The 55,934-nt window shown below is 63.2% G+C and carries 54 protein-coding genes, 1 tRNA gene and 1 pseudogene (2 of these 56 only partly in view); 25 read left to right on the forward strand and 31 right to left on the reverse strand.

Going from position 1 to position 55,934, the window contains the following annotated elements:
- From rsmH to JF616_09810, 4 genes and pseudogenes are all read left to right on the forward strand, one after another.
- Positions 1 to 92, forward strand: a pseudogene (rsmH, locus tag JF616_09795) (16S rRNA (cytosine(1402)-N(4))-methyltransferase RsmH); it begins 970 nt to the left of the window's first position.
- Positions 92 to 508 (forward strand): nucleotide pyrophosphohydrolase, encoded by a 417-nt coding sequence (locus JF616_09800; GenBank protein ID MBW8888035.1) that lies wholly within the window; start codon positions 92 to 94, stop codon positions 506 to 508. Before rsmH ends, JF616_09800 begins: the two are co-directional and overlap by 1 nt.
- A gap of 101 nt (positions 509 to 609) precedes the next feature.
- Positions 610 to 1,287, forward strand: a complete 678-nt coding sequence (locus tag JF616_09805; protein MBW8888036.1) for a hypothetical protein — start codon at positions 610 to 612, stop codon at positions 1,285 to 1,287.
- A 68-nt stretch (positions 1,288 to 1,355) separates the two neighbouring features.
- Positions 1,356 to 2,390, forward strand: a complete 1,035-nt coding sequence (locus JF616_09810; GenBank protein MBW8888037.1) for a hypothetical protein — start codon at positions 1,356 to 1,358, stop codon at positions 2,388 to 2,390.
- A gap of 44 nt (positions 2,391 to 2,434) precedes the next feature.
- Here the strand turns inward: JF616_09810 and JF616_09815 are convergent, their stop codons facing one another.
- Entirely contained in the window at positions 2,435 to 2,830 is a 396-nt protein-coding gene (locus JF616_09815) for a VOC family protein (GenBank protein ID MBW8888038.1), read from the reverse strand.
- Between the two features lie 110 nt (positions 2,831 to 2,940).
- On the opposite strand from JF616_09815, the gene JF616_09820 reads away from it, so the two are divergent.
- Together JF616_09820 and JF616_09825 are read left to right on the forward strand one after the other, a co-directional pair.
- Positions 2,941 to 4,125, forward strand: coding sequence for a hypothetical protein (locus JF616_09820; protein MBW8888039.1), 1,185 nt, complete (start codon positions 2,941 to 2,943; stop codon positions 4,123 to 4,125).
- A 17-nt stretch (positions 4,126 to 4,142) separates the two neighbouring features.
- Positions 4,143 to 4,322 (forward strand): hypothetical protein, encoded by a 180-nt coding sequence (locus JF616_09825; GenBank protein ID MBW8888040.1) that lies wholly within the window; start codon positions 4,143 to 4,145, stop codon positions 4,320 to 4,322.
- 6 nt (positions 4,323 to 4,328) lie between these two features.
- On the opposite strand, the gene JF616_09830 is transcribed toward JF616_09825, so the two are convergent.
- Together JF616_09830 and JF616_09835 are read right to left on the reverse strand one after the other, a co-directional pair.
- Positions 4,329 to 5,099: a DUF1223 domain-containing protein gene (locus JF616_09830; protein MBW8888041.1), complete on the reverse strand. Its 771-nt coding sequence runs from the start codon at positions 5,097 to 5,099 to the stop codon at positions 4,329 to 4,331.
- Positions 5,100 to 5,154: 55 nt separating this feature from the next.
- Positions 5,155 to 5,667, reverse strand: coding sequence for a DinB family protein (locus JF616_09835; protein ID MBW8888042.1), 513 nt, complete (start codon positions 5,665 to 5,667; stop codon positions 5,155 to 5,157).
- A 274-nt stretch (positions 5,668 to 5,941) separates the two neighbouring features.
- Between JF616_09835 and JF616_09840 the strand changes: the two genes are divergently transcribed.
- A complete protein-coding gene (locus JF616_09840; protein MBW8888043.1) occupies positions 5,942 to 7,438 on the forward strand; it encodes a hypothetical protein in 1,497 nt (498 codons plus the stop codon).
- Here the strand turns inward: JF616_09840 and JF616_09845 are convergent.
- Genes JF616_09845 through JF616_09860 form a run of 4 tightly spaced genes read right to left on the reverse strand, consistent with a single transcriptional unit; the run spans position 7,422 to position 10,236 of the window.
- Positions 7,422 to 8,027, reverse strand: a complete 606-nt coding sequence (locus JF616_09845) for a hypothetical protein (protein MBW8888044.1) — start codon at positions 8,025 to 8,027, stop codon at positions 7,422 to 7,424. The two genes, JF616_09840 and JF616_09845, sit on opposite strands and share 17 nt — an antisense overlap.
- Before the next feature lie 40 nt (positions 8,028 to 8,067).
- Entirely contained in the window at positions 8,068 to 8,658 is a 591-nt protein-coding gene (locus JF616_09850) for a DUF1211 domain-containing protein (protein ID MBW8888045.1), read from the reverse strand.
- A 55-nt stretch (positions 8,659 to 8,713) separates the two neighbouring features.
- A complete protein-coding gene (locus tag JF616_09855) occupies positions 8,714 to 9,343 on the reverse strand; it encodes a carboxypeptidase regulatory-like domain-containing protein (protein ID MBW8888046.1) in 630 nt (209 codons plus the stop codon).
- Positions 9,340 to 10,236 carry a TIGR02147 family protein gene (locus JF616_09860; protein MBW8888047.1) on the reverse strand — a complete coding sequence of 299 codons (897 nt, stop codon included), beginning with the start codon at positions 10,234 to 10,236 and terminating at the stop codon, positions 9,340 to 9,342. Before JF616_09860 ends, JF616_09855 begins: the two co-directional genes overlap by 4 nt.
- Positions 10,237 to 10,364: 128 nt before the next feature.
- On the opposite strand from JF616_09860, the gene JF616_09865 reads away from it, so the two are divergent.
- The 4 genes from JF616_09865 (at position 10,365) to JF616_09880 (ending at position 15,508) form a co-directional block, all read left to right on the forward strand.
- Complete coding sequence (locus JF616_09865) at positions 10,365 to 12,206, forward strand: spondin domain-containing protein (protein ID MBW8888048.1); 1,842 nt, start codon at positions 10,365 to 10,367, stop codon at positions 12,204 to 12,206.
- 128 nt (positions 12,207 to 12,334) lie between these two features.
- The gene (locus tag JF616_09870; GenBank protein ID MBW8888049.1) at positions 12,335 to 13,651 is read left to right on the forward strand and encodes a cystathionine gamma-synthase family protein; all 1,317 of its coding nucleotides are present in this window, start codon (positions 12,335 to 12,337) and stop codon (positions 13,649 to 13,651) included.
- A 172-nt stretch (positions 13,652 to 13,823) separates the two neighbouring features.
- The gene (locus tag JF616_09875; protein ID MBW8888050.1) at positions 13,824 to 14,417 is read left to right on the forward strand and encodes a superoxide dismutase family protein; all 594 of its coding nucleotides are present in this window, start codon (positions 13,824 to 13,826) and stop codon (positions 14,415 to 14,417) included.
- Positions 14,418 to 14,473: 56 nt separating this feature from the next.
- Complete coding sequence (locus tag JF616_09880; protein MBW8888051.1) at positions 14,474 to 15,508, forward strand: pirin family protein; 1,035 nt, start codon at positions 14,474 to 14,476, stop codon at positions 15,506 to 15,508.
- On the opposite strand, the gene JF616_09885 is transcribed toward JF616_09880, so the two are convergent.
- Positions 15,505 to 16,140: a DsbA family oxidoreductase gene (locus tag JF616_09885; protein ID MBW8888052.1), complete on the reverse strand. Its 636-nt coding sequence runs from the start codon at positions 16,138 to 16,140 to the stop codon at positions 15,505 to 15,507. The two genes, JF616_09880 and JF616_09885, sit on opposite strands and share 4 nt — an antisense overlap.
- Before the next feature lie 55 nt (positions 16,141 to 16,195).
- Here JF616_09885 and JF616_09890 point away from each other — a divergent pair, with 55 nt between their 5' ends.
- Positions 16,196 to 16,399: a hypothetical protein gene (locus tag JF616_09890; protein MBW8888053.1), complete on the forward strand. Its 204-nt coding sequence runs from the start codon at positions 16,196 to 16,198 to the stop codon at positions 16,397 to 16,399.
- A 10-nt stretch (positions 16,400 to 16,409) separates the two neighbouring features.
- Here JF616_09890 and JF616_09895 read toward each other — a convergent pair whose 3' ends face one another.
- Positions 16,410 to 16,835, reverse strand: a complete 426-nt coding sequence (locus tag JF616_09895; protein ID MBW8888054.1) for a hypothetical protein — start codon at positions 16,833 to 16,835, stop codon at positions 16,410 to 16,412.
- Between the two features lie 40 nt (positions 16,836 to 16,875).
- Between JF616_09895 and JF616_09900 the strand changes: the two genes are divergently transcribed.
- From JF616_09900 to JF616_09910, 3 genes are all read left to right on the forward strand, one after another.
- Positions 16,876 to 17,544, forward strand: a complete 669-nt coding sequence (locus JF616_09900) for an SDR family NAD(P)-dependent oxidoreductase (GenBank protein ID MBW8888055.1) — start codon at positions 16,876 to 16,878, stop codon at positions 17,542 to 17,544.
- Between the two features lie 136 nt (positions 17,545 to 17,680).
- On the forward strand, positions 17,681 to 18,160 hold the full coding sequence (locus tag JF616_09905; protein ID MBW8888056.1) for a hypothetical protein: 480 nt from the start codon (positions 17,681 to 17,683) through the stop codon (positions 18,158 to 18,160).
- 1 nt (position 18,161) lies between these two features.
- Positions 18,162 to 19,403 (forward strand): hypothetical protein, encoded by a 1,242-nt coding sequence (locus JF616_09910; protein ID MBW8888057.1) that lies wholly within the window; start codon positions 18,162 to 18,164, stop codon positions 19,401 to 19,403.
- 38 nt (positions 19,404 to 19,441) lie between these two features.
- Here JF616_09910 and JF616_09915 read toward each other — a convergent pair whose 3' ends face one another.
- Together JF616_09915 and JF616_09920 are read right to left on the reverse strand one after the other, a co-directional pair.
- Positions 19,442 to 21,103, reverse strand: a complete 1,662-nt coding sequence (locus tag JF616_09915) for an AarF/ABC1/UbiB kinase family protein (GenBank protein MBW8888058.1) — start codon at positions 21,101 to 21,103, stop codon at positions 19,442 to 19,444.
- Positions 21,104 to 21,190: 87 nt separating this feature from the next.
- The gene (locus tag JF616_09920; protein MBW8888059.1) at positions 21,191 to 21,529 is read right to left on the reverse strand and encodes a hypothetical protein; all 339 of its coding nucleotides are present in this window, start codon (positions 21,527 to 21,529) and stop codon (positions 21,191 to 21,193) included.
- Between the two features lie 250 nt (positions 21,530 to 21,779).
- Between JF616_09920 and JF616_09925 the strand changes: the two genes are divergently transcribed.
- Positions 21,780 to 22,010 (forward strand): helix-turn-helix transcriptional regulator, encoded by a 231-nt coding sequence (locus JF616_09925; GenBank protein ID MBW8888060.1) that lies wholly within the window; start codon positions 21,780 to 21,782, stop codon positions 22,008 to 22,010.
- 52 nt (positions 22,011 to 22,062) lie between these two features.
- Here the strand turns inward: JF616_09925 and JF616_09930 are convergent, their stop codons facing one another.
- Complete coding sequence (locus JF616_09930) at positions 22,063 to 24,663, reverse strand: DUF3516 domain-containing protein (protein MBW8888061.1); 2,601 nt, start codon at positions 24,661 to 24,663, stop codon at positions 22,063 to 22,065.
- 160 nt (positions 24,664 to 24,823) lie between these two features.
- Between JF616_09930 and JF616_09935 the strand changes: the two genes are divergently transcribed.
- Positions 24,824 to 26,602, forward strand: coding sequence for a DUF262 domain-containing protein (locus JF616_09935; GenBank protein ID MBW8888062.1), 1,779 nt, complete (start codon positions 24,824 to 24,826; stop codon positions 26,600 to 26,602).
- Positions 26,603 to 26,701: 99 nt separating this feature from the next.
- On the opposite strand, the gene JF616_09940 is transcribed toward JF616_09935, so the two are convergent.
- A complete protein-coding gene (locus JF616_09940) occupies positions 26,702 to 26,887 on the reverse strand; it encodes a hypothetical protein (GenBank protein ID MBW8888063.1) in 186 nt (61 codons plus the stop codon).
- Between the two features lie 32 nt (positions 26,888 to 26,919).
- Between JF616_09940 and JF616_09945 the strand changes: the two genes are divergently transcribed.
- Entirely contained in the window at positions 26,920 to 27,921 is a 1,002-nt protein-coding gene (locus JF616_09945; GenBank protein MBW8888064.1) for a hypothetical protein, read from the forward strand.
- Between the two features lie 153 nt (positions 27,922 to 28,074).
- Here JF616_09945 and JF616_09950 read toward each other — a convergent pair whose 3' ends face one another.
- From JF616_09950 to JF616_09960, 3 genes are read right to left on the reverse strand one after another with little or no spacing between them, the layout of a single operon-like run.
- On the reverse strand, positions 28,075 to 30,459 hold the full coding sequence (locus tag JF616_09950) for a response regulator (protein MBW8888065.1): 2,385 nt from the start codon (positions 30,457 to 30,459) through the stop codon (positions 28,075 to 28,077).
- A gap of 3 nt (positions 30,460 to 30,462) precedes the next feature.
- Positions 30,463 to 31,047: a YfiR family protein gene (locus tag JF616_09955; protein MBW8888066.1), complete on the reverse strand. Its 585-nt coding sequence runs from the start codon at positions 31,045 to 31,047 to the stop codon at positions 30,463 to 30,465.
- Complete coding sequence (locus JF616_09960) at positions 31,047 to 32,957, reverse strand: TonB-dependent receptor (protein MBW8888067.1); 1,911 nt, start codon at positions 32,955 to 32,957, stop codon at positions 31,047 to 31,049. The genes JF616_09955 and JF616_09960 overlap by 1 nt, the downstream gene beginning before the upstream one ends.
- A 220-nt stretch (positions 32,958 to 33,177) precedes the next feature.
- Between JF616_09960 and JF616_09965 the strand changes: the two genes are divergently transcribed.
- Complete coding sequence (locus JF616_09965; GenBank protein ID MBW8888068.1) at positions 33,178 to 34,188, forward strand: hypothetical protein; 1,011 nt, start codon at positions 33,178 to 33,180, stop codon at positions 34,186 to 34,188.
- A gap of 25 nt (positions 34,189 to 34,213) precedes the next feature.
- On the opposite strand, the gene JF616_09970 is transcribed toward JF616_09965, so the two are convergent.
- The 3 genes from JF616_09970 to JF616_09980 all read right to left on the reverse strand — a co-directional run bounded on the left by JF616_09970 (position 34,214) and on the right by JF616_09980 (position 36,030).
- Positions 34,214 to 34,756: a hypothetical protein gene (locus JF616_09970; GenBank protein MBW8888069.1), complete on the reverse strand. Its 543-nt coding sequence runs from the start codon at positions 34,754 to 34,756 to the stop codon at positions 34,214 to 34,216.
- Positions 34,757 to 35,413: a hypothetical protein gene (locus JF616_09975; protein ID MBW8888070.1), complete on the reverse strand. Its 657-nt coding sequence runs from the start codon at positions 35,411 to 35,413 to the stop codon at positions 34,757 to 34,759.
- A 152-nt stretch (positions 35,414 to 35,565) separates the two neighbouring features.
- Positions 35,566 to 36,030, reverse strand: coding sequence for a GNAT family N-acetyltransferase (locus JF616_09980; protein ID MBW8888071.1), 465 nt, complete (start codon positions 36,028 to 36,030; stop codon positions 35,566 to 35,568).
- A 137-nt stretch (positions 36,031 to 36,167) separates the two neighbouring features.
- On the opposite strand from JF616_09980, the gene JF616_09985 reads away from it, so the two are divergent.
- Positions 36,168 to 38,447 carry an esterase-like activity of phytase family protein gene (locus JF616_09985; GenBank protein MBW8888072.1) on the forward strand — a complete coding sequence of 760 codons (2,280 nt, stop codon included), beginning with the start codon at positions 36,168 to 36,170 and terminating at the stop codon, positions 38,445 to 38,447.
- Positions 38,448 to 38,588: 141 nt separating this feature from the next.
- Complete coding sequence (locus JF616_09990) at positions 38,589 to 39,554, forward strand: catalase (GenBank protein ID MBW8888073.1); 966 nt, start codon at positions 38,589 to 38,591, stop codon at positions 39,552 to 39,554.
- A gap of 14 nt (positions 39,555 to 39,568) precedes the next feature.
- Here the strand turns inward: JF616_09990 and JF616_09995 are convergent, their stop codons facing one another.
- The 4 genes from JF616_09995 to JF616_10010 form a co-directional block, all read right to left on the reverse strand.
- A complete protein-coding gene (locus JF616_09995) occupies positions 39,569 to 40,021 on the reverse strand; it encodes an RDD family protein (protein ID MBW8888074.1) in 453 nt (150 codons plus the stop codon).
- Between the two features lie 105 nt (positions 40,022 to 40,126).
- Positions 40,127 to 42,556, reverse strand: a complete 2,430-nt coding sequence (locus JF616_10000) for a TonB-dependent receptor plug domain-containing protein (protein MBW8888075.1) — start codon at positions 42,554 to 42,556, stop codon at positions 40,127 to 40,129.
- Positions 42,556 to 43,311, reverse strand: a complete 756-nt coding sequence (locus JF616_10005) for a hypothetical protein (GenBank protein MBW8888076.1) — start codon at positions 43,309 to 43,311, stop codon at positions 42,556 to 42,558. Before JF616_10005 ends, JF616_10000 begins: the two co-directional genes overlap by 1 nt.
- A 153-nt stretch (positions 43,312 to 43,464) precedes the next feature.
- Positions 43,465 to 43,986 (reverse strand): DUF4112 domain-containing protein, encoded by a 522-nt coding sequence (locus JF616_10010; GenBank protein ID MBW8888077.1) that lies wholly within the window; start codon positions 43,984 to 43,986, stop codon positions 43,465 to 43,467.
- A 151-nt stretch (positions 43,987 to 44,137) separates the two neighbouring features.
- Between JF616_10010 and JF616_10015 the strand changes: the two genes are divergently transcribed.
- Complete coding sequence (locus tag JF616_10015) at positions 44,138 to 45,583, forward strand: MFS transporter (protein MBW8888078.1); 1,446 nt, start codon at positions 44,138 to 44,140, stop codon at positions 45,581 to 45,583.
- Between the two features lie 23 nt (positions 45,584 to 45,606).
- Here the strand turns inward: JF616_10015 and JF616_10020 are convergent, their stop codons facing one another.
- Positions 45,607 to 46,212 carry a hypothetical protein gene (locus JF616_10020; protein MBW8888079.1) on the reverse strand — a complete coding sequence of 202 codons (606 nt, stop codon included), beginning with the start codon at positions 46,210 to 46,212 and terminating at the stop codon, positions 45,607 to 45,609.
- A gap of 21 nt (positions 46,213 to 46,233) precedes the next feature.
- Positions 46,234 to 46,629, reverse strand: coding sequence for a putative addiction module antidote protein (locus JF616_10025; GenBank protein MBW8888080.1), 396 nt, complete (start codon positions 46,627 to 46,629; stop codon positions 46,234 to 46,236).
- 532 nt (positions 46,630 to 47,161) lie between these two features.
- Here JF616_10025 and JF616_10030 point away from each other — a divergent pair.
- Positions 47,162 to 47,578, forward strand: a complete 417-nt coding sequence (locus JF616_10030; GenBank protein ID MBW8888081.1) for an EamA family transporter — start codon at positions 47,162 to 47,164, stop codon at positions 47,576 to 47,578.
- Positions 47,579 to 47,652: 74 nt separating this feature from the next.
- Here JF616_10030 and JF616_10035 read toward each other — a convergent pair.
- Positions 47,653 to 47,728 (reverse strand) — tRNA-His (locus tag JF616_10035).
- A gap of 55 nt (positions 47,729 to 47,783) precedes the next feature.
- Positions 47,784 to 48,038 carry a hypothetical protein gene (locus JF616_10040; GenBank protein MBW8888082.1) on the reverse strand — a complete coding sequence of 85 codons (255 nt, stop codon included), beginning with the start codon at positions 48,036 to 48,038 and terminating at the stop codon, positions 47,784 to 47,786.
- Positions 48,039 to 48,279: 241 nt separating this feature from the next.
- Between JF616_10040 and JF616_10045 the strand changes: the two genes are divergently transcribed.
- Positions 48,280 to 50,304 (forward strand): hypothetical protein, encoded by a 2,025-nt coding sequence (locus tag JF616_10045; GenBank protein ID MBW8888083.1) that lies wholly within the window; start codon positions 48,280 to 48,282, stop codon positions 50,302 to 50,304.
- A complete protein-coding gene (locus JF616_10050) occupies positions 50,301 to 51,455 on the forward strand; it encodes a hypothetical protein (GenBank protein MBW8888084.1) in 1,155 nt (384 codons plus the stop codon). The genes JF616_10045 and JF616_10050 overlap by 4 nt, the downstream gene beginning before the upstream one ends.
- A gap of 52 nt (positions 51,456 to 51,507) precedes the next feature.
- Here the strand turns inward: JF616_10050 and JF616_10055 are convergent, their stop codons facing one another.
- From JF616_10055 to JF616_10070, 4 genes are all read right to left on the reverse strand, one after another.
- Positions 51,508 to 52,356 (reverse strand): inositol monophosphatase, encoded by an 849-nt coding sequence (locus JF616_10055; protein ID MBW8888085.1) that lies wholly within the window; start codon positions 52,354 to 52,356, stop codon positions 51,508 to 51,510.
- Between the two features lie 30 nt (positions 52,357 to 52,386).
- Positions 52,387 to 53,439, reverse strand: coding sequence for an alpha/beta hydrolase (locus JF616_10060; GenBank protein MBW8888086.1), 1,053 nt, complete (start codon positions 53,437 to 53,439; stop codon positions 52,387 to 52,389).
- 16 nt (positions 53,440 to 53,455) lie between these two features.
- A complete protein-coding gene (locus JF616_10065; GenBank protein MBW8888087.1) occupies positions 53,456 to 53,851 on the reverse strand; it encodes a hypothetical protein in 396 nt (131 codons plus the stop codon).
- Positions 53,852 to 53,986: 135 nt separating this feature from the next.
- Positions 53,987 to 55,934 carry the 3' portion of a fibro-slime domain-containing protein gene (locus JF616_10070; protein ID MBW8888088.1) on the reverse strand. It continues 32 nt past the right edge of the window, so 1,948 of the gene's 1,980 nt are visible here — the last part of the coding sequence; the start codon falls outside the window, past its right edge; the stop codon is at positions 53,987 to 53,989.

Raw genomic sequence — 55,934 nt, forward strand, 5'->3', positions numbered from 1 at the left:
CCGATCCCATCCGGCCATCCCCGGAAGAACGCCGGTCCAATCCCAGAAGCTCATGCGCCAAGCTGCGTTGGGCCGTCCGCGCGGCGACTTGATGCGGAAGAAAATCCCGAAGCCCGCCGCCAAGGCGAAGACGCCTAAAGCAAAATCCGGAATCGCAAAATCCGTAACCGGGACCGCGCAATCGGAAATCGGCGCCATCGTCGCGGACATCAAGAAATTCCGCGATGCCCGGGATTGGAAGCAATACCATGATCCCAAGAACCTGGCCATCTGCCTGAACGTGGAGGCGGCGGAATTACTCGAGGTCTTCCTTTGGAAAGGCCATGAGGAAATCGATCGGGAACGATTCGCAGAGGAACTGGCCGACGTTTTGTACGCTGCGTTCCTGCTCGCCGACGGCTACGGCCTGGACGTCGGGAAAATCATCCGGGCCAAGCTTAAGAAGAACGCGGTGAAATATCCCGTCCGGAAGGCGAAGGGCTCGCGGAAGAAATACGACGAGCTCTGAGCCGGAAGGGATCTCCCATAGCCGCCGGCATCGGAGCCGGGCCGCGGCCGCGCTTATTGTGCTAAATTGGACGGGCCGAATCAAATACAAGGGTGTGTTCCATGAGATTGCCGGTCCTCGCCGCATTGCTTCTGCTTGCCGTCGAATGCTTTTCCGAACCGAACGATTCCATTCCCGGGGAAACCGCGCGGACGTCCTACGGGATTTCCCTGCAGCCCTACAAGTACAAGATGGCCATCGAAAGCAAGGTCCCGATGGTCAACGCGGACGTGCTTATCGCAAAGGACCGGAAGTGGTATTTCCTGAAAGCCTCCTGGTTCGGGAATAACAGTGAATCGGACTGCTACGGTTGCAACGCAACGCCGCAATACACGCCGAGCACCGAGGAGTTCAGTTGGCTGAGGATCGGGTTTTCGCGACGCTTCCTGTTCAAGGAAACCGGCTTTTCCTTCTTCCATGAACCGGGGGTCAACCTTATCCGCTGGCATTGGAGGTACTCGGAATTCATGCAATTCATCCCGGGCACCACGACGTACCGGGAAGACAGGAATGAATACGAATTCATCGGGCTGCAACCGATCGAATACGGGGGGATGCAATGGCATTTCCACGGCTTCCTGGCGACGTTCGCCATCGGCATAGGGGCAAACCTCGGGCTGAATGAAGAATCGAAATCGGGGGTGGTCCAGTCTTCCGGCCGCTTCACCGTTCCGCTGTCGATTCCCGATTATTACTTCGTATCGGGCGATATCAACTTCGGCCTGGGGTACGTTTTCTAGGGATTCGCCCGCTTCCTTGACTAAGCGGCCCGAGTGCGGTAAATAATGGATAGGCCAGGCGGATCCGCATGAAAATCATATCCCGCAAAAAGAAACTCTTCCCCATCAGCGACCCGCTGCAGGAATACCTGAAGTCTTACTCCCGTTCCCGGGATTTGCCCGTCAGCTACGCGGATCTGTCCCGCTATCAGGCCGCCACGCCTTTGATGGACAAGAACGACAAGGACACGCTCTGGGCCACGTGCATGTACTACCATGCCGATGAGGAACAGATTTACAAGGGCCTGACCCAGATCTATTCGCAATTGAAGGCGGCGGGCGATCAGGCCATTACCGATCATCTATACGTCGAGCGGGTGGACTTCTGCGCCTTCGGGAACTCGAACCCCTTCCGGGTGCGGGTCGTCAACCAGTACAACGACAACTACGATCATTTCTACGTGAAGAAAGCGGACGCGTCCCGCATCTACGGATTGGAATTGGAGGATATCCTATCCCCCAACCGCATCAATTACATGGTCAGCGGCAATACCCTGATCGAGGAGCATATCGCGGGCATCCCGGGAGACGTCTTCCTGGCGGAGATACTCGACCGGACCTCGACGAACAAGGTGCGCATCGCCAAGGAATTCGTGAAATTCAACGAGCGCTGCTTCGCGCGCCTGCTGGGGGATATGCGGGCCTACAACTACGTCGTCGATATCACCCCCGATTTCGAAGACGAGCAATACCGGGTGCGGGCCATCGATTTCGATCAGCAGAGCTATGAAGGGAAAATCCAGGCCTACCTTCCCCACTTCTTCCCGGACAACAAGAAAGTAGTGGATTTGTGCGGGCAAATCCTGAACGTGCAAACCATCCGCCAGTACCAATTGGAAGAGCGGACCCTGATCGCCCGGCGCCTGAATTTCTCCAAGGAACAGGTGGTCCGCTTGACGGAGGCCATGCGCTTCGGGGAGCTTTCCCTTCCCGAGAAGACCCAGGAACTGAAGGCGGGCCTGCGCCGTTTCCATAAGGATGATCGCTTCCTCCAGTGCGCGAACATCGGGGACCTGCTGGTGCTGAACCTGGAAACGACCTTGGCTTGCCAGATCGCCCTATAAGCCGGCGTTGTATCGTGGCTCGCGACCGCCGTGGCGACGACCTCTCAGGCGATCATGTAGAATTCCCAGGCGATACGATCCGGATCCTTGAAGGCCAGGTATTTGCGGCCGCCCAAGTAAGGATCCGACTTCACGCCCGTATGCTCCACACCCGCTGCCGTCAATGCGGCTGCCGCCCGCTGGAGTTCGGCCTCGTCGCGGCAGGCCAAGGCGAGGTGATCCAGCCCGATGCGGAAGGGATTGAAGACGTCGCCGGGGGGCGACGCGGCTTCGGGGCCTTTCATGGCGATGATGGCCGATCCCGCCTGGAAGATGAGGATGGGTTCGGGGCGGAGAATCGGGAACCCGAGGACGGTTCCGTAGAAATGGCGGGAGCGGGCCAAATCCCCGCAGCGGAGTCCGATATGGTGGAGGCCGGGAGTGTCGAAAAGAGGGGGCATTCCGGAAAAATAACTATAGATTTCCGTCCAGCGCCGCGGGTGCGGACAAATCGCCGCGGGCCCGGGCGGAACGCCACCGGCTTGGATGGAAAGGTTGCGGAATGGATTCGATGGGCAAACGATTCGGCAGGCATGGGCTGGTGAACATCACGGTGGCGTGGATGGCCTTCGCGGGCGCGGCCCGGGCGGCGGACATCCTGCTGGCTCCCGATAATCCGGCTATCAATTATTATGGTCGTTTCGATTTCTCGAACCCGAAGGCCCCGCGCTTCGATTGGTCCGGATCCGCCATCGAATTCACGGTGGCCGCCACGGCCAGCGTAGGCATGGAAATGGCGGATGGGGCGGGCTATTACGACGTCGAGATCGACGGCACGATCCAGGCGACGCCCATCAACGCCAATTCAGCTAGTTCGAAGAAATACGCCCTGGCGGCCGGGCTCTCCGCGGATAAGCATCTAATCCGCGTCATCCGGCGCAATGAACCCTATCCGAACATCGCGACCTTCGGCGGCGTTTACCTAGCCGACGGCGGCAGCCTGGCCGCCACCCCGAAACCGACCCGGAAAATGGAGTTCGTGGGCGATTCCTGGACGGCGGGATATTTCAACGAGGCCTGCACCGAGCAGCAAGCCAACACCAATACCAATAAGGCCTGGGCCCGCCTGACCAGCAAGGCCTTCCATGCCCAGGACATCATCGTGGCGGAATCGGGGATCGGATTGGCCAAAAGCCTGAGCGGGAAGACTGTCATGCCCAAGAAATACCCGGATACCTTCGACACCATCGGGACGGTCCCCACGCCGGCTTGGGACTTCGCCTGGAAGCCGGATATCGTGAGCGTTTTCCTGGGGATCAACGACAAGAATGCGGGCGCCACCGACCAGCAGTTCGCCACCGCGATGCACGACTTCGTTACCACCATCCGTGGTCATTATCCGGACGCGGCCATCCTGTTCATTTCGGCGACCGGGGGCATGGATGCGGCCGCCAAGTCGGCCGTGGCAGCGGAGACCACGAGCCTGGGGCATAAGCGCGTGTACTGGCAGGAATGTAAAACCGTAGGATCGGGATGCCAGTATCATCCCACCTTGGCCCAACATCAGGAGATCGCCAACACGATGATCGCCCGCATCATGGGCATCACCGGCTGGGATACGACCTTGGCTTCCGTTCCCATCCGGGGGAAGAGGGCCGTGAAGAAGAAGACAGGGCGGACCGGACGGATCCCGGCTGCCCGCGTCGACGGTCGTATTTTGGCCGATTTGCCCCGGGCGCGACCGAAAATATATTAGCAGTGGGAGGGCTTCCCATGTCCACGTTCGGCCTATACATGCTTGGTTTCGTCATGATTATCGGCGGTTTGGCCTACGGGGCTTTGAGGCTCGGGGCGCCGCAGGTCTGGGTCATCATCGGCGCGGTGATACTACTGGGTCTTGGGATCGCATCCGGCGCCTCGCAAACGCGGCGACGCGATGCGTCCGACGCTTAAGCCAAACTATCCCGCCCCGATCCCCGTTTCCGCCGCGCCCAGCACCTCCAGCGATTCCGGATTCTGCGCATAGATGACGGCCCGTAGGGCTTCGGCCCGGGCCCCCGCGGGCAGGGGCAAGCGACTCTCCCCATTTCCGCCGGCATCAAGTCGTAAGGTCGCGAAAGCGGCGACCACGCCATGATGCGCCAACCTCCGGCCGCCGTTCTCCCCTCGCCGTACGGCGACCGCCGTATCGGGATGGACCAGGGCCACCCGGATCAAGGACCCCGGCGGAGCCCCTGCCACCGCGAAGGTAACCTGTACGATTCCGTCCTTTCCGAGCGCGCGGAGCCGTTCGAAACGAGCCGCGGCCGGCCGCCCCAAGGCCAGTCGTACCTCGCTGCGCGCCCGCGCGGCATCGGAGCCGACGAAGGCGGCCCTGCCGTTCACGATCATCTCGGGCGTATACACGCCTCCGCCCAAGGCGTCGGCATAGGACTTTTGGCGTTCGCTATAGGCCGGGCGGCTGAAGGGATCGGCCCAGCCGAGGCCGTTCCAATAATCGACGTGGAAGGATAAGGCGAAAACCGGCTGGCCGCCGCGGGTCGCTTCCGAAGCGATGTCCGCGAGCAGGCGATCGGCGGGAGGGCAACTGGAGCAGCCTTCGGAGGTGAAGAGTTCGACAACGGCGACCCCGGAGGGTCGGGCGACCCCGGTGGGTCGGGCAATCACGGAGGATGCGGCAATCCCGGAAGCCAGCGGTAAAGCGACTGCGGCGAGTAGGGCGAAGCGCATCAAAACCTCCGGGATCGGTCATCAACCCCCGTGGGTCGCGGCTCGGAGGCCGACGTTACAGCCTGTACTTCTCGGCCAAGACGCGGCGATGATGCCGCTCATGCGCGATGATGTAGGAATGCAGCTCCCGCACCGTAAGCAGGATGCCGTTGGCAACGCCCGTCCGATCCATGGCGTCCGGGGGCAGGGTGCCGGCGATCCAGTCCGTCGTCGCGGCGGCCGCCCGGTATCCGCGCAACAGTTCGGCCAAGGGGATCCGCTCATGCCCGGCCACGGTGGCCCATAGGTTCTCATCCGCGCCGGGAAGTTCGCGTACCTCACCGCGGCCGAAACTGAGGATGCGGAAGGCCACGATGATATGCGAGTCGACCACGTGGCCGAGCAGGACCCGCGGCGTCCATTTGCCGGGCGCGTAGGCCCGATCGAGCCGGTCTTCCGGAAGGCTTTCCATCCAGGCCGCATATTCCGCGGTATGTCTGCGGATCTCCTCGGCGGCGCCGGAAAGGCCAGCCAGCTCCGGGAGGAGGAGTTGGTAGTAGGGCGATTTTAAGAAAGGCACGGCGGTCATGAATGCTCCGGGAAGTCGCGGAATGCATCCGGAATAGGTAGCAACTCCGCCCTTCGACCGCTCACTCCCGAATGGCTGCGGCCCGGCTCTACCTATAGGCGACGGCCGCGCCCCTTGCAGGTGTCCCCGGCCCGGAAAAAATGCTCCTCTTTTTCACCGTCCGGGTAACCCACATTTCCAGCAAGGCGCCGGTCCCGGAATTCGCCGGCGGGAAACCGCCTTCGGGGAAGGATACTGAAGTAAGATGAGGGAAACGTCCGGCCGGGGAGGATAGATGGATACCCAAATCAGGCGCGCCTTCGGGTTGATTTTCGCGACATGGGCTTCGGTATCGGCGGCGGTCTACCATATCGGCCCCGCGCGGACCGACAAGGCCTTCGCCGACGTGGTCGGCAAGCTGAACCCCGGCGATAGCCTGTACGTGGACGGCAACGCCACCTACGCTTCCGTCGTCTTCACGCGGCCCGGAACGGCCCTCGCCCCCATTGTAGTCCAGGGTCTGGCCGTGGAAGGTAAGCGACCGCTGATCTCCGGCGGCGCCAATACCGTCCATTTCCGCAGCGATGATCCTTACGACCACGGGGCGGATCATTACGTGTTCCAGGGTTTCGAAATCACCGGCGGCACCTCCCGCTGCCTCTACCATCAATCCGACGATCTCACGGTACGCGACGTGGTCATCCACGATTGCCCCTTGCAGGGCCTACTGGGCGGCGATCAGGGATCGGGCTCCCTACTACTCGAGCGCAGCGAAGTCTACCATTGCGGATCGGGGGATCATAACCACCAGATTTACATGGCCACCGACGAAGTGCACCATCCCGGCAGCGTATTCCGCATGCGCTATTGCTACTTGCATGACGCCAACGGGGGCAACAACGTCAAGTCGCGGGCCGAACGGAACGAGATCCAGTACAACTGGATCGAAGGCGCCTACTATCATGAGCTGGAATTGATCGGGCCCGATCCCGGCGGCGCGCCGGACGGATGGGACCCGCGCCTCAAGCGGGAGGATTCCGACGTGCTGGGGAACGTGTTCCGCAAGCGCAGGACCGCCGCCGGCAACGACAGCAACGGATTCGTATTCCGCATCGGCGGCGACGGCACGGGGGAGTCCCACGGACGTTACCGCTTCGCCTTCAACACCGTCATCGCCGGCACGGGGGCCGTGTTCCGCTGCTTCGACAGCCTGGAAAGCGTGGAGATGCACGGCAACGTATTCCACGGGACGGGCGGGAGCCTGAACCTGATGCGCGTCGCCGAAGCGGCCTGGACCCAAGGCCATGCGGTGATCGCTGGGAGCGGGAATTGGATCACCATCGGCGCTGCCAACGTCCCGTCGGAATGGACCGGGACCCTGCAAGGCGCCGATCCCGGATTCGTTTCCCTGGCGGCAAACGATTTCCGCCCCAAGGCCGGCAGCCCTTTGATCGATGCGGGCCCTTCCGCGCCCGCGGGCCCCGCCGGCTTCGCCTTCCCGTCCCCCGCTTTCCCGCCCGTCTTCTCCCCGCCCTTCCGCGCCCTGGCTGACGAACCCCTGGCGCGACCCTCCGATGGCAAGCTGGATATCGGTGCCTACGAAACAGGAACGGTGATAGGGCTTGCGCGGCGGCGGGGAAAAGCGCCCAATGCGCCCCCAGGGACCGGGCCTGGCGCCGGAGCCATGCTTTGGTACGGCCGGGGCATTCCCGCTTTCGGGGGGAAACCCGCGCGTTACCTCCCGGACGGGCGGTGGGCGGCGCCGGAAACGGATTTCAAAAGCGGAAGGTAAGCAGGTCGGCGCGGAACCGATTGGCCACGGGAGACGCGCCGGGCGGGCCGGTCCGGGCGAGCGTTTCCGCGGCGCGCGCCTCGCGCAGGCGTCGGGAGGTTTCGTTCAATTCCGCATCGTCGGCGTTGAGATAGTACCCGAAGGTTCCCGCCGCGGCGGGCAGGATGAGCATGGCCGGCAGCGCCAAATTCGCGTTGGCCGAAAAGACCAGGGGTATAGTGATCAATTGGCCCAAGAAGCCGCATACCGCCGCGCCGGCCGTAGAGCCGCCCGGATCCATGGCTTTACCGGTCAAAAAGATCCCCAAGGGATTACCCACCGCGTATCCGAGCATACCGCCTAGGATAATCCCCATCCCCTCGGCGGTGCTGCATTGCAAATCCTCGCAGCCATTTTTCTTGAATTGCGAGGCGACGATTAAGCTCCCGGCCGCGCCGATCAAGGCGCCCCCTGCCGCTCCGCCCAAGGTTTCCAACACCGCGGCTTGGGGAGACTTGGGGACGCGGCGGGCCGCGACTTCGCTAGGGGCGAGGCCGGCCGCAAGCAGGCACATCATGAGGGTCGAAGCGAACGGGGATTTATGGCGCATTGGCTTTAGACGAACCCATAAAATGATTTGTTCCAAAGGTTCAAGGTTCCTGCCCGGCTTTCAGCAGCGCGTTCTCGATCCGGCGATCCGGCACCAGCCAGATGATAGCTACCGTGACATACCCCGCTCCCGCAATCAACGGGCTTAGCCATGACGCCGGGATGGCGGTCGTGTAAATCGCCAGCGAAATCCAACCCTTCCGATCCTGTCCGATGGCCCGCGCCAAGGTGGATTCGCGGCCATGCAACCGGATCAACCCCCTAACCATAATGGTGTAGGATACGGCCGCCCCCCACAGCACTCCGCCGTACAGGGCCACGGGCAATGGCGCGAAATGGTTTTCGCCCATCCAACCGGTGACGAACGGGACCAAGGAAAGCCAGAACAGGAGATGCAGGTTGGCCCAGAGCACGCCTCCGCCCACGCGCTTGACCGCATGCCAGAGATGATGGTGGTTGTTCCAGTAGATGCCCAGGTAAACGTAGCTGAGCACGTAACAGAAGAAGGTGGGCAAAACGGGCCGAAGGGATGCCCAATCCGTCCCGTGGGGCACCTTCATCTCCAGCACCATGATGGTGATGATGATGGCGATGACGCCGTCGCTGAACGCTTCGAGCCGGCCTTTACCCATGGAAGAGTCCCTTCGCCATCGAAGGTAATAATACCGGGGCCGGGATAGGATGGATCTAATGCGGCGAAGGGGAAACGCCGCGGAGATCCACGGCCGTATCGGCGGGGCCGGCGGCGATGGGATAGTAGGCCATGCCGGTAGGCGACGACAAGCTCCCGATCGCGATCACCGCCAGGGATTCCGCCGGGACATGGGGTAACCGCAAGGTTTCCCCTGCCCCCTCGCGGCGGGCGTAAACGTCGCTGCCCGGAAGGAAGGCGTAGGCGTCGGGCGGAGCGTCCGCCGGGAGATAAACGGCCAGGGTACGCGCGGCGGCAAGCTCGGAGGCCACCGTCAGGGTCTCCCCGGCGGCCAAGGCGTGGGCGGGATGGATCCAGTCCATGCGCGGCTCCGTCGGATGCAGGACTTCCAGGGTGAAGGCGCCCATGGCCTTCCCCGTGAAACGGAACTCCCCGTACGCATCCGTGAAAGCCGTGCGCGTCGCACCCGCAGCGGAGTCCATCACCGGATTGTATCCGGCGGGCATCAGGATCACTTCCGCCCCGGACACCGCTACGCCTTGGTCCATCACCTGGCCTTGAACCAAGGCGTTGCCGACGTCGGTTCCGCCTCCGCTCACGCACCCGGACGGCAGCAATACGGCGAGGGCCAGGCCCGTGCCCGCTAATGCGCAGCGCGCCCTCATGGCGCATCCTCCTGGGTCAAGGGGAAGAGGTTGATGTTCAATTGGTACAGGCCCGCCGGCGCGGAATCGCCTTCCGCCCTTTTGAGCAGTTCCGCGCGCAAGGCTTCGATACGCGCCAACGCATGCGCATACCCTTCGGCGGAAAGGCTGAGGGTGGTGTTGGCGATCAGGCGCCGATCGGGCGGCAATTTGAAAATGGCCTGCCGCGCCAACTCCGCCATCTGCAAATGATAGGCCCGGGCCGCCCGCGCCAGCGCTCCCGGCTCCATGCCTCCGGTGGCCAAGGTCGCCTGCTTGGGCACCAGACGTCCCGCGCCTTTCGCATTCGCCGCGACCCGCGCCAGATAGCCCTTCCGTTCCAGGAAGTCCAAAGCCGCACGAATGTCCTTCGCAGGGACCGGGAAGCCGAGACGCCGCGCGATCCAGGCGGGATCTTCCGAGAAGCCCGGCAGCGCGGCCAACTCCCGGATCACGGGCAAATACCAATGCGCGAGATAGGCCGCGTCGTCATCCGCCAGGAGCGCCGGCCCATCGCGTCGCTGACGGGCCTCCAGGCTTTCCAACGCGCGGCTACGCGTCTCCACGTCCTTGGCTTGGGCGAAGCGGACCAGGTCCAGGAAATGCGCCGCCTCTTCGCCCGTCAGGCCCATGGCCTCGGCAAGACGGCTCGCCGAATCCCCGGCCAGGTTCTTCTTCCCGTCCATCACCAACTGGATGAAGTTGGGCGATGAGAACCCCGCGGCTTGGGCGAAAGCGCGGAAGGAGAAGCGTCGCGTACTCCCCTTCCGGTCGGTGTAAAAATCCCGGAGGTAGCGGCGAAAATCCGTATACGCGAAAACGGATTCCAGACCCTTGGAAGGGCCTTTCAGGGGATCGCCGGAAGCGGGCTGCATTGTATTCCAAATATACATTCTGGAATACAAAAAATCTTTTAAAAAGATATGTAACGCCGCTTATCGACTAAAGACGTATTTCCAGGAATACAAAATTCCCTTCGTCATCACCCCCATAGGAGGTTCCCATGCCCAATCCCATACGATTTCGCCGCTCCCTGCCACTGTCCCTGGCCACCCTGGCCTTGGGAGGCCTTTCCGCCTGTATGAATACGGACAAGAACGATGCGACCCAAGCCCTTACGGTTACCGTGAAAAGCAAGGCCCCCGCCTTCAGCAGCTCCGTATCCGGGACCTACGGCTCGGGCGCGGCCAAACCGGGCGCCTCCTTTACGTTCGAGTTTTATGCCGCCAAGGGGAGCCGCCTCAGCTTCGCGTCCATGTTCGGCCAGAGCAACGATTGGTTCTTCGCCCCCGACACCGCGGGCATTCCGCTCTATGACGCCGCGGGCGCGCCCGTCTCCGGGGACGTAACGGATCAAGTCTACGTATGGGATGCGGGCACCGAGGAAGACCAGCCGCCTTTGCAAGGATCCAACCAGGCGCCGCGCCAGGCCGCGCCCAATACCGGGCCCGCCGATCCCGACGCGCATGTCCGCCGCGTGCCGGAGTTCCCGGTGGCCGCCTTCGGGTCCGCGCCCGCTAAGCCCGGCGACAGCCTCGCCTTCGAGTTCACCGCGCCCAAGGGCAGCCGCATCAGCTTCGCTTCCATGTTCGGCCAGAGCAACGATTGGTTCTTCGCGCCGGATACCATGGGAATCGACTTGTACGACGCCTCCGGCGCGCCCCGGAACGAGGACATCACCTCGTCGATCAAGCTTTGGGACCTAGGCACCGAGATGGATGAGCCGATCGGGGCGGGCCCGAACCAGGCCCCTCGCCAGGCGGCCCCCAATACCGGCGCGGCCGATCCGGACGATAAGGTCCGCATGGTAACCGATTCCGCCTATGCGGACGTTTCCAAGATCCTCTCCGCCCGCCTGGCTTCCTTGGGCGACGGAAAGTTCCGCGTTACCCTGTCCGTGCTGCCGGAATCGCCCACGCCCCTCTCCCCCGTCGTGTACCAGGTCCACCTGGGCCATCATGCGCTCTTCACCCCCGGCGCCAAGGATGCCGGCATGGGCCTGGAAAGGCTGGCGGAGGACGGCAATCCCAAGGAGGCCGCCATGAATCTGGCCGGATACGATTTCGGCCGCGCGGGCAATAACCTGCATGTTACCCTCATGCCGCAGGGCGGCGGCAAGTTCCAGGCCCGCATCGACGTCCTGGACGGATCGGTGACGCCGGTGGGCCCGGGCGCTTTCTCCGTCCACTCCGGAAGCTCGCCGATCTTCGCCATCGGCGCCGCCGCGCCGGCCGGCCTGGAGCGCCTGTCGGAAGACGGAAATCCCGCCGACCGGGCCGCCGCGCTGGCCATGGCGACGGGCGTAACCACGCCGCTTTCCCCGGTGGTTTGGGCCATCGCGAACAAGAAGGATCTCCTCTTCGCCCAAGGCTCTCCCGACTACGGCAAAGGCCTGGAATCCCTGGCCGAGGAAGGCAACCCGAAAGCCCTGATGGATTACCTGGCCTCGCAAGGCATCCAATCCGGCGCCGCCGGGACCGCCGCCTTCGCCGGCGGGGCTTCGGTCTCCTTCGACGTCATGCCCCGCGAAGGCGACGTGCTTTTCCTCGCCACCATGTTCGGCCAAAGCAACGATCTCTTCTTCGCACCCGGCGGCGACGGCATCTCCCTCTGGAACGGCGCGTACCTCCGTAGCGGCGACGTTACCGGGGACATCTCGCTTTGGGACGCCGGCACCGAAATGAACGAAGCGCCCGGCGTGGGACCCAACCAGGCGCCGCGCGAAAGCGCTCCCGGCATGGGCGGCCCCGGCGAGGGCAAGGTGCAACCCGTCGCCGCGGTGATGGACGGGTTCGCCTATCCCAAGGTCGGGGACCTGATCGAGGTGGACTTGTCGGCGAAGTAAAGAACCCCGGGCCTGGGCAGGCCCTTCCGGCGGAGGCTTCTTGCCCTCGCTTGCGCCGCCCTGGCGGGAATCGATTTTCCCCGCTAGGGCGTCTATGTTATGATAGGCAGGCCAACCGAGGAGGAGCCATGCGCGCGCGCAAGAACGGCAAGACGGATCACGACCGGAAGTTGAAGCCGGAAAGCCTCATGATGAGCTACGGCTACAATCCGGAATGGTCGGAAGGCGCCATCAAAAGCCCCATCTTCCAGACCTCCACCTTCGCCTTCCCTTCGGCCGAGCAAGGCAAGGCTTTCTTCGAAGTGGCCTATGGCCTGCGCGAGCAGCGGCCCAAGGAAAAGAGCGGGCTCATCTACAGCCGCATCAACAATCCCGATCTCGAGATCCTGGAGGATCGCCTCACCCTCTGGGACGAGGCCGAGGATTGCGCCGTGTTCGAAAGCGGCATGGGAGCCATCACCACCGCTTTCCTGGAATTCCTGAAGCCGGGCGATTTGATCCTCATGAGCGCGCCGCTCTACGGGGGCACCGATCATTTCATCCAGGCCTTCCTGCCCAAGATCGGGATCGAATCCATGGAGTTCAAGCCCAGCGAGGAACCGGAAGCCATCGCCCGTCGGCTGGAAGCCTCGGGCAAGTCGGCCAAGCTCGCAATGATCTTCATCGAGACGCCGGCCAATCCCACCAACGCGCTCATCGACATCGCCGCCTGCCGCGGCCTCGCCGATCGCTTCTCCCGGCCCGATCGGCGGATCCTTATCGCCGTCGACAACACCTATATGGGGCCGCTGTGGCAGCATCCCCTGAAGCACGGCGCGGATCTGGTCCTGTATTCGGCGACCAAATACATCGGCGGGCATAGCGACGTGATCGCCGGAGCCTGCCTGGGGAGCAAAGAACTCATCCACCGGGTGAAGGTATTGCGAACCTTCCTGGGCAACATGGCCGGGCCCATGACGGGCTGGCTTTTGATGCGGAGCCTGGAGACCCTCAAGGTGCGCATGGAGCGGCAGGCCGCCAACGCGCAAGAGGTGGCCGCCTGGCTCACCCGGCATCCCAAGGTCGGGAAGGTCTATTACCTGGGCTTGCTCACCGCTGAGGATGGGCAGCAGTACCGCATCTACAAGCAGCAACACAATTCGCCCGGCGCCATGATGGCCTTCGACGTCAAGCGCCCGGACGCCGCCCACGGCGCTTCCGATCCCGCCGCCGACGAGGCCGCCGCGTTCCGTTTCCTGAACCGGCTCAAGTTGATCAAGCTGGCCGTGAGCCTGGGCAGCACCGAATCCTTGGCCGAGCATCCCGCCACCATGACGCATATCGGCGTGGAAGAACATCATCGCGCCGAGATGAACATCACCAATAAGCTCATCCGCTTGTCGGTGGGCGTGGAAGACCCCCAGGATCTCATCTGGGACATCGGACAGGCGCTGGAAGCCGTGTAGGCCGCAGACCCACCGATCGCACGAGCCGGGTCGCGGGGCCGCCCGCCCTTGTCCGGAAACCTGTCGGTTATCTTACCGAATCACGACGCTTGCGCCGCGTCCGAGGGCAAAGCGTAATTATTCTCATCCCCTAATCGATCTCCCCAGGTTCAATCTCTTCCAGGAGGATCCCATGAAGACGCCCATGCATAGCCCGGCGCGTAAATTCGTGATGTTTGCCACGATTTCTATTTCTTCGGCGCTCGTCGCCTGCTCCAGCAATTACAGCAGCACCGGTTCGACCGCCGGGCTCTACGACACCACGTCCGCCATCGCCGCCTTGCGGGGTTATACGGACAGTACCATCCGCGGTACGGTGCGGTTCCGGCAGGAAGGCGATTCCGTAACCGTCGCGACCGACGATATTACCGGGCTGACCGGCACCATGTACGAACTGCAAATCCGCCAGAGCGGGAATTGCCTCTCCCCGGAGTCCAGCGGTGGCGCGTTCCCACCGGGAAATGACTCGAATTCGATTGCGGATAGCCTCGCGGGCCGCATCCAGTTGGGGACTTCCGGAACGGGCTCGGGAACCTTCCGTACATCGGTCCTCAGCCTGAACCCTTCGGAAAACGCGTCCATCATCGGCCGCAGCGTCGTCCTGCAGGCGCGCACCAACATGGAACCGCCCCAGGCCGGCGTCAGCGTTTGGACCAACGTCGCTTGCGGGATCATCACCCAGGGCAACGTGGCAGACACGTCCCGCACCGCGCGCGGCGCCTATTGATTAAACCGGCCGCCGGGCCTATACGGTCCGGCGGCCAAGGCATCTATCTTGATACAATGAACGATCCCATCCTCGGCACCGTGCCCTTGGGCTTTCCCTGGAAAACCCCCGATCCTTTCCTTTTCTGCGCCTACCATCATGACGCCTATCCCGCGGGCAACGGCCGGCTGGGCCCGGCGGCTTCCCTGGCGGGGCGTGATCTCGGTAACGACTTCGCTGGCAAGGACGGCTGGCGCATGTACCACGGGGAATCCATTCCCGGTTTCCCGCAACATCCCCACCGCGGCTTCGAAACGGTGACCATCGCGCGCCGGGGCCTCATCGACCACTGCGATTCCCTGGGCGCGGCGGCGCGCTTCGGGCCCGGACGCGGCGAACGCGGGCGCGGCGACGTGCAATGGGTGACTGCCGGCAAGGGGATCCTGCACTCGGAAATGTTCCCCCTGGTGGACGAAAGGGCGCCCAATCCCTTGGAGCTGTTCCAGATCTGGCTGAATCTTCCCGCCTCCGACAAGCTGGCCGTTCCGCATTTCACCATGCTTTGGGCCGAAGCCGTACCCATCCATGCCGAGAGGGACCGCGAAGGCCGTAGCACCGAAGTTACCGTCGTGGCCGGGCGACTGGGGGATTCCCAAGCCCCTCCTCCCCCGCCCCATTCCTGGGCCGCCCGGCCGGAATCGGACGTGGCGATCTGGACCGCGCGCATGGATCCGTATGCCGAATGGACTTTGCCTCCAGCCGCGGCGGGCGCCAACCGCACCCTGTACTTCCACCGCGGCGCCTCGATGCGCATCGGCGCCCGCGAGATTCCCGCCGGGCATGCCGTCCGGCTCCGGGGGGAGGCGCCCGCTCCGATCCGCAACGGGAAGGAGGAAACGGAATTCCTCTTGCTGCAAGGACGCCCGATCGGCGAGCCGGTAGCGCAGTACGGGCCGTTCGTGATGAATACCCAAGGGGAGATCGAGCAGGCCATCCGCGAATACCAGCAGACCCAGTTCGGGGGTTGGCCGTGGCCTTCGGACGATCCGGCGCATCCGGCCGGGGACGGCCGCTTCGCCCGGCATCCCGACGGCCGCATGGAACGTCCTTAAGGTTCGGTCGCCTGGGCCAGCGCCCTGCGGAAAACCTCCGCGTCCTGGGCGCCGGAAACCGCGAAGCGCCGATCGAACACGAAAAATGGTACTCCGGTCACTCCCAGCCGCTCCGCCTCCTCGATATCGGCCCGCACCTCCGCGGCGAAGGACTCCTTATCCGCCAGCACGGCCGCGGTCTTGACGGGATCGATACCCGCTTCGCCCGCGAGCCCGGCCAATACCTTCGCTTCGCCCAGGTCCCGCCCCTCGGTGAAATATGCGCGGAACAGGCGCTCTTCCAACGCCTCGCCCTTTCCCTCGGCTTTGGCCAATTGGATCAACCGATGGGCATCGAAGGTATCCGCGATCACCGCCTTCTCGAATCGGTATTCCAAGCCCAACTCGGCGCCGGCCTGGGCCAAACGATCGTGGTTGGCGCGGATCTGGGAGAGCGACCAGCCTTTGCGTTCGGCTAGGTAGGTTTCGAGCCCCAGGCCCGGCTTGGCCTTCAACCCCGGATGCAATTGGAAGCTTTTCCAGGTCACGTTCACCTCGTCCCGGCCGGGGAATTCCTCCAAAGCCTTTTCCAGCCGGCGTTTCCCCAGATAGCAGAAGGGGCAAACGACGTCGGACCAGATTTCGATTTCCATGCTTCCTCCGGAATTTATCTTCGCCCTATGGCCCGTGGGGGCCGGAGGTAAATTTATGAAAAGGATGGCTTCATTGATCGCCTTGCCGCTGTGCATCGGCCTCGCGTTCACGGGATGCGGCAAGAAAGGGCCCGGCGAGAAGGCGGGCGAAAAGATCGATCATGCCGGGGACAAGATCCATGACGCGGTAACGCCGGATGGACCGGCCGAGAAGGCGGGAAAGAAGATCGACCATGCGGTGGATAAGGCCACCCATTGAGATAAGCGCTTTAGCCGGTCGCCCGGTCATGCCAGACGTGATCTTCGCGCCGTACCGCCCGGTATTCCCGGCCTGCCGCCCATAGGCGGACCTCGAGATCGAAATCGAAATGCACGATGCGGGCGCGGTCCGTCGGGATGGCGCCCGTGCCGACGCGCAGGATCAGCTCCGCCGCCTGCAATTCCCGCGGGTCGATGCCTTTGCGGGCCAGACGCTCCGCCAGGGCCGTTTTCAGCTCGGACGCCAGGCGCAGGGGAATCGTGCCGGCGGATTCATGACGCGCCGAACCCGCGAGAACATCGATGGCGACGGCCCCGTCCGCCAGGCTCGCCAGAGTTTCCAGATCCCCATGATCCCTCCATGCGGCGGCGAGATGGGCCAAGACGCGGGCGATACGCTCATATTCCGATTCCGGCATGGCGGACAAAATAGGCACATGGCTATATTAGCGGCCATCGCTTTCCGCGGGAGGATGCATGGCCGGGTCATTGCAGGGAACGCATGTGGTGGTTACGGGAGCCGGCGGCGGCCTGGGCCCCTCGGTGGCGGAGGCCTTCCGCGCGGCGGGCGCCATCGTGCACGCCCCCGCGCGCGCCGAGCTGGATCTGCTCGACGAAGCCGCGGTGGCCAAATACTACGCGGCGCTACCCGCCCTATGGGCTTCGGTGCACGTGGCCGGGGGATTCTCCATGGCGCCCGTGACGGAAACCTCCCTGGACGATTTCATGGCCCAATGGCGCATCAATACGGTCACCACCTTCCTCGCCTGCCGCGAGGCGGTAAGACGGATGCGCGCGGGCGCCCTGGTTCCGGGCCCTAACGGCCCCGCCGTCGGGCAGGCCGGCGGCCGCATCGTGAACGTGGCCGCTCGGGCCGCGATCGATCATCCCGGCGGCAAGATCGCCTACGTCTCCGCCAAATCCGCCCTGGCCGGACTTACCCGTTCCCTGGCCGCCGAGTGCCGGGCGGAAGGCATCTTCGCCAACGCGGTCCTGCCCGACACCATCGATACGCCCGCCAATCGGGCCGCCATGCCCGGGGCGGACCATTCCCAATGGACCCGGCCGGAAGCCATCGCTTCCGCCATCCTGTGGCTGGCGTCCCCCGGGAACGCGACCGTAACCGGAGCGTTACTGCCTGTCTGACGCGCGGAATCGGGGATCAGGTCCGTCCCGCCTTCCATTTCCCCGTTTTTTATCCCGTTCTCCCGCTTGCGCCCCCTACCCGTAAAGTGTTCTTTCGATCTGGAACGATTAGCGACACCTTTTCATCGGAGGCCCCATGCGCAAGAGCTTTACCGCTTTCGCACGCATTTCCCCTTATCTGATGGTGGCGGCGGCCTGCCTGTCCGCTCCCCGTCTCGCCCATGCCGGAAAAGCCGGCGAAGTCCTCGAGGAGCGATACCATGCGGCCTTGAGCCATGTCGCGCAGGAAGTGAAAGGAGCGCCGGATCCGGCCGAAAAACGCCGCATCCTGGCCGGATTCTTCCAACATATGGAAGAGGGCCTGCAAAAGGCGGAAACGCTTTCCTCGCTGCCCGAGGGGGATAGGCAATCACTGCACACCGTGCTGGGCAAGTATCTCGCTTACCAGGCCGAACTCGACGGCTCCCGAGGCTTCGCGCGCGTCGAGGATCGGGAGTTGGACGAATTCGCAGCCTACGTGCGCCAGGATATGGAACAGGCCCCCGTCGGCGGCGGCGTCTACATCAGCGCGGGAGCGCTGATCGTGATCCTATTGGTCCTGTTGCTGATAACCTGAAATGGAAAAGCGATCGGCCCGCTTATGGGCCTGGGCGGCGGCTTTGGCCGCCTTGGCCGCCTTGGCCGCCGGGCTGGAGGGCTGCGCTTCATCCCGCCTCCCTCCCCAATCGCAAACGGCCGCCGCGGACATCGCGGCGCCCGGCCTCGCGCAAGGGCCCGCCGACTCGTCCTTGCGCTATCAAATCATCTACGTGATCCACGGCGACGGCGGCTATGTCTGGTACGACGATGCCGGCGCGAGGCACGAGGCCGATCGCGAGGCGCTGGCCCAGGCCCGCGAGACCGCCGAGAACGCTTCCGCCGCCGAGGTCTTCATCTTCCATCAACGCCCGACGCGCTTCTTGCGAATCTTCCCCGGTTCGGACGGAACCTTGTGGCAATACCGTAAGGGCCGCCTGGTCCGCCGGCTCCCCTATAGCCGCAACCGCGAATATGATCCCGCCGCCCGGCCCGAGGATCCTTCCCGCGGCGAAGACGATCTAGCCGCCGAGGCCGGTCTCTTCGCCCGCTTCTCGGCCCTGCCCGCTCCCCGCCGCTGCGGGGCGCCCGCGGCGGCCGGGCCCGTGCGCGTCTTCTGCTACTTCGGGCACGGCATCCCCGTAACCGGCAAGGTACCCTACTTCCGCTCCCGCCCCGATGTGGCCTTCTCCCTGGCGGGATTCTCCCGCGGCTTGGTCCGTTTCGGGGGGCCGGCCTGCCCGCCCGCCAAACCCTTCGCCTTGGTCGTACTCTCCGCCTGCCATGGCGGCACGCCGGAAGCCACCATGGCCGTGGCGCCCTTCGCCGATTGGATCCTCGCCTCGCCGGGGGAATTGCACCTCTCTTACCTGGATACGCGGGCCCTGGCCCGGGCGTCGCAGGAGAATCCCGTTCCCTCGCAGGAGAATCCCGTTTCCTTCGAGGCCGGGCAAGGCGGGGCATGGGGCCGTACCATCGCCATGGAATCCTTCGCGCGCCTGGAGGCCTCGGTCCGCACCGGCGTTACCATCTCCCTCTACGAAACGGGGAAAGCGGAAACCTATCTGAAGGAGCATCGTGTCGCCTGGGGCGGTCCCGCGCTTTTCGCCGAGCCCACCGAATACCGCGATTGCGGGGAGAATACCGAGTTCGGTGCCGGAGGCGAAGCCGCGGGCGCGATGGTCTTCTACCAGCCCCCCCGTTTCGGCATCGACCGGAACAAGAGCGGGCATTCCGGCTGGGAATGCCCCGTCTCGGAACCGCGCCGGGCCGAAGCCCCTTAGCGATCCGGCTGCCTCTCACGATCGATGCCCGCCGGCGTTCAAGCCGGCCGGTGCCGCCGCTTATCTCCCGTCAGGATATTGAGGATCTGTACCAATCCTCCCACGCAGGCGCCCAGGAACAAGAGCACCGCCAGGCCCGGGTAGCCTAACAGCCGGAAAGGCGTGTCCACGCGCATCATCAGGGCCGCGCCGATGATCAAGGCCGCCAATACCAGCCCCATGGTGATGCGGTTGGCGATCTTCTGGAGGCCGGTGATCAATTGATCTTCCCCGGGCGTCTCCACGCGCACCCGCAGTTCGTTGTTGACCGCCATCTCCAAGAGGGAGTTCAGCTTGCCCGGCAACTGTTGCAGGAATTCGTTCGCCTCCAGGGCGGTGTGGAAAATCCGGCCCGGGCTGATGGCGCGGAGCAGGCGCGATTGCATCAGTTGCGAGGCATAGTCGCGCACGGTCCGGTTGGGATTGAAATCGGGAGCCAGCGCCTTGGCCACGCGATCCAGCTTGAGCAAGGTCTTTCCCAGCATGGCGAATTGGGGCGGCGGGCTCACGCCGGCTCGCTCCGATACCGTCGCGATGTTCAAGAACAACCGGCCCACCGCGATGTCCGCGGCCTTGAGGTTGCGGAACTCCGCCACCATGGCGGCCGTGAGGTCCCGCCACTTCACGGGGTCGAAACCTTCCTCGCGGCGGCCAAGGCGCAGGGCGATCTCCGCGGCGTCCTCGCCGCGCCCTTCGGCGATGGACACCAGCATATTCGCCAATTGGCCCTGCATCCGGGGCGGAAGATAGCCCACCATGCCGAAGTCGAGCAAGGCGAGCCGGTTGTCGTCCGTCAGGTACACGTTGCCGGGATGCGGGTCCACGTGCACCAACCCATCCAGCAGGATTTGCTTCATGAAAGCCTGGTAGAGCTGTTCGGCCAGGCGGGCGCCATCCACGTCCAGGCGCGCCAGGCGGGTGAGCTTGGTGATCTTCCGCCCGGCCAGATACTGCATGGTCAGCACCCGGCCCGCCGAATAGCTGTGCACCGGCCGCGGGATCAGGATGTCCGGGAATTCCGCCAGGTTGTCGGCCATCAACTCCATGTTGCGGGCTTCCTGGCGGTAATCCAATTCCCGCAAGAGCGAATTACGCAGCTCCGCCATCTGCTCGCGGAACCGGTAATGCCGGCCCGCCTCGGTATGGCGCTCCAGGAATCCCGCCACCTCTTCCAGAACGTCCAGATCCTCCGCTACGATGTGCCGGACATTGGGCCGCTGGATCTTGACGACCACCTCCAGACCGTCATGGGTCTCGGCGCGGTGGACCTGAGCCAGGGATGCGGCGGCCAGCGGGACGGGGTCGAATGCCCGGAACATCTTTTTGATCCGGCCGCCCAATTCCTCCTCGAGGATGCGTTCGGCTTCCTCGACGGGGAAAGGCGGCACGCTGTCTTGCAATTCCTCCAGCGACCGGAGGTACGGTTCGGGGATCCAAGTGGATTGGGTGGAGAGTAATTGCCCGAGCTTGATGTAAGTGGGGCCGAGCTCTTCCAAATCGCGGGCGAACTCCTCCGGTTTACCCGGTTCGACTTCCCGGGCCCGTTCTTCGGACATGCCGGGAATGTCCTGATGCATCTTATCCGCGAGATCGGAATGGCCGTATTTCAGGAATAAGCCCGCGATATCCTTATAGCGCTTCAGATGGCTGGCGGTCGGCATGGACTGGAATCCTTTTCAGGCGCGGGGCGCACCTTTAGGGTGAAACTACCTTCCCCCCGGTCCAATTCAAGCGATTCGGGTCTGGCGCTATTCGGCCAACCAGGCTTCGGCGTCCTCGCGGGTGGTCGACATCCGGATTTTTAATCCTCTATTATAGGCCGTGTTTTCAAGGAGGTTACTGATTTGGCCAGGTAAGGCCAGAACCGCGATCTTCATGCCACCTAGCCGTTTTGCGGCATATTCCCCGACAAAGAACTCGCCAATCCCGCCCAGTTGGATTTCCGCGCTCAGGGCATCCATGAGGCATTTCCGCACTTCCGGATTCCGGGAACGGGCCTCGGAGATTTGATCGATCAAGCGCAATAGGTCTGCCTGGTTGTACTTTCCGATGCAGGAAAGTTCCAGTTTATCGCCGGTTTCCGTCAAATCCGTCTCCATCCTCCCCAATCCGTTCTATTTACGATACGCCGACTTCAGGAATCCTTGCTATCATGATCGCGGTTTAATCACCACAAACCCTGGTTTGCCGGGAGATTTCCCCGAGCAATCCACCGTGGTTCCTCTTCCGCTGGTTTGCCAATTTGGCATTCTAGAGGAAAAGTATAGGTAATGGCGAATGTTCCATCAACGGAACATACGACCGGAATCCCTTCCATACCTTCTTTCAGGGGTTGCATTGCAGAGAAGAGAGATCGTCGCGGAAAATATCAGGCGCATACTCCAACGCAGGATCAAACTGGGGGAATTCTCCAGTATTGAGCATTTTGCCAGCTCTACCGGGGTGCCGAAATCCCTGCTCAGCCGCATCTTGAACCTCAAGGCGGATCCGAAACTGAGCTCTTTGGACAAGATCGCCAGCGCGTTGGAAGTGCCGGTAGAGGATCTGCTGCGGGAGAAAGCCCGCTAGCTTCGGCGGTTGGACCATCTGCCGCTACAGGGAAACCCGGGTAGCGGAGATGTTACTCCGGCCCGAAACTTTCCAGCTTCAGGATGGGCGCTCCGGCGTTCCTGGAAGCGGCCAGATCCACGCCGAAAACCGCCGCCCAATCGTTGCGGCCTTCCGCATCCTGTAGGGCTTGAGCTACGCTCCAGAAGCCCGCGCCGGCTGAAGCATCCACCCGGGTATGTCGGGCCGCTCGACCTTCGGGATCGAGACGGAACATGCCGTGCTCCGAACGATAGGTCTCCAAGGCCTTGCGTAAAGAGTCGGCGGTCCAAGGAGCTCCCGCTCCTTGAGCGCCCGCTTCAGGAGCCCCTTCCGACAGGGATTCCAATGCGCCCGCGTAGTCGAGGCGGGCCAGGCTGGACAAGAAGCTGAGGACGCGCGCGCGGATGGATGCGGTGAAGGTCGCGGTATCGGCGGTGACGTCTCTGGCCGCGGCCCGGGCGGCCTCTTCGGCGCCCGGGGGCTTGGGCTCTCCGCGCTCGCCGGAGATATAAGCCGGATCGCGCATGCGCTCCCATTCGTCCAGCAGGCTGGAATCGATGCGCCGCACCAGATCCCCGAAATAAACCTCCATCTCGCGGATGGCTTCGGTCTTGGCCGCGGCGGGAAGCGTATTGGCCAAAACCTTGTAGACGCCGTTCAGATGCCGGAGCAGTAAGCCTTCGGAGCGCTCGAGTCCGTAGCGTTTCACGTAACCGGAGAAGGTGTAGTAGCCTTCGAGCATCTCGCGCGCGATGGACTTGGGCCGGATGTTTTCGCCGCCCACCCAGGGGTGCTTTTCGGCGAAGGCGTTGAAGTTCGCGTAGACGAACTCGCGCAGGGGCTTGGGGTACTCCATGGCGTCCAACTCTTGCACGCGCTGATCGAACTCGACCCCTTGGGCCTTCAGCTCGGCCATGCGTTCGGTCTTGAGCATATCGAGCTGCTTGCGCAGGATGAGATCGGGATTCTCCAGGATGGATTCGGCCAAGGTGAGCACGTCCAGCGGATACTCCGGCGCTTCCGCGTCCAGCAGGGGCAGGGTGTCGATGAGGAAAAGCGAGAGGGACTGATCGAGGGAGAAGTTGTCCTGCAAGTCCACGTTGACGCGCAGCCTGGCCCAAGGAGCGTGGCGTTCGGCGATGGGAACGATCGCGACGATCTTGCGATCGACCAGGGCGCGGAAGAGCTGGAAGGCCCGCGCTTTGTGGGCCGCCTTGTCCTTGGGCGTTTCATGGCTGCTGGCGATGATCGCGCGCAAGGCGCGGCAACCGTCTTCGCCGGGGCGCGAGAGCACGTTCAGGAGCATCCCGTGGGATACCTGGAAACGGGAGACCAGGCGCTCGGGCTGGGCGGTGATCATGCGCTCGAAGATGGCCTTGTCCCAAGGCACGTAGCCTTTTTCGGGCGGCTGCCGCTTCACGAACTTGCGCCCGCTCTGCGCGCTCTTGGCCGCCAGCTTGAGGTTCTCGACCACGTGCTCGGGCGCCTGCGCGCCCACGAAGCCGACGTTGTCGAACCCCTTGCGCCCCGCGCGTCCGGAGATCTGGTGGAAGTCCCGCGCGGTGAGCAGAGCCGTCTTGTCTCCCGAGTATTTGCAGAGTTGGGTGAATAGCACGGTGCGGATGGGCACGTTCACGCCCACGCCCAGGGTATCGGTGCCGCAGATGACCTTGAGCAGGCTCTGCTGCGCCAGCTTCTCGACCAGGATGCGGTACTTGGGCAAAAGGCCCGCATGATGCAGTCCGATGCCCTGGCGCAGCCAGCGCTTGAGATCGGGGCCGTACGGGCTGGAGAAACGGAAGCCCTCCAGCGCCGCGGCCAGCGCGGCCTTTTCCTCCTTGGTACAGAGATCGAGGCTGGTGAAGCTTTGCGCGTTCTTAGCCGCGTCGGCCTGGGTGAAATGCACCACGTAGACGGGAGCCTTGCCTTCATTGGCGAAGCGCAACACGGTCTCGGGCAGGGCGCTCTCGCACCACTGGAAATGCAGGGGCACCGGCCGGTCCTGGGATCGGACGGCCACCGTGGGTCGGCCGGTGAGGTCGGTGAGCGCCTTTTCGAAGAAGGCGGTGTCCCCCAGGGTGGCGGACATGAGGAGGAAGCGGGCGCGCTTCAGGATCAGCAAAGGCGTTTGCCATGCCACCCCACGGTCGCGATCGGAATAGTAATGGAATTCGTCCATGACCACGTCGGCCATGGGGCAGGCTTCGCCTTCGGAGAGGGCCATATTGGCGAGGATCTCGGCGGTGCAGCATAGGATGGGCGCGTCCCGGTTGACGGTGGCGTCGCCGGTGGAGAGCCCTACGTTCTCGGGCCCGAACTCCTTGCAGAGGGCGAGCCACTTCTCGTTGACCAGGGCCTTGATGGGGCAGGTATAGACGGAACGGCGCCCTTGGGCCAGGGCCTGGAAATGCAGGACGGAAGCCACCAGGGACTTGCCCGACCCGGTCGGGGTGTTGAGGATGACGTTCTTGCCTTCGAAGAGCTCGAGCACGGCGGCCTCTTGGGCCGGGTACAGGGTGAGGCCCTTGAGCCGGGCCCAATCGAGAAAGGATTCCAGGAGGAAGCCGGTATCGGCCCGGTATTCGGGGGAAAGGGAGGTAAGGATATCGCGGAAGGTGGGGGCCAGTGGCATCGGGGCAAAGATAGGTCACCATTCGATCTGTTCCCATTAAAGGCGCGAAAGGGGTCAGAACTGGCGTTGGAAAATCATCCCTGTCCTCCTATCATTTCCGCTTCCAAATCGATTCCTGATGATAGGAGCCGACCTGTAACCAGATGGGATTGAACGGACGATGAGCGCCCAGAGTATTCAAAGCCAAGACATAAGCATCGCGGACGTATTCCAAGGATTTTATTCGGTTCCCGAATATCAGCGCGAATTTGTTTGGCAGTCGGAGCAGGTGGAACTGCTACTCTCCGACATACACGGCGAAATGAGCGGCTCGAATCCGGAATCGGCGGCCGAGTATTTCATCGGAAGTATCGTCGTCTGCCCGGGAAAAGATGGCGTTCTCGATTTAATCGACGGGCAACAGCGTATGACCACCATTTTCCTGGCGCTCTGCGCAATCCGCGATCGGATCAAGGAGTTGGGAGGAATGCCTCCGGGGGCCTTGGGCGCGCAAATCTCCACGACCTCCAGCGATGATCGCGGCCGCGACGTTTTCCGTGACCGCCTTGTCCTGCAGTACGAGGACAGCGGTACCGTCTTATTGGGAATCGCAAGGGAAATGGGCGAATCCGCGAATGGAGTCGTTACCCGTTCGATCGAAAACATCAAGAACGCCTACGCAACAATCAAGAGCTTCCTTGCTCAACAATTCGGATCGGAGACGGATGAGATTCGGCGATTCTACGGGTATTTTACCAAGAAGGTGAAGCTGATCCGCATCCAGACCGAGGATGTTGCCAAGGCGCTCAAGATATTCGAAACGATAAATGATCGCGGGGTAGGCCTCGATTCGATGGACCTGCTCAAAAACCTGCTGTTCATGAAAACCGTCCGGAAAGAGTTCGAAGCGCTTGGAAAAGTATGGAAGGAACTCCAGGACACGATCCACGACGCGCATGAAAAACCGCTCCGCTTTCTGCGGTATTTCATTTTCAGCCGCTTCAGCGTGGAAGCCCTGAAAGAGGATGAAACCTACGGTTGGTTATCTAAAAACCAGAAGCTATGCGGATACGAAGAGCATCCGGTGGCATTTGCCAAGGAGTTGCTGGACGCTGCGAAGGCATATGCGGGCTTCATGAAGGGGCGGGATCCCTCGGGGAGAGAACGCCCGGAATTGCAAAGCCTCCAATTCCTCGGGGGAAGCGCTGCCAGGCAACATCTCGTATTGCTCTTAGCCGGGCGACACCTTCCGGAAGGACTGCTTAGAATTCTGATTAAAGAAGTGGAAAACCTGTTTTTCATCTACGTCGTAAGCCGGGAGAACACCCGTGATTTTGAACGCAATTTCGCGAAATGGGCTCCCGAATTGAGAGCGGTCAAAACGGAAGAGGACTTACGCGATTTCCTGCGGCTCCGCATAGAGCCTTCAAAAGCCGCCTTATCTGACCGTTTCGATGATGCATTTAAGCGTATGTCGTCCGGGGACCTCCAGATTTTCCGCCTGCGGTATATTCTCGCGAAGCTCAACCAGTACATCGAGATGAAGGCGTATGGCGAGACGGAGAGGACGAGTTGGTTGAGGGACTACACCGATAGCGAATTCCAGATCGAACATATCCAACCCATCAATCCGTCCTCGGAAGCCGTCGAAGAATTCGGAGTTCCGGCCGACCCCGGAATAATCAATCGCCTGGGCAACTTGGTCCTCGTGGAAAGATCCATCAACGGATCATTGGGGAACAAGCCTTTTTCGAAAAAACGCCCGGTCTACACCCAATCCAAAATCCTATTCGTACACGCCATCTCGGACCGTCCGAAAATCGGATCGAATACCAGCGTCGATCGCGCAGTACGCGAATTGGAGTACTTCTCCGATTGGAACGAAACCTCCGTCCTTTCCCGCCAGGCGTTGATTGGGAGATTAGCCCGCGAGATTTGGGGCCTAGCCTCCCCGGCGTAACCTATACGTTACCCTACGAATCCGGTAAGGTACCCGTAAAGTTACCTTCCCCCTTTTCTTACCTTCCTCTAACGGTTTCCCGCCCGCTGCCCGCCGCCATTACGGGCCGTATGCGGCGATCTTCTCAACGAAGGGTAAAAAGATCACAGGAAGGTGGTTCGCGCTTGCGCGATAGTCTAAAATCTTCTTGCCGATGGACCGGTCGGATTTTCCGCTTCCACCCGGCAGCCCGCGCCACAGGCGGGCTGCAAGGTTGACGCAGCGGTCCGGATCCACGGCTTTCACCCCTCGTCGGACTCGTTCCGTGGAAGGACCTCATGCGTTCGAAGATTCCTTTTTCGCCTTTCGCCTCCCTGCCCGCCATCGCCCTGCTCGCCATCGCCTTCACCGGATGCGATTTCCTTCCGCAAGCGACTTCCGCCGATGGTGATCAGGCCTCCGCTTCCCCCAATGCCACCACAGATGCGCAAGGGGCCACCCTCGCCGAAGCCGCCGATCTGATGCCCATGGGCGCTCCCGTGATCGATGACGGCTCCGGTAACGGCCTCGCCAAGCTCACCGGCGACCCCATCATGTGGAAGAGCGATCTCGAAGATCAGACCTCGACCTGCTGGGGCCCGCGCAACAGCTCCGGCTACGTGTCCACCGCTTGCGGCGAATGGGGCGGTATCGGATCCTTGGGCGCCAAGTTGTCCGAGAACGGGATTAGCCGGTCGGGCACCAAATCCCTGTCTTTCACCTATAGCAAAAACGAAGACGTGGCCGGGGCCGGCCTTACGCTTTCGGCCAACGTGGTGGACGTGCGCGCCTATTACTACTTCGCTCCCGGCTACGATTTCGGCCAAGGCGTGAAGATCGCCCGCGTTTCGTCGTTCAACGATGCGACCCAGATGAACGATATCGACATCGTATCCACCGTGCGCAGCCGCGGCGGGTCCAACCAATGCGGCACCACCGACATGGCCGACATGGGCCTGTTCTTCAACGGCCGTCCGGTCGGCTTCGACTGGGGCAACCTGACCGTTCCCGTGAGCTTCCAGCGCGGCCGCTGGTACGAGATGGAATACCAGGTGTTCTTGAACACCCCGGGCCTGCACGACGGCTGGGTCAAGGTTTGGATCGACGGCGTCCAGGTGGGCACCAAGACCGGCCTCAACATCCGCGGCAACGGCGGCTGGAACGTGAAGCTGAACCGCGTCCGCGTGGGCGGCTGGTACTCCAATTCGGCCAACGGCAACTCGTGCGCCAATCCCGCCCAAGCTTCCACCATGTACGTCGATGACGTGGCGGTGAGCACCCAGTACATCGGACCGAACTAAGAGCCGCTAGCCCGGCGGTTGCTTAAGGGCCGCCGGCCCGCGGCCCGCTGGGGTCGATGCCGGACAAGAATCGAATAAGGGCCGTCGGGAGATCCCGGCGGCCCTTTTCATTTCACCCGTTTATTCCGCCATTTCATCCGGGATGAATGCGATTCAGGAAGTTCCCTGGTGGGCGTGCGCGAAACTCGCCAAAGCCTCGCGAAGCTCCGCCAACTTGGGGGGTTTGCTCAGGAGGAGATCCACGTGCGGGGGCATCTCGCCTTCGTCGAGCAGGGATTGGCCCCAACCCGTCAACAGGATCACGGGCGTGGAAGGCGAGGCCTCCTTGACCGCGGCGGCCACCTTGCGGCCGTCCACGTAGGGCATGCCCAGATCGGTCATCACCAGATCGAAAGTCCCGCCCGAAGCGTGCGGGGCCCTCGAAGCTAGGGCGGCCTTGAAGGTATCGATGCCCGCTTGCCCTCCATTCGCCGTGGTCACGTCGTGGCCATCGGCCTTGAGAGTGTCGCGCAGAACCTTGGCCACCAGGGGATCATCGTCCACCACCAATACGCGCAGCTTGGCGGGCACCCTGGGAGGGCCGGGCTTGGCGGCCGGCGCCGGGGCTATGGCGGCGGCGGCCGGGAAGGTGAGCCGGAAGGTGGTGCCTTTGCCCGGGGCGCTTTCGATTTCCAAATCGGCGCTATGCCTTTCCGCCACGCCGAAAACCATGGCCAGCCCCAGTCCCGTGCCACGCTCACCTTTAGTGGTGTAGAAAGGCTCCAGGCAGCGCCGGCGCGTTTCTTCGTCCATGCCGGTGCCCGTATCGGACACCTCCACCAACACCAGTTCCTTCTGCGTGCGCGTGCGCAGGGTGAGGGTGCCGCCTTGCGGCATGGCATCGAAGGCGTTGAGGAAAAGGTTGGTCAGGGCCTCGCGGACCTCCCCTTCCACCGCCATGACCGGCGGCAGGGCCTGATCGAATTCGGTTTCGATCCGGATCACCAGGCCCCGCTGCTGCGGTTCGTCGTTCCAGCGCGCCCGCGTCAGATCGATCACCTGTTGCAGTGAACGATTGAGGTTCACGGGCACCAGGGCCATTTTGGCTTCCCGTTTGCGCGAGTATTCCCGCATGCGGCCCACCGTTGCTGAAACGTCCTCGATGGCGTGGGCGATGGTCTGCAACTGTTCCCGCGATTGCGGGCCCAGGGCCTTTTCCCGCTCCAGGATGGCCTCGGCATAGAGCGCCGCCGGCGAGATGGCGTTGTTGATGTCGTGGGCGATCCCGCTGGCCATCTGGCCCAGGGCGCGCAGGCGCTCCTGGTCCATCACGGTTTGCTGCGACCGTCTCAGGTCCTCGTAGGCCTGTTGCAAGGCGCCGTAAAGGCGCGCCTGGTGGGCGGCCAAGGCGGCATGCGCGCTCAAGAGCCGGAGGAATTCGCGGTCCACCTGTCCGAAAGCGTCCGGCTCGCGGCGCGCGGCCGCCAGCACCCCGAACACCGAGTTCTCCACGATGAGCGGGGCCAGCATCAGCGAACGCAATCCGCAAGCGGCCAGGCGATCGGCGAAGGGGGCGCGCAGGGCGGTGACATCGGCTTCGTAAACCAGTTGCCCCTTTACGCTGCGATCCAGCCCGCTGGCATCGATGGGTATGCGGGTGTTGAGCTCCAGGCCCGCGGAGGATGCCATCGCCGCGGTTTTGTCTCCCATGGTGGTCACGGTCAGCTTTTGTTGGGTGGCTTCGTAACGGCACACGAAGACCAAGTCCACCTGCAGGTTGTCTTCCAAGGCCCCGACCATGACCTGGAATACGCTGGCCAGATCCAGCCGTTCGCCGATCGCGCGCGTGATTTGGCTTAACAGTTCCATGCGCCCCAATTGCTCCTGGATGCGCGTGAGCATTTCGTTGAACGCCTCGGTCAGGAGGGAAAGTTCCCCCACGTTCCGGATGGGCCGGGCGCGCACGGAATAATCCCGTCGCTCGGCCACGGCCCGGGCGATGTCGGCCAGATCGGTAATGGGCGCCGAGATGCGCTGCTGCAAGGCCCGCGAGATGAGGTAGGCCAAGAGGAAGGCCACTCCGCCCACCACCACCGCCACCAAGGCGTACAGGCGGAAGCGCGCCGAAATGGCCCCCAGATCCGATTCCACGTAGAGCGTGCCCAAACGATGGTCGTTCTGCGCCACGGCCCGGAAGCCCCAGAGATCCCCGTGGCCGTAATGGTAGCCGTCCTGGCCGGGATGGGCCGGGAAATCGGAGGCGGGCCGGCCTTCGGGATAGGTGGTGAATATGTTGCCGGACGCATCGTAAAGGACGGCGCCTACGATGTGATGCTCGGCCTTGAGCGCGGACAGCATTTCGGCGGCGCCCCGGCGATCCTCGAAGGCCAGGACCGCGGTGCTGTTGTCCGCCACGATGGACGCGATGGTGGCCAGATTCCGCGTGACCGCCTTGCGGAAGGCCACCATGTCGTAAGCCAGGAAGCTGGCGCAAGTCAGGGTCAGCACCGTCCCGCTGGTCAGAAGCATGATTGCCATCAGGCGTTGGCGCAACGGCATGGCTTATTCCCTGCCCGTCATGGTAACCTGGGCCACCTTCAGGAGCTTGGAACTCACGGATAAATCGGCCTCCTGAACCGCATCCAGGTTGATCTTGAAGCGTACCTTTCCGGCTTCTTCCACGAAACGGATCATGCCGCCTTGGGCGAGGAAATCCCGGGACTCGCCTACCGTAAGTATTTTCCGATCCTTCAGCGAAGCGATCATGCCATCGAGACGGCTCGCCTCGTTGGCGCCGATGAAGAGCACGTGGCATTCCTTGATGTCTTCTATGCGCTTGAAACGTTTGACCACGATGGGGCGGTCCCGCACCGATTCGCCCTTCACCACCTCGTCCAGGAAGTCGTCGAAGGGATCGTCTCCCAGGATGCCCACCACCAGGGAATCCTTGGGGCCCTGGAAGGCGCTTTCGGGCCAGTCCACGAACTGGGCGAAGTTGAACAGGAAAACCGCCTGGACCCGATGCTCCTTATCAGGGCCGGCATGGGCCGGTCCGCCCAGGGCCAGGATGGCGGATACCAGCGCCGGCATCCATCGCGCCACCGTCCGACGCGCCGCCCCCAGGGACATGTTCCTCGTCACCGACATCAGAAGTGCGCCGCCACGCGTGCCGAGGCCGAACTCGGGATTTCCTTCGGCACCTGGGATCCGTCCTGGAATTCCTGATGCCTCCGCTCGGAAAGGTCCTGCCCCGAGAGCGTAACTTCCAGGTTACGGCAGGCCCAACCCAGCCCCAGGCCCGCGGCGGAGTAATAGGGGACTTCAGGCGTTCCCAGATCGGAGACGTAACGGAGCCATACGCTGGCCGAGAAGCCCCAACGGAGATCGACCGAGGAGCGCAGCGAATACTGCGCGTCGGGATCCTCCCCGTCGATTCCGGGCACCGGGATCGGCGTATGCCCGGCTTGGTAGCGGAAATCCTTCTTCAACCAGGTGGCGCCGGCGCGACATTGCCACCACCGCATCGGCTGCCAACCCAAATCGGCTTCCAGCCCGTAGATGTCCTGATCGGCGCCGTTGGCGATGACGGCGACGGAATCGGAGGCCGCTTCCAGGATGCGCAGATCGGAGTACCGGTTGTAGAAGGAAGAAAGCGCCACGCTCAGCATCGCGCCCAGGCTGGTGCGCCAGCCCGCCTCGTAGGCGGTCAGGTATTCCGATCCCATATCCGGGCCGCCTTCCACTGATAATGGAAAGGCGGCTTGCGGTTGCGCCGGGACGTAGAGGTCCTCGTCGATGCGGCTGGGGGCGCGCACGGCGCGCGAGACCGCAGCCCAGATGGTATTTCGGGAATCCGGGGTCCAAGCCGCGCGCGCCGACGGCATCGCCTCCAGACCGGAGTATGCGGTCCGCTGTAAACGCGTTCCCAAAGTGAAACGAATCCGATCGGGCCAGACCTCGATTTGATCCTGCGCGAACAGGTTGAAGTCGTGGAGGTCGCGGTAGGCCGGGCGGAATTGCAGCACCGCGCCATTGGTCACTTCGTCCTGGGAGAGCCGGTAGCCGGTGCCCCAGGTGATCGCGTTCCGATCGCCCAGGGCGAAGCGGTGCTGGAACTCCAGGTCCCAAGTGCGCAAATCCTCTTGGAAGGTGAGTGGGATAAGGCGCGCGGTGCGATCGAAATAGGCCTGGATCTCGATACCCGCGGGCTCGCCGGTACCCCGGGACCAGCGCGCCTCCAGGTTCTGCCCGTCCATGTCGATCTGGCCCGCGGCGGCTGGGGAAGGTTGGGTTTGCGAAACCACAGGCTGGGAGGCCCGCCCCTGGTACAAGGAGCCGATTACGGTAAGCCGATCGCGCGGATCGGGAGTCCAATCGGATCGGAAGCCGCTCTGCGACAATCCCCAGGTATCCTGCGCGCTACTGCCGTCCGGGAGTTCGGAAGGGAAATGCCGGAAGCGCCTCGACCAAGCGTAGAAGTGCAGGTCCTTGGCGACCTTGCCCCCGGCGCGCACGGCTTCCAGGTCGCGCATGAAAGTCCCCGCGGCCGCGGTGGCGTAGCCGCCGCCCATTTCTTCGGCAGGCCGGGTGATGATGTTGATGACGCCGTTGACGGCGTTGGCGCCCCACAAGGCGCCGGCCGGCCCGCTGATCACTTCGATATGATCGATGTTATCGATGAGCACGTCCTGCGCGTCCCAGAGCACGCCGGCGTAGAGCGGCGTGTAGACCGAGCGCCCGTCGATCATGACCAAGAGCTTGTTGGCCGTGGAAGAGTTCTGCCCGCGGGCGGTGATCGCCCAATCGCGGGCATCGATGCGGGCCACCTGGAGGTTGGAGGCCAGGCGCAGCGCCTCGGGCAAGGTGAAGATGCCGGCGCGGCGGATCTCGTCCCGGGTGATCACCTGGATGGACGAGGCGCTGCGGGACAATTCCTCCGCTTGGCGCGAGGCCAGGGTCACCTTGACGTCCATCAGTTCCTCGAGGCTAAGTCCCTTGAGTTGGGCGGGAGTGGGGAGGGAGTCGGTCTCCGCGGCGCGCGCAACGGAACCGAGCATGGCCGCCCCGATGGCAGCGGCCCGCGTAATCCTTCCCAAACAATCCATCCAGGAGCCCCCCCGCTCGAACATCCCCTAACTAACGTTTATCGCGCGGCAGGACAAGCTTAAACCGCCGGCCGCACGGCTCCGAATGATGGTACGCTTGGGGTGAATCCGCCCGGAAACCGCCGCAAGTAAGGTGGCGGCCCGCGGAGAACGAGAGGCCCGATTGCCGCCCTTGCGACTCCTTTCCCGCTTGCGCTTTTCCTCTCCCCTCCCGCATCGGCTTTCCTATCGCCTCTCCTATCGTATCTGGACCTGGCTGGCTTTCACCCGCGCCCCCGGCAATGCGTTTTCCTTCTGGATACGCCGCCGTCTCCGTTGGTCGCGCGGCCTGCCGACCCTCACCGATGAGCCCAAAACCGATCTCTTCGCCTATCTCGACCCGGGGCCGGCGGGAGCGGGACTGTTGCCCGCGGCATCGCGGACCAAGGAAAATGCCGAGGCCCGCGAAAGCGAACTCCGGAAACGCTACCGTCTGGAACCATTGCGGACGCGCTCAACGGCTACCGTGTACCGTAAAAACCTCTACTTGCTCGACATCCTCGAGCGGGCGGCGTCAGGCCTCGACCTGCCTCCGCGCGGGACGGGAGCCTTTTCTGAAGAGCAGGGAGACCTTCCCACTTGGAAGGGGGCCCTTAAAGCCTTGGACATAGGCGCCCAGGATTGGCATTACGTCTTCGCGTTGGAACGGTGGCTGGCGCGCGGCGTCGCGCCGCGAAGCGACGGGGCGGATCGAGAGGTGGTCCTGCGCGGGGTGGAACTGGACGGGTATGGCGTATACCCGGACCTGCGTTCGCGCTATGATTACGCCCGGGCTTACGCGGCCCAGACCGGCAATCCTTCCGTCGCCTATGAAGTCGCCGATTTCCTGAACGTCGCCGGAGATGATCTCGATGTCATTACTTGGTTCTATCCCTTCGTGGCCCGCCACCATCTTTTGCTGTGGGGACTGCCCCTGCGGCATTTCGCTCCGGCCCGCTTGATCGAAAAGGCGGCCCGGATGCTGCGCCCGGGCGGATGGCTGGTCGCCTTCACCCATACCTCGCCGGAACAGGAGGCCTTCCTGGCGCTGGGACGCGCCGACGGCCGCCTGGAACTCGTGCGTGCGGGAGAAGCCTGCAGCCGCTTGGTGGATTTCCACGCTGAGGTGGAGGACCGCCGCTTTTCATTCTGGCGGCGGAAATGATTCGCGGTCTACCTCGCCGCGGGGGCTACCAGACCACGGCCACGGTAGCGCCGAAGGAGACGCCGGAATTGAAGTAATAGGTTAGCGGGATGTCCAACTTGACGGGGCCGAATCCCAGGCCGACTCCGGTCATGGCGCGCAAGCGCATGAGGGAAGGGCCGTTGCTGCTGCTGCCTTCGACGTTTACCTTGGCCGCGTCGAAAGTCACCTTATCGGAATTGCCCGTGATGTTGGCGTCGGACTGGCCTTCCAACTTTATTTTCGCGTTGCCGAAGTCCAGGTCCGCGCCCACGCCCGCGCTCAGGTTGATCACGCCGAACAACAAGGCGACCGCGGTATTGGCTTCGAGGGGGATGGTGTAGGTGGAGACATCGACGGCCATCTTGAACAAGGGATGGATGGCGACCTGGGCGTCCGGCGTTCCCTGCCCGTAACCCATCTGGGCCAAGAGGGCCTCCTTGTCCGTGCTGTCTTGGCCCGTGGCCCCGGACATCACGGCCTGGCGGAGATGGGCATCGTTCTCGAAGGTGCCGACGGGAACCTGCATGTCCACCTTGTCCATCTGCATCTAGAAGCCGGATCCCAGCGAGATGCCCCGCCACTTCACCAGTCCCGCGAAACTCCTCTTATCCAGCAACCGGTAATTGGCGCCGATCCCCATGACCTGGTTGTCGATGGAGAAATCAGAGACCTTCATCTTGAAGGTGCCGAACTTGGCGTTCAGGTATAGGCCCGGGACCAGGAATTTGCAGTTCAGGCCCACGTTCACTTCAGTAAGGCCGGCGCCGAAACCCGCGTAAAGATCCCCTTCCTTCGCGATCTTATCCTGGAGATGTTCATAGACGGTCGGATCCAGGCTGGGCCCTTGCACGCCCATCATGAACCCCGTGGAGACGGCGAATAGATCGTAGTTCTGGAAACCCTGGAGGGTCGCGGAATTGGTCGCATAGGCGTTGGCGTTGGCCATGCCTTGCGCCAATTGTTTCTGGCTTTGGAATTGGCTCAGCTTCGCGTTGGCCGTATCGATGGTCTTGTCGAAGGCATCCTTCACTTCCGCGTTCATCTTGTCTTCGAAGTAGGCCTGCATGGCGGGGGTGAACCTGGGATCGGAGATCCCCTTGAAGTGGACATTGGGCGCCGAACCCGAAACGCGGAAGGCATGGGCGGTGTTCAGGGCCATGGCCGCGGCGGCCAGAACGAGCGCGGCGGTTCGGGAAACTTGCATGTTACTCCTGTCGCGGTTGGGTATCGGGGTCCTAGCCGGAATCATATCAATCCCGGCATCCGGGGTTCAAGGGAACATCGAGGAGTAATGAAGGGAAGAGGTTACCGCGATCCGGATCATATGCCTTAGGGCCTCCGCCCGGGTAAATCGCCTTAGGCGCCGTCCGCGACCGGCGGACGGATCTTCTCCTTGCGGAGATTCATCCAATTACCGGGAACGGGCAGGGGCCCGAAACCGACCTGGGCGTAAACGGGCTGGGCGTCGCGGGTGGCCAGGGCCCAATGGTAGACATCGGCGAGATCGGGATGGGACAGGGCCGCCGCGACGAGCGTGCGGGCCAAGCCCCGGCGGCGATGCGCGTCATCCACGTACACGTCCATGATAAAAGCGAAGCGGGTCCTGTCGCTGGCGACGCGCAGGTAACCTACCTGTTCCCCTCCCCGATAGCATCCCAGATTGAGGGCCGAGTTGCGGGCGCCTTGCAGGATTTCCGGCATGCGGATGCCGGGGGACCAATAGGCCGCCGTCAACCAGCCTTCCAAGACCCGGAAATCCAGGCGCCCGAAGTCATCGTCGATCTCGTATTCCCCTGCCGCCCCTTCCAATCGCGTTCGCATCGCCCATTCCTCCGCGTTGAAAGATAAATGAAACCGGATCTTCACGGAACCGGCACTCCCGCCGCTTAACTTCCCGCGTCGCAATGGCGGCGTTGCCGCAGCGTGGACCACTACCGCACACATAAGGAGACTTTTTCATGCCCAAATCCAACTTGCCGCGCGTCCTGGCGGGCCTATTGCTCGCCGCGGCCGCCGCGAAGGCGGCTTCGCCCGTGCTGATCGCCTTGGACTCCCTCAACCTGCCCAACGGCGATCTTTCCGGGCTGACCGGGACCTTGGAGAACGGCGTCCCCGCGACAAGCTTCGGCGGCATCGGATCGGGCCTGGCCTATGCGGGCGGCAATACCTTCCTCGCGGTCCCCGATCGCGGACCCAACGCCACCCCTTTCGCGGGCGGAGACACCATCGATAATACGGCCAGCTTCATCGGGCGTTGGCACGACTTGGAAGTCAATTTGAACCCGGGTTCGGGCGTTCTCCCCTACTCGCTTTCCATTACCCTCAAGAAGTCGACCCTCATGGCCAGCGCGACGCCCCTGATTTACGGGAACGTCCTGCCCAACCCGGCTCCGGCCCTCAATCCTCCGGGCCTTTATTACTTCAACGGCCGCTCGGACAACTTCGGATCCGGCCTCTCCACCAATTCCGACTTCGCCCGGCTCGATCCCGAGGGCGTACGTCTCTCGCGCGATCGCAAAAGCGTTTTCGTAACGGATGAATACGGTCCCTACGTGTACCAATTCGATCGCGCCACCGGCAAGCGCACCCATTCCTTCGCGCTACCCGATCATTTCGCCATCACCCACCTTAATTCCAAGGGCTCACTGGAAATCAGCGGCAACACCTCGGGCCGCGTAACCAATAAGGGGATGGAAGGCCTGGCCATTTCCCCGGACGGAAAGACCCTGGTCGGCTTCGTCCAGAGCCCGCTCCTGCAGGACGGCGGAGACGGCGGACGCTTCTGCCGCATCATCACCATCGACATCGCCTCCGGCGCGACCCATGAATACGCCTACGACGACACCATCCCGGCCCAGAAGAAGAACTTCAACAGCAGCGAGATCTTGGCCCTCAACGATCACCAGTTCCTGGTACTCGAACGCGACGGCAAGGGCCTGGGCGACGGCAGCAGCGCCGTGGTCAAGACCCTGTACGCGGTGGACATCAAGGGCGCGACCGACGTATCCAACATCTCCGGAGCCGCCAACCTCAAGCCCGTGGCCCTTTCCAAGACCTTGTTCCTCGACATCGTGGGCGCCTTGACGGCCAAAGGCATCAGCGTCAAGAGCATCCCGTCCAAGCTGGAAGGCATCGCCTTCGGCGCCGATATCGTCCGCAACGGCGTTGTCAACCATACCTTGTACATGGGCAACGACAACGACTTCGTCCCCGACGTATCGGGCCAGAACAAGATCTTCGTCTTCGCCTTCGCCGACGCCGATCTTCCCGCGGGCTTCAGCTATCAGCCCCAGGTCTTCAACGTGGCCCCCGTCGCCGACGCCGGTTCCAACCTCCAGATCACCACGTCGCAGGTCTCGGCAACCACCGTGAACGGAACCGTATCCGACGAGGATGGCGACGCCCTCTCCTGCCGTTGGAGCGAAGGCGGGACCGTGCTGCGCGACTGGTTCCCCGCCAATGCCGGCTCCTGTCCGCTGCCCTTGGCCGGTCTCGGGTTGTCGATCGAAACCCATGACCTGACCCTGAAGGTGACCGACCAGAAGGACGCCAGCGCCAACGACGTGTTGCTGACCATCGGGAACTCGGCGCCCACCGTGGACGCCGCAGGCGTGGGCACCTACGAGATCAACGTCTCCATATCCGTTTCCGGGACGGCCGCCGACTTCGACGGCGATCATCTGCACTTCGAATGGACCGTGGACGGGCAAGCGCTCTGCTCCGGCGATATCGTCGCGCCTGCGGGCGGAACGCCCATCGCTTTGGGCAGCTGCCCCGCTAACGGCTTGTCCCTGGGTTCGCATACGGCCCTCCTCTCGGTGACCGACGGCGTCAACGCCCCGGCCTCCGCGTCGGTGGTTCTCGAAATCGTGGATACCTCGGTTCCGACCTTGGCTCCCGTGGTGACGCCCGCCATCTTGTGGCCCCCGAACCATAACATGGTGGACGTGGCCATCGATTCGCATGCGGCGGATAACAGCGGCATCGTGACCGTTTCGGCTTCCGTCTCCAGCAACGAACCCCAGAACGGCTTAGGCGACGGAGATACCGATGTCGATTGGACCACCCCCGTCGTCGACCCTGCCACGGGACGCGTCAGCCTGCAACTGCGGGCCGAGCGGTCGGGCAAGGGGAATGGCCGCATCTACACCGTCACCGTGAAAGCGGTGGACGACGTGGGCAATACCTCCCAGGCCAACGTCACCGTGAAAGTGCCTTTCAACGCTTCCAAGAAATAGCCGCATAAGCGCGGGCGCGAGCCTCCACCGGCCGCGCCCCATGGGGCCGAAACGACCATTGACCCCCGCCGGGGAATTGCTACTTCACGGTTCTTGATCGGCCCGGGTCTTCATCCGGGCCGCGCCTTTTCCGGAGGAACCATGGCCGATCCCGCGCCCGCCGACTTCATCTCCGTCATCGAACGCGTTTCCTCATCCCAGCCCGGCTATCGGCGGGCCCATGCCCGCGGTCTCGGCCTGCGGGGCGTCTTCCGCGCTTCCGAAGCCGCCCGCGCCCTTTCCGTAGCCGAGCATTTCCAAGGCGCAGACATCCCTTGCATCGTCCGTTTTTCCAACGCCTCCGCCAACCCTTGCACCTCCGACCGCATCTCCCCCAAGGAAGGCCGGGTGCTCGGGATGGCCATCCGCTTCGTCCTGCCTTCGGGAGCGGCCGCCAGCTGGGCCGCCATCAATATCCCGGCCTTTCCCGCGCGCACGCCGGAGGAATTCCTGGCCTTGACCGAGGCGCAAGCGCCCAAGCGCGATGGCAAGCCTTCCGCCCTGCGGCTGTTGGGCCACCTCATCCGGCATCTGCATATCCTGACCAGCGTGAAAGCCATCAAGGGCCTGAAGCCCGCGCGCAGCTTCGCGGGCGAAACCTTCCACGGGATCCATACCTATTACTTCCGGGACGCCCAGGGCGGACGAAGGCCCTTCCGCTACCGCTGGGCCCCCGCGCTGAAAGCCGATCCCCTGTCCCCCGCCGAAGCCGCGCCCCTGCCCGCGCAGTATCTGCTGGACGAAGTGCGGTCCCGCGTGGGCCAAGGCCCGCTGGCCTGGGATCTGATCGCCGTTTTCCCGAAGGACGGGGATGCGCTGGAAGATCCTTCCCGGGCCTGGGCTCCGGGCCGCGAGGAAATCAAGGTGGGTCGGATGCATCTGGAACGGGTGCATGAGGATCAGAAGGAGGTGGAAGGCCTGGTTTTCGATCCGACGGCCGTGGTGGCCGGCCTGGAACTCTCGGAGGACCCCATCCTCCGCTATCGCGCCCTCGTCTATTCCGAATCCTACGCGCGGCGCTCGCAAGAACGGCGCGTCGGACCCGCTCCCGCCGATTTGGGCCAGTAGCACGGCCGTAGCCGTTAATCCCGTTTCGGGATTTCCACGACCAGGGTACGGGACCAGCGATCATGCAGCGGCAGCCCCGGGGCTCCCTCCGCGTCCCGCATCAAGAGGGGAAACCATTCCAAGGGCCATTGGCGCAGGATGGTACGGAAGGCGATCTGGCCGAAGCTGGGCACCCCGCCCCCGAAGTCCACCACCCGCGTACGGGTCACCATCTTTCCTGGCGATCGCAGGGTGAGCGCTTCGCTGCCCACGTAATAGAAGAAGAAGATGACCAGGTTGGTGGCGATGGCCAAGCCGCGTTCGGTCTTCCATCGCTCCATGAAATTGGGCGCGGCTACCTCGATGGCCATCAGGATGCCGGTGAGGAAGAGGTAGAAGCCCAGCAGATCCAGCACCAGGTTCAGGATGCGCTTCCCCCGGGGCGCGGGGATGGGCATCTCTATTGCGGCTTCCGCGGAATCGTCCATAGCCATGAACCTAATTAATTCGCCGCCCCGCGTACGAAGGAGATGGGGGCCGCCGCCGAGGCTCAAGGAGTCCCCGGGACCGGCCCCGGGGAGGCTAGCCGAAGATCAAATGGAACCCGACGCCCCCAAGAACAGGAACGGGAAGGGCCAGTTCAACTGCGCGGCCCGCAAACGGCCGGTATCCGCGTCGCGGGCGAAATAGTTGGGGCTGTTGGTGGCGTTCCACACCTCCAGATAGGTCGTCAACTCGCGCCCCCAGATCCGGTGCGCGCGCGACAGCCTCAGATCCAGCCGGCTGTAGGGCGCCAGACGGCCTTCATCCCGGGCCCCCACCACGATGGGATCGAAAGAGCCGCGTCCATCCCCTTCTCCGGAAAAGGTCGTATAGGGTTGGCCCATGGCCCAGCGGTAAGCCAAGGCGAGTTCGTATCCTCCCGCGAAGGCGAAGCGATTGGCCCAGTTGAAAATCACCGGGCGATGGTAACGATAAGCGTAGGAAGGTTGGCCGGCCGCATCCTGCCGGTTCGAAAGACCTGCCTCCACGGAAGCCCAACCGCGCCAAGAGGGAATGGGCTGGTAATCCAAGGACAGTTCGGCGCCCAGGCTGTTGCCGCTGCCGGTATTGGAGTAGGCGTAGCGCAAGCCCCCGAAGTCGGCATAGGCTTCCTCCTGCACCTCGGGCGGCAGCGTCGAGAAATCCGAAACCGTATCCAGTATTGCCTTGAGCTCGGCGGCCCGCTCCGCGGAAAGGCCCGACTCGGGCACCGGCAGCAGGAACCCGTCCAGTTGGATGGTATGATCGGGCACCAGCCGGGGGACCACGAGATCCTCGTAACGCTTGTAATACCCATCCAGGGATAGCTTCCAGCCTGGCGCCAGGCTTCTGGTGGCCCCCAGGCCGATCTGGGCGCATTTCTCGGACTTGAGGCCGGGATTATCATCGCGTTCGTAGAACGGAAGATTGTCCTGGGCGTAAAGCCCGGCGTTGACGCGCACATCGGTGCGGGCATCGGCATGGTACAGGTAGTCGGCGCGCGGGGCGGGGAAAAGCTCTTGGGAAAGCGTGTTGTACTGGGCCCGCAGGCCGTAGGTAAGCGTCCCGCGCCCGCGCGTCCATACGTCGGAAGCGAATACGGCGCCGGAGTGCTGTTCCAGGTAACCCTCATGGACGAAATGGATGCGCGAGGGGAACTCCCCCAGGTAGTCGAGGTTGGTGCGCGAGCTGTCTTCCTTCGTCAGGGTGAATCCCGATTGGGAGAAATACCCCAGCGGCTCCAGCATGTCCACGTTGCCGTCCACCATCACCTGGTACAGCACCCAGGGAAGATTCATGCGATAGCGATGCCATTGGTACTCGTAAGCGGCGCCGTAGGTCGCGCGATGCTCCTCGCCCGAGAGGGTGCCGAATCCGCGCCAGTCGAATTGCCGGATCGATTGCGACAAGGCCCAAGGCGGCGTCGGTGAGCCGGGGCCCTTGCGGAAGCCCACGCCCCAGTCCTGCATCTGCCAGCCGAAATCGCTTTCGTAGCGGGAGGCGGGCCTCGCGTCCCAGTTCAGCGCCAGGAAATGCGATTGATGGCGGATGGCCACCGAAGAGATGCTGTCGACGGAAAGCTTGTTGGCATGGCGGGCCTGCGGGATATACGGGCTGGAGCCGTTGGGCGCGACCGGGGCGCTGGGATCCCCGAAATTGGGGTTGAGACCGGACAGGATGTTGGACTCGTGCGGCACCACCACCGCGTAACCGTCCCCCGCCGTCAACCCCAGGTAATCGGCGCGGAAGCCCGGCGTAGGCGCGAAGGCGGCACCCCAATGCCAGTCCGTAAGCGAGGGCATATTCACGTGATCGCGGTAACCGCGCATTTCGCCGCGGAAGGCGCTGTCCCCGGATGCCGCCCCGGCCAGATCGAGGATTCCATGTACGGCGTCGGCGAAGAGCAGGGTTTGCGCCGCCCCGAAGACGGACAAGGTCCCGGGGATGACCGGGGTTTCGGCATAGGCATCGCCGCGCACCAGGGAAAGGTCGCCGCGGGCGGAGGGACGTTCCGGCAGGCGCGGTTCGCTCCGTAATCGCAATAGGCCCGACAGGGCGCCGGGGTCCTCGGCCGGGAAGGCTTCCCGGTAGAGGCCCGCCGAACGCAGGGTGTTGGGATTGAAGATGGAAAAGGATCCGCCCGTATGATAGGGCTGCAAAAGGGGTATGCCGTTCAGGATCACCCGGGTCATGTCGGCATCGCCGCCGCGCACGTAGGGACGGGCGTTCACGTCGCTCTGGGTCTGCACGCCGGGAGTGGTCGCCAGCGCCCGTATCGGATCATTCATGGCCCCCGGCAGCGCGCGCACGTCCCGCATGGGCAGATCGGATGCTGGGCCCGGCTCCCGGGTAGCTTGCACGTTACGGGTGGGAAGGTCCATGGCGGCCGTATCCCGGCGGGCCCCGGTCGTGTCCCGCGCGGCCGCGGCCGTATCCGCCCAAACGCCCGCGGACAGCATGGCCAGAACGCCCCCGGTCAGGGCCGCAAGCATGGGGCGCATCACCAATCCCATCCCAGGCCCAGGTTCATGTCCCATTGCAGGGGCGGGATGTCGGCGCGGCGGAAATCCCGGTCGCCGGCGGGAATCTGCGGGTAGCTCACGTTGAATTGCGGGACCAGGAAGTCCGGGGCCAAGGGGGCATGGGGAAGCGGAAAGCGCGCGCCGAAGCCGGTCTGCAGCACCAGTACGCGATCGCTGGGCAAGGCGCGGGCGAAATCGTCCTTGAGCACGCGCGGCATCTGGGTCGCCAGCAAGGTCAGGCGCGTGTTGGCGAAGAAAAGCGGAAGGCCCACCCGGCGCGAGGCGGCGTATTGCAGGAAAAGCGAATTGTCCGCCCAGGCCCCGATTCCCCAGCCGGCTCCCAGCATATGACGCATGCCGCCCCAAGCAGGCATGGCCACGTTCAGCGCGAACTCCAGGCTGGCGGGGTTGGTGGGGGCTTCCAAATGCCATTGCAGCTCGGCGCCGGGGAAAGGTCCCACGTGGTCGGCGATGCCGAGGCGATAGTCGAGACTGACTTGGGGGACGTCGCTTTGGCTCACCTTTTCGGAACCGCTGCCGTCTTGGTTGCAGGCCTGCGGGTGCAGGGAATCGGCGGAAGCGGAGCAGTCCCAACGCGGCTGCCGGCCAATCCCGAAGGTCGCTTCGCCATGGCCTTCCGGCATCAGCACGCCGGTATGGAAATGCTGGGTGGAATACAGGCATCCGCTCAAGGCCCAAGCCAGGCAAGATAAGATGAGGATGCGCTGGTTCACGATTGACCGTTCGGGTTGGCGGGAAGATACGAAGATCCGCGGATCCGCCGCCTCCCTGAAGACGAAAGGAAACGGAAGCAACTAGTATGCCGCCTCAAAATGCCAAAGGAGGATGGAAGAATGGAACGGGAAACCGGCCACCCGTTTCCCTGGTTAACCGGCTATCAAACCCGCCAGCGCGCGACCCAATGCCATGCCGCCCCAGCCGAGCAGAAATAGCAGGGCCGCCGCTCCGAGCAGGAAAAGCGTCGCGAACAGCCAGTCCCCGCGCCGGGCGCGGCCGGGATCGCGCACGTGCGCCTTCAGCAGATCCACGTTTTTGCGGTTCGCCTGCCACCAGAAATCGAAGGCGTCCCCGACCAGAGGAACGATTCCCACCACGGTCTCGAGGGTGACGTTGAATCCCATCCGCAGGAGGGTAACACGCGGGATACCCAGGCGCGCCGCCCGGACCAGGATGTAGGCGGAGAAAAGCATGCCGACCAAATCCCCGACCACGGGGATGAGGCCGATGAGGGGATCCAGGCCGATGCGCAGGTTCGTTCCGGGAACGGGAATGCTGCTGTCCAGCAGCCAGGCCAAGGCTTCCAGCCGGCGCACCTCTTCGGCAAGGGCAGGGGCGGAGCGGGAGTCCGCTTCATCCCAACGGCCGATTTCCACGCGGGCGGTTCCCATATCCTCAAGTTACATCGCTCTGCGTCATGCGCCAGTAAAAACGCAACGCCCCTGTAACGCGCCCAGGCCCTGGAAAGGGCCCGGGCCGCGTGTCTGTCCACCGGTAGGGGGAATGAATTAGTTTTCCCTGCCACTCAAAGCCGGAAAAATCATGGAAACCGTAATCGCTCCCGCCCCGGGCCGGAAAACCGAAGTCCCGTTCACCCCTCCGCAACGGCTGATGCTGACGCTTTTGTGCAGCTCCATCTGCATGGTGGTCCTCGACTTCTCCATCGTGAACGTCGCCCTCCCCTCCATCCAGACGGCCTTGGGATTCAGCCAAGCGGGCGTGCAATGGCTGTTCACCGGCTACGGACTCGTGTTCGGCGGATTCCAATTGCTAGGCGGGCGTTTATCCGATCTCTATGGGCGCAAACTCATGTTCCTATCCGGCATCGCCCTTTTCGTACTGGCGTCCTTCTTGGGCGGTTTGGCCGGCAGCCCGGCCATGCTGGTGGCCATGCGCTGCCTACAAGGCTTGGGCGCGGCCCTACTGGCCCCTTCGGCCCTGGCCTTGCTGATGGGCGTGTTCCCGGAGGGCCCCGCCCGCAATCGAGCCTTCGGCATCTGGGGCACGGTCGCCGCCGCCGGCTATTCCATCGGCGTGGTGCTGGGCGGTATCCTGGTGGCTTGGCTCGGTTGGCGATGGATCTTGTTCGTCAACGTGCCCTTGGGCGCGGTGATCCTTGGCGCGGCCTGGCGCTTGCTTCCCGATCCCCGCGCCGAAGGCCCACGGCCCCGCCTCGACGTGCTAGGTAGCGTGCTGGTTACGGCGGGTCTGATGGCGCTGGTGTACGCCTTGGCCCGGGCCCCCGAGGTCGGTTGGCGTAATAACGCCACCTGGCGCACCGGCCTGGCCGCCCTGATCCTTCTCGGCGCCTTCCTGATCGTCGAGATGCGCACCGCCGAACCCCTGATGCCTTTGCGCATCTTCCGTTTGCCGGGCATCGCCGCCGCCAATCTGGTCTGCACCTTCCTGAGCGCCGCCATGGTGGCCATGAACCTGGTCCTGACCCTGCATCTGCAACGCGTGCTCGGCCTAACGCCCATCCTCACCGGACTGGCCCTGCTCCCGCACGGATTGGCCGCGACCTATGCGGGCCCCTGGGGAGGCCGTCTGGCGGGGCGCTTGGGCCCCAAACGGGTCTTGGTGGGCGGCATCGCGCTCGGGTTGTGCGGGCTGCTCATATTGGCCGCGTTCCTGTCCACGCGCAACACCTATTGGTACCAAATCTTTCCGGCCACCGTGCTTCTCTCTTTCGGGATCATGCCCGCCTTCGTATGCCTGACCCTTTTGGCGACTGCGGGCGCGCAGCCCCAGGACCACGGGCTCGTTTCCGGCATCGTGAATACCACCGGCCAATTGGGAGGGGCGCTGGGCCTGGCCGTGCTGGTGGCCGTCGCCGCGGGCCGCACCGCCGCCGCGCACGTCGCCGGCCTGCCCGAAACCGAAACGCTCATCGCCGGCTACCGCGCGGCGCTCGCGACCGGGGCCGGCTTCATCGCGGTCTCGTTGCTGATCGGGATGATCGGGCTAAAGGGCAGGTCGGAGGATTAGAAAACGATGACGTGGAACGGGATTCAATCGGCCGATGCGGTGCGGTCCGTCGCGCCGGAACCGGAATCCCGCCGGCACATGCATCTGCGGTATTCGACAAATTCGGCCTGCACTCCATTCAAGAGCGGCGACGCATTCACGATCTCCAGGCTATCAGCCCGGATGTCCCAACCCGTGTTACCAATCTCGGTAGAATACGGCGAAGAAGAACCGCGAGGGAAGAGAACCGTCTCGCGAACCAGCTTCCTTTTCAAGTACATCTTAAGCGTACCCAGGTCGGTCCCTTTGGAGGTATCCTCGTCCACGTCCTGCCGCTTGGACCGATAGATGTCCGGATTGACGGCTTTGGAGGTATCGTAGTGGAGGGAGTGGATGCGGCGGTAGGTAGCGCTATCGCACCGGATGTTCATCTGGGACAAGGTGCCAAAACCGCGGGTCCACATGTGCATTCCAAAATGCCCGTCCTGAACCCGAATCATCGTGCGGAAATGGACCGTGGATTCGCTGCATAAAAGGAGGGCGTAAACCCCGTACAGAGTGGTGCAACCCGAGAGAAGAATGAGCGCCGCCAGCGAACACGCCATCGACAGGGCCAAAAATCCATGGCACCTCCGAATCGTCGCGTTCATCTTCACCTCCGGATTCGCTTTCTAGGCTTTGACGAAGGCGATCTTTACCTTCAACGCCGCCAGGATCTTCCGCAAGGTATCCACCCCCGGGTTGCCTCCGCGGGAGAGCGCCTTGTATAGGCTCTCGCGGTTGAGGCCGGAAGCCATGGAAATCTTCGCCATCCCTCCATGGGCGAGGACAACGTCCTTTAGCGCCACGAGAAAGGTTTCCTCGTACTCGTCGTTGAAGCATTCGGTAAGATATCCTAAAGCGCGATCCGGATCATCCCGGAGCGCGGGGTGGAGATAGGTTTCGTAAGCCGCGCGGGCGGGCCGTTCTTTTTTGGTAATCCGCCCAATATCCTTTTTCCCTTTCGATATCTTGGGCTTGTCCCCGCTTCGCCCCCCCAGTGATGAGGGGGATGAGCGCCCTCCCATCCTTTCCGCAGTAGATCCGATAGCCCGGGCCATAGTCAATCCTCAGCTTGATAAGGGTATGGAAATAATTGCATCCCCGAAGTTACCCGATTTCAACCTAGCGCGATACGCTTCAAAATGTAGCCTACAGGCTACAATGAGTCAAGATGAATCGGCCCATCCCCCAAATCAAATCAATCGCACCCATCCCGTTCTTCTCCGCCGCGCGCGAGGCGTCGATCCCCCAAGCATGACATCCCCGCTTTCCGCCGGTCCGGCGAAAAGCGATCGCTGCCGGGTCGATCCGGCGGGCCCGGCCTGCGGAGCCGGTGAGTTCGCGAGCGTACGTGCTTCGGGGTAGGGAACGGATCAAACCCAGCGAAAGCCCGCGCGCGCGATACAAGGGACCTCGAAGAAGAATGCGCGGGCGTCGTCTCCCCGAAACACGGAAGACCCGGATCCACGACCAGCGAGCATCCGAACCGGATCCGCAGTCCGGGACCGCCAGACCCACCCCAGCGAACTACTTTTTGCACAAAACGAAAGGAAAAAAATGTCCTGGTGGATCTACGCCCTCCTTTCCGCGTTCTTCGCCGCCCTCACCACCCTCTTCGCCAAAGGCGGCCTCAAGGGGATCGACTCCGATCTCGCCACCGCCCTGCGCACCGGCTTCGTCCTGGTTATCGCATGGGGCATCGTCTTCGCACGAGGCCAGGCGGCCGGGGTAACCTCCCTGTCACGGAGAACCCTGCTCTTCCTCGCGGCGTCGGCGCTCGGGACGGGGTTGTCATGGTTGTGCTATTTCCGGGCCCTGCAAGCGGGCAAAGCCGGTCCGGTGTCCGCCCTGGACAAGTCCAGCCTGGCGATGACGATAATCCTGGCGGCGGTTTTCCTGGGGGAGCGCCTTACCTTCAAAACGGGAATGGGGACGGGCCTCATCCTGGCGGGAATTCTCGTATTGGCGCTATGAGCCCCGGGCGGGGGGCGGTGTTCCCGGTGCAATCTTAAGCCCTTAGGCTTAAAGCATCGTTCAAGGGGAAAAGTTGGGGTGATCGATGGGATTTGAACCCACGACCAGTGGAACCACAATCCACTGCTCTACCAACTGAGCTACGACCACCACGGAACGGGGCTAATTTAGAAACGGCAGCGGGTTATGCCAAGCTCGGCGGCGCTTAAGCGCGCCGTGCGGCGTCGGAAAAGGCCTGTGTGGGGATACGGCCGGCCCGCAAGGATCCCGGAACGCCGGCGATATAGGCGCGGACGCGCCTCTTGACGGGGGTGCAACCTTTCCGCGGGGGAGGCGGAAGCAGCTTCATCGTGAATTGATTGTCCCCGAACTTCCGGTTCTCCCGGCTCATGAAAAGGGATAAGCCCAACAGGAAGAGGACGAAGCCGGACAGGAATGCGGTGACTGCGTAGGTGAGCACGATTCGAGTATAGCACCCGGCATTCCGGGTCGTCCATCGCTCCGTACCGGCCGGTACAGGACCGGTCCATGGCCCTGGCATCGCGGCGGGGCATGCCGCAAGCTCCCCAAGCGCATGGGGCCGCGGGCCCCTATTCGCCTTTAGATTCCTAATCGTTTTTGGGGAACTGGAGGGTATCTTTCCCCGTATCCGGCGATTCGAGGACGCGCCGGATCCTTTATGGAACCTTGAGGAGGAGAACGTGCCCCCATATCGCGGATGGCCTTCCGCCTTAGCGGTACTTTCCATCGCCACCCTGGCGTTGGGCGTGCTGTTGGCGGGATGCAATCTCTTTTCGCCCCTGGCCTCCGATAGCCGCGGCGATCTCACCTATGAAGGGCTTTTGCTCAAGGGCGACAAGGCCATCAACGATGGCGATTTTCCGGCCGCGGAAGGTTGGTTCGCGCGCGCCATGCAGCTCAACTACCGCGGGTCGGAAGCCTACCTGTTCGATGCCAAGGCCTTGGCCGCCGAGTATAAGATCGATTACACCACCCTGAACAACGAGTTCAACAAACGCCGCAACCAGGACGGGAACGGCGCGAAGGGAATCCCCTTCATCGACTCCGGGACCAGCATCGAGAAGATCGACAGCACCTACTATCCGGTGGCGCAATCGGTGGAGAACCTGGAACACATCCTGCGGCACGCCCGCGACACCGTGGTCATCCCGGGAGGATGGAAACTGCTTCCCGACGGGGACACCGCCGGCGACGGGCACGTCTCCGAAGGCGTCGCCCGGCTGGACCTGGGGCTGTTGGAAACCATCAAAGGCATGCTCGGCGCGCTGGACCTGGACGGCGATAACCATGTCTCCCGCGATTGCGGACGCAATATCTGCCCGGACGACGGCTCCGCGGAGGCCTGCCGGGCCACATCGGCTTATAAGGCGAAATGCCCCGAAGGGCCCGCCAGCGAGCTGAACCGCTTCGAACGCTTCAAGCTGCTCACCCAGAACATCAATATCGACAGCCTGACCAGCAATGACGTCCAGGCCAAGCAGATCTCCAGCAACCCGAACGACATCAACGATTTCCTGGACCACATGCAGGGGCCCATCGCGGCCTCCAGCTACAACCTGGACTCGGTCACCGGCGCCATGAACGCGCATAACGAGACCAAGCTGAGCGGACAGCTGACCAGCATCGTCACCGACGTCTCCAACCTGAGCGATTTCCTTTCCTTCATGCGATACAATGATCACAAGGATAACGACTTCGACACCCAGGATACGACCCGCACCGAACCCATGGTTTGGCACGACTACGACCGGGACCATGGCATCCGCTTCGATTACGACGACACCCTCACCTTCCTCAAGTACATGAATTCGCCCAACAACTACGATGCGGCCAACATCGGGCATCCGCTGCATCGCTACCACTATCCAGACTTGTACGTGAAGTTCACCGATCCGGAATGGCTCAAACGGCCGGTCGCCTTCGACACCTCCAAGAATTCCCGCAGGTCCATCATGATCCACCATTGCATCGACGTGGCATCTAAATTGGTCATAGACGATGCGCTCAAGCTCCACTTGCAGACCGTCACCTGCTCCACCTATACCACCATCCTCAAGCCCACGGTAACGCCGCCTAAGCGTAACGGGGTGGTGCGCAGCGATTGGCAAAGCGGGACCTACGGCATCGACGAAGAGATGTTCGATGATCACGACAACGATTACGACGGCTTGAAGGATGAGGACGCCCGCAACGCGAAGGGCATGGACGACGACGACGACGGCAATCTGACCGTGGACATGATCGGCACCTCGCCGCCGCCCATGGTCTGGCACGATGTCGCCGGGCATCAGAACGATTGCCCCGACATGGACACCCTGCGGGCCATGCCGCCGCCGCCTTTCCAACGCAAGTTCTGCATCGGTTCCTTGGAAAACCGCATCTACCTGGCCCAGCATTATGGCGACGATTCCCTCTTGGCCTACTACTCCCCGGTCCTGAACGTCGGGGAATCGGGCAAGCACAGTTGCCTCGATGATGTCGATAGGCTCCCCGCCGACTATAAAGCCGCGGCGGCGCAAGAACCCGATAGCAAGATGGATTTCAAGGATGCCACCATAAAAGCTTGTCAGTATAAGCATATCTGGAAATCGGGCATCCCTCCCCCCAACTCGGAATGGACCTCCGGCACCTTCGGGGTGGACGAGGAGATCTTCGACGGGATCGATAACGACGGCGACGGCTGGATCGACGAGGACGTAAGATGAGCGCCCGCGCGACTTCGGGCCCGCGCGCCCTCGCCCGCTTCGCCGTCCCGGCCGTCCTGGCCGCCTTCACGCTCCTGCCCCACCCGGTCATGGCGGAGTCCGGGCCCCAGTTCCGCGATCTCGAGTCGCAGGCCATGGGCCGTTCCGGGGTAGCCTCCTCCCACGGAGCCTCCGCCCTCTTCCTCAACCCCGCCGCGTTGGGCCGGGCCACCGGAGGGGATTTCGGAGTCTCCGCGGACATGGGCGTCAACGGCGTGCTGCTCGACTACGCCCAATGGGCCAAGGACAATTCCCAGAACCTGAACAACTTCGATTCCCTCTTGGCCCATATAGGCCCCATCGACGATAAGTGGGCCCCCTTTTCCAATTCCATGATCGTCTACGGGAATTGGCAGGGGGTGGGCATGGCCGCCCTGTTGGATACCCGCTACGATCTCACCGTGGCCAAGGCCGTCGTCACTCCCGTGCTCGGGATCGGCGCCTTGTCGGACGTCGTGCTTACCGCGGGCCGCGGCTTCGCCGTCGACGATGGCTACCGCTTCGGCGTCGCCTTGAAGTATATGTACCGGCTGCGTTACGATGATCGCCTGGTGGGGCCGGGCGACGAGGATTTCTACACGGCCAAGCATCGGTTGGAGAGGAAAACCTCCGGGATATTCGGCGAGATCGCCAAGATCCAGGTGGCCGGCGACATCGCCCAGACCGAGCAGGGCGCCGGCCTCAATCTGGGCGCCGAGAAGGACATCGATAAGGCCTGGACGGCGGGCCTCTCGCTGCTGGATTTCCCCACCGTGCTCGATCAAAGCTTCGTCCGCCCGGATGTCGATCTGGGATTATCCTGGCATCCCGGAGTCAACTGGGTGCCCGACCTGGGGAACCACTTGGTGGTGAACCTGGATTGGCAGCATTTCCTCATCCCCGGCACGCCCTGGTTCAAGCAGCTCAAGCTCGGGGCCGCCTATGAGGGCTGGATGAACGGCCGGCAGGTGGCCTATATCGGGATGGGCCTCAACGACGGCTATCCCACCTTCGGGGTCCGCGTGGGCTACATCGTCTACCTGAGCTACGTGTATACCGCCGAAGAGATCGGCACCTATCCCGGGCAGGACAAGCTCAGCTTCCACAAACTCGTTTTGCAAGCGGAGTATTAAGGGCCCATTCGTTAAGGTCCCCCACTTCAGGGCCCCGCGGAACGGGCCCGGCTCATTCCCGCGCGCGCGCCAGCTTATCCAATATCAAGGAATGCACCATCCGGTTCGAGGCCACGATGCCCTGCCTCAAGACCGGATCCTGGCTGCGGAAATCCAAGCGCCGGCCGTCCAGGTCGGTCAGCCAGCCGCCGGCCTCTTCCAGGATCAACTGCGGGGCGGCCAAATCCCATAGGCACATGGGATTCTGGCGCGGCGAGACGAAAGCGGTGTAGGCGCCGCGCGCCACTTCGTTGATCTTGAGGGAACCGTTCATGCGATGGTAATGCGGATTGCCCAGCACCCGCATCAAATCGGAGAGCCCCGGGGATTGCCGACCATGCGAGGTGATGAGGCTCAGGCGGGTCTCGGCATTCACCTTTACCGGCAGCACTTCCAAGGGCGCATCGACGGCCAGGAACCCCCGGAACGCCCCCTCGCCCTCGGCGGCGAAATAGATCTCCCCCAGTTCGGGCTTGTAGGTCATGCCGACCACCGGCTTCCCGTCCACGGCCAGGGCCAGGATCACGCCGTAGTGCTGCCCGTTCCGGATGAAGCTGGAAGTCGAATCGAGAGGATCCAAGATCCAACAGCGATGGGCCTCGTGCCAGGGGGCTTCCTTGGGATTGAGGTGCCAGGTTTCCTCGTTGAGGATGGCATCGCCGGGGAAGGCGGCGGCGATCTCGCCGTCCAGATAGGCGGCGCACTGGTGATCGACGTTGGTGACGATGGAGTTATCGGCCTTGTAGGTGACTTCGGTGCCGGCGGCCCGGCCCGCCAGGAGGATATCGCCCGCCGCCTGGATGATGCGGTACATGAAATCGAATTCGGCGGCATGCCGAGAACCGGTGAAGACCTGCTGCATCCGGGAATAAAGTAAGAAACGGGAGGGACGTTAAGGGCGTCGGCCGAGGGCGTCGGAGGCCTCGCCGTCGGGGGCTTCGAAAAGAAAATCGGGCCGGCGGGAAACCGCATCGGCACGCATCGTTCCGGATCGCATCGCGGGAGGGGTGAGGGAGGTGCTCTTGGCCGTGAAGAATCCCTGCTTGTCCATCCACTTCAAGCTGGAATCGCACCAGGTATGCAGGACCGAATCGTTGGGCGCGCCTTGCTGGCCGTCGGCCATTCCGAAGCCATGGCCGCCATGATCGAATTTCATGAAGGAGGCGGGGATATGGTGCTTCTGCAGGGAGTCGTAATACGATTGCGGATTCTTGATGGGCACCGCCCCATCGTCGATGGCGTGGAAAAGGAACGCCGGCGGGGTCTTGTCGTTGACCTGCTTTTCGCTGGACAAGGAATCGATCATGGCTTGGCTGTTATTGGGGCCCAGCAGGTTATCGCGCGATTGCAAATGGGTGAAGGAAGATTGCATGGTGATGACCGGATAGCCGAGGATGGAAACCGCGGGGCGGCAGGGATGGCGGTCGACGCTATCGGCGGCGGAAGGATTGCCATTGTCGTAATGGGTAGACACGGTGGAGGCCAAATGCCCGCCCGCGGAAAACCCGAGGACGCCGATACGGGAGGTATCGATGCCATACTCGGCCGCGTGGGCGTGGACCCAGCGGACCGCGCGCTGACCGTCCCACATCTCGACGGGATGATGGTACCCGTTCGATCCCAAGCGGTATTTCACCACGAAACCGGATACGCCTTTACTCGCGAGCCATTGGGCGGGAGTGTTGCCTTCGTAGGTGCTCGAAAGGCTTACGTAGGCCCCGCCGGGAAAGATTACCATGGCGGCGCCGTTCGGCTTGGACGCGGGAAAGGGCGTGATGCTCGGCTTACCGGTGGAGGCCGTGCCGGTAGAGAGGGTGCCGTTCGCGAGGGGGGCCCCCTTGGGCCATAAAAGGATTTCCTGCTGCGCCAGCGTGGCCATGGCCAGCATGGCCCAGAACGTTCCGATGGCAGGCAAACGCCTGGCCGAACCACTAATAGCGAACATGCTTAATTCCGCAGGATCAGCGCGTGAACTTCCAGGCCACCGCCAGGATGGCCCCCACGACGGCAATCAGCAGGAGGGCCTTGAGCGCCATCGGCATGCCGGACTTGGTTTCTTCGGACAACCACTCCGGGGACAAGGCCGGCATGGCGGCATCGGTGGAGGCATCCAAGGGGGCGTCGGCGCCGAAAGCGCCTGCGACTTCCTTGGGATAGGCCGAGGTGGCCATGCTGTCGGAGCGGACTTCGGCGGATGCGTGGGCCGCGTCCATATCTTCGATGCCACGCCGGCGATACTCGGCGAGGATCAAATCCACCGCCACCTGGGGCCCGTGTTCCCGGCCCGTAGAAAGCATTTGCCGCAGCTTGGCGTCCGAGACGGTTCCCAGCTTGGCTTCGAATTCGGATACTTTCATCGAACCCTTTCATGCGGACGCAGGCGCAATTCCCGCCCTCGCGGCCGCCGACCCCCGGGAGGGATCGACCGGGCTATAGTTTAGCAAACCTGCTACGGCGCTTGCAAAGGGTTCCGGGAAAAGCGGTTAAGCCGCTTAGGGCAGACCCAGGCCGCGCAGGCCGGCGTCCCGCACGAAACCGAAGCGCGCCACCTTCACCTGGCTTCCCCTTTCCACGTAATCGCGCGGATCGAGCCCATATTCGAAATCCGCCCTCAGGATGTAGGCGCCGGTCGAGATGCGATGGCCGTCCTGGGAGATGGGGACCCATCCCAGGCGTAGCAGATAGGCGCGCGTAGCGGGGTCACGCGCGAGTTTCCCCGATTGCAAATCGTCCCGGGTCACTTCCACCTGGGAGCGGTTGACGAACTGGCCCAGATTGTCGTACACGTCCAGCTTCACGATGGCGGGATGGGAAAGCTTGAAGGTGAAAACGGCCAAACCGGGATTGGCATCGCCATAGCGGGTGCTGATCCAATCTTCCGCCGTCGCGGGATGCAGGGCGGCGTAATCCTTGGCCACCCCCGCCGACTGGGAACTGGTGAGTAGCACGAAGGGATCGCGGACCTGGGACGGATTGGGGCCGGGTACCATTTTCCCGCCCGCCTCCGCGCGCAAGTCCCCGATGGTAACGCCCGGGAGCTTGGCATCGATGACGCGCCAGGGATTGGCGGGATGCGAAGAATTGCCCGCCGCATCCGTCACCTGGGTGACGCCGGCGATGGCGGTCTTCCAGCCTATCCCGGGCACGTTGGGGGATCCCGGGGCGATGGTGAAGCTCCACGAGACGGAGCGGCCGCCTACCAGGGAATCGGGCGTGGCATCGATCAGATCCACTTGCTTCTCGACGCCGTTCTGATCCATGAACTTGAGCACGCTAGGCGCGGCCACCGCCACCGGTTCTGTGAAGCGGATGCGTATCAGGGGCTTGGGGACCTGGCTCAACGCGGTGTCGAGGATGATCTTCCAAGCCTTATCGATCACCGCCCCCACGCGATCATGCAGGGGGAAATCCCCCGCCAAGAGGCCCGTCGCCGGCTCGGCGAAGGCCTTACCGCGGTTGGCCGGATCCTTCTCGTCCCAGCCCGTCACCGCTTTGGTGAAGAGTTGCGAATGCGACGTGATCAGCGTCTTGGCTTGATCCAGGCCGATGTCCCAGCCCCCGCGAGCGGCCTCGCCCGCCAGATCCAGTTCGAAAGCGGTTGGCGTCTTGTCAGGCACGCTGTCCAGGGCGATCTCCGCCTTGTCGGCGATGCCGTCCCCGTCGCGATCGTACAGCCATCCTTCGACCGCCTTCACCGGCTTGGGCGGGACGGGAGGATCCGGTTTGTTCGGCGGTTCCAGTTCCAGCGAGGTGGTGATGGTGAGGCGCGATGAGATGATGCGCCTTTCCGCGAAGTAGAAGTCGAGGAAGTAGGACTTGCCGTCCGTGAGTCCCAGATTGTCCAGATCGACCGCCGCGTACTCGGCGTTGTGGATGCCGCCCAGGTCGATCACGAGCTTGTCGTTGATGAACACCCACACGTCGTCGTCCCCGCGGAAATCGAAGCGCTGGCCCGTGCCCTTGTGGTAGCTGAACTTCGCGTGCAGCTCGAGGGTGAAGCCGAAATTGTGGGAGGCCAGGTCCACGCCGTCCTTGAGGCCGGTCTGCCGATTGCCGAAGGTGGTGGTCACCGAGGGCACCTGGGGGCGCAAGGCGCCCAGCAGATTGCTATCGAGCGGGAAGAAGGCGGAGCTGTCGAAGGTGTACACCGAACCGTTCTTCTTGAAGGTCATGTCGAGGAAGAAGGCGCGATTGATGTCCGGGGTGCGCGTGGTATACCATTCGTTGAAGCGGCTGCGGAAGCAGTTGGGCGGGGCATCGAATCCCGCCTTGAGCCCGGGGCCCACCGAATCCCGATCCGCGTGGATGAAGCCGGGAAGCTTGTCCGGATTGGGGTCGGAAGCGACGGGCGCGTTCTGCACCGCGCCCTGGGCCGCCGACGGCTTGTCGAAGCAGCCCCAGTTCTCATGGCCGCTGGTGTCCTGGTTGGGGTTGAAATCG

Source organism: Fibrobacterota bacterium (assembly GCA_019509785.1).
GTDB lineage: Bacteria > Fibrobacterota > Fibrobacteria > UBA11236 > UBA11236 > Chersky-265.

What these genes read in the sequence shown, in the direction of transcription:
- JF616_09800 (MBW8888035.1), top strand. Translation starts at nt 92, where the DNA reads ATGCGGAAGAAAATCCCGAAGCCCGCCGCCAAGGCGAAGACGCCTAAA.
- JF616_09805 (MBW8888036.1), top strand. Translation starts at nt 610, where the DNA reads ATGAGATTGCCGGTCCTCGCCGCATTGCTTCTGCTTGCCGTCGAATGC.
- JF616_09810 (MBW8888037.1), top strand. Translation starts at nt 1,356, where the DNA reads ATGAAAATCATATCCCGCAAAAAGAAACTCTTCCCCATCAGCGACCCG.
- JF616_09815 (MBW8888038.1), bottom strand. Translation starts at nt 2,830, where the DNA reads ATGCCCCCTCTTTTCGACACTCCCGGCCTCCACCATATCGGACTCCGC.
- JF616_09820 (MBW8888039.1), top strand. Translation starts at nt 2,941, where the DNA reads ATGGGCAAACGATTCGGCAGGCATGGGCTGGTGAACATCACGGTGGCG.
- JF616_09825 (MBW8888040.1), top strand. Translation starts at nt 4,143, where the DNA reads ATGTCCACGTTCGGCCTATACATGCTTGGTTTCGTCATGATTATCGGC.
- JF616_09830 (MBW8888041.1), bottom strand. Translation starts at nt 5,099, where the DNA reads ATGCGCTTCGCCCTACTCGCCGCAGTCGCTTTACCGCTGGCTTCCGGG.
- JF616_09835 (MBW8888042.1), bottom strand. Translation starts at nt 5,667, where the DNA reads ATGACCGCCGTGCCTTTCTTAAAATCGCCCTACTACCAACTCCTCCTC.
- JF616_09840 (MBW8888043.1), top strand. Translation starts at nt 5,942, where the DNA reads ATGGATACCCAAATCAGGCGCGCCTTCGGGTTGATTTTCGCGACATGG.
- JF616_09845 (MBW8888044.1), bottom strand. Translation starts at nt 8,027, where the DNA reads ATGCGCCATAAATCCCCGTTCGCTTCGACCCTCATGATGTGCCTGCTT.
- JF616_09850 (MBW8888045.1), bottom strand. Translation starts at nt 8,658, where the DNA reads ATGGGTAAAGGCCGGCTCGAAGCGTTCAGCGACGGCGTCATCGCCATC.
- JF616_09855 (MBW8888046.1), bottom strand. Translation starts at nt 9,343, where the DNA reads ATGAGGGCGCGCTGCGCATTAGCGGGCACGGGCCTGGCCCTCGCCGTA.
- JF616_09860 (MBW8888047.1), bottom strand. Translation starts at nt 10,236, where the DNA reads ATGCAGCCCGCTTCCGGCGATCCCCTGAAAGGCCCTTCCAAGGGTCTG.
- JF616_09865 (MBW8888048.1), top strand. Translation starts at nt 10,365, where the DNA reads ATGCCCAATCCCATACGATTTCGCCGCTCCCTGCCACTGTCCCTGGCC.
- JF616_09870 (MBW8888049.1), top strand. Translation starts at nt 12,335, where the DNA reads ATGCGCGCGCGCAAGAACGGCAAGACGGATCACGACCGGAAGTTGAAG.
- JF616_09875 (MBW8888050.1), top strand. Translation starts at nt 13,824, where the DNA reads ATGAAGACGCCCATGCATAGCCCGGCGCGTAAATTCGTGATGTTTGCC.
- JF616_09880 (MBW8888051.1), top strand. Translation starts at nt 14,474, where the DNA reads ATGAACGATCCCATCCTCGGCACCGTGCCCTTGGGCTTTCCCTGGAAA.
- JF616_09885 (MBW8888052.1), bottom strand. Translation starts at nt 16,140, where the DNA reads ATGGAAATCGAAATCTGGTCCGACGTCGTTTGCCCCTTCTGCTATCTG.
- JF616_09890 (MBW8888053.1), top strand. Translation starts at nt 16,196, where the DNA reads ATGAAAAGGATGGCTTCATTGATCGCCTTGCCGCTGTGCATCGGCCTC.
- JF616_09900 (MBW8888055.1), top strand. Translation starts at nt 16,876, where the DNA reads ATGGCCGGGTCATTGCAGGGAACGCATGTGGTGGTTACGGGAGCCGGC.
- JF616_09905 (MBW8888056.1), top strand. Translation starts at nt 17,681, where the DNA reads ATGCGCAAGAGCTTTACCGCTTTCGCACGCATTTCCCCTTATCTGATG.
- JF616_09910 (MBW8888057.1), top strand. Translation starts at nt 18,162, where the DNA reads ATGGAAAAGCGATCGGCCCGCTTATGGGCCTGGGCGGCGGCTTTGGCC.
- JF616_09915 (MBW8888058.1), bottom strand. Translation starts at nt 21,103, where the DNA reads ATGCCGACCGCCAGCCATCTGAAGCGCTATAAGGATATCGCGGGCTTA.
- JF616_09930 (MBW8888061.1), bottom strand. Translation starts at nt 24,663, where the DNA reads ATGCCACTGGCCCCCACCTTCCGCGATATCCTTACCTCCCTTTCCCCC.
- JF616_09935 (MBW8888062.1), top strand. Translation starts at nt 24,824, where the DNA reads ATGAGCGCCCAGAGTATTCAAAGCCAAGACATAAGCATCGCGGACGTA.
- JF616_09945 (MBW8888064.1), top strand. Translation starts at nt 26,920, where the DNA reads ATGCGTTCGAAGATTCCTTTTTCGCCTTTCGCCTCCCTGCCCGCCATC.
- JF616_09950 (MBW8888065.1), bottom strand. Translation starts at nt 30,459, where the DNA reads ATGCCGTTGCGCCAACGCCTGATGGCAATCATGCTTCTGACCAGCGGG.
- JF616_09955 (MBW8888066.1), bottom strand. Translation starts at nt 31,047, where the DNA reads ATGTCGGTGACGAGGAACATGTCCCTGGGGGCGGCGCGTCGGACGGTG.
- JF616_09960 (MBW8888067.1), bottom strand. Translation starts at nt 32,957, where the DNA reads ATGCTCGGTTCCGTTGCGCGCGCCGCGGAGACCGACTCCCTCCCCACT.
- JF616_09970 (MBW8888069.1), bottom strand. Translation starts at nt 34,756, where the DNA reads ATGCAGATGGACAAGGTGGACATGCAGGTTCCCGTCGGCACCTTCGAG.
- JF616_09975 (MBW8888070.1), bottom strand. Translation starts at nt 35,413, where the DNA reads ATGCAAGTTTCCCGAACCGCCGCGCTCGTTCTGGCCGCCGCGGCCATG.
- JF616_09980 (MBW8888071.1), bottom strand. Translation starts at nt 36,030, where the DNA reads ATGCGAACGCGATTGGAAGGGGCGGCAGGGGAATACGAGATCGACGAT.
- JF616_09985 (MBW8888072.1), top strand. Translation starts at nt 36,168, where the DNA reads ATGCCCAAATCCAACTTGCCGCGCGTCCTGGCGGGCCTATTGCTCGCC.
- JF616_09990 (MBW8888073.1), top strand. Translation starts at nt 38,589, where the DNA reads ATGGCCGATCCCGCGCCCGCCGACTTCATCTCCGTCATCGAACGCGTT.
- JF616_09995 (MBW8888074.1), bottom strand. Translation starts at nt 40,021, where the DNA reads ATGGACGATTCCGCGGAAGCCGCAATAGAGATGCCCATCCCCGCGCCC.
- JF616_10000 (MBW8888075.1), bottom strand. Translation starts at nt 42,556, where the DNA reads ATGCGCCCCATGCTTGCGGCCCTGACCGGGGGCGTTCTGGCCATGCTG.
- JF616_10010 (MBW8888077.1), bottom strand. Translation starts at nt 43,986, where the DNA reads ATGGGAACCGCCCGCGTGGAAATCGGCCGTTGGGATGAAGCGGACTCC.
- JF616_10015 (MBW8888078.1), top strand. Translation starts at nt 44,138, where the DNA reads ATGGAAACCGTAATCGCTCCCGCCCCGGGCCGGAAAACCGAAGTCCCG.
- JF616_10020 (MBW8888079.1), bottom strand. Translation starts at nt 46,212, where the DNA reads ATGAACGCGACGATTCGGAGGTGCCATGGATTTTTGGCCCTGTCGATG.
- JF616_10025 (MBW8888080.1), bottom strand. Translation starts at nt 46,629, where the DNA reads ATGGGAGGGCGCTCATCCCCCTCATCACTGGGGGGGCGAAGCGGGGAC.
- JF616_10030 (MBW8888081.1), top strand. Translation starts at nt 47,162, where the DNA reads ATGTCCTGGTGGATCTACGCCCTCCTTTCCGCGTTCTTCGCCGCCCTC.
- JF616_10050 (MBW8888084.1), top strand. Translation starts at nt 50,301, where the DNA reads ATGAGCGCCCGCGCGACTTCGGGCCCGCGCGCCCTCGCCCGCTTCGCC.
- JF616_10055 (MBW8888085.1), bottom strand. Translation starts at nt 52,356, where the DNA reads ATGCAGCAGGTCTTCACCGGTTCTCGGCATGCCGCCGAATTCGATTTC.
- JF616_10060 (MBW8888086.1), bottom strand. Translation starts at nt 53,439, where the DNA reads ATGTTCGCTATTAGTGGTTCGGCCAGGCGTTTGCCTGCCATCGGAACG.
- JF616_10065 (MBW8888087.1), bottom strand. Translation starts at nt 53,851, where the DNA reads ATGAAAGTATCCGAATTCGAAGCCAAGCTGGGAACCGTCTCGGACGCC.